Source organism: Intestinirhabdus alba (assembly GCF_009711095.1).
Taxonomy (GTDB): Bacteria; Pseudomonadota; Gammaproteobacteria; order Enterobacterales; family Enterobacteriaceae; genus Intestinirhabdus; species Intestinirhabdus alba.
In genome coordinates this window covers 1-57671 of the sequence record NZ_WMJZ01000019.1, presented here as the reverse complement: position 1 = coordinate 57671, position 57671 = coordinate 1, and the positions used below count along the sequence as shown (strand labels likewise).

Here is a 57671-nt window from a genome sequence, read left to right as displayed (position 1 = left end):
ACTCCGCCCGCGCCAGGGCCGCTATCTGCCGCGACCTGCAGTTCCTGGGGCTGAAGGTGGACGAAGAGAAAAACCAGCACAACGCCACCTTTATTCAGGATGACAACTCGGTGGTGAAAGTGGCGGTGATCAACACCAATGAGGAGCTGACCATCGCCCGGGACGTCATGCGCATCGCCCTGAACGAAACGGCCTGACCGGCACCTTGCGGCAAATCATAGCCGCAGCACGCCCGGCATGACATGATGTGCCGGGAATTGCTGAGCGAAGGGTGAACAGGTGGCCGTTGCGCAATGTCCCGCCTCGTGCGGGGAGCTTATTCAGGGATGGATTCTGGGCAGCGAGAAGCTGATCTCCTGCCCGGTGGACTGGTTCAGCACCGTTGAGGTCAGCGCCGGCACGCCCCTGGCGAACGAACGCCCCCTGTCGCGGGCGATGGTCGACAGGCTGCTGCAGCACTGGCAGCTTCCGGCTGACTGGAGCCGGGAGCTGCGCATCGACGTCCACTCCACCATTCCCGTCGCCAGAGGAATGGCCAGCAGCACCGCCGATATTGCGGCAACGGCGGTTGCCACCGCACATCTTCTCGGCCGCCGGCTGGATGAAGCCACCCTGGCGCGGCTTTGCGTTTCGCTGGAGCCGACCGACAGCACCCTCTTTCACCGGCTTACCCTGTTTGACCACAACGATGCTTCCACGCAGATCCCCTGCCCCACGCAGCCCGGTCTCGATCTGCTGGTACTTGAAAGCCCCAACACGCTGCGCACGGCGGATTATCACCGCCTCCCCAGAGAAGAGGGGCTGCGGGCGGGAGCCGCCGCGCTGCATCAGGCCTGGGAGAAGGTGCAGGAGGCCTGCCAAACCCAAAGCCCACGGCGGCTGGGGGAGGCGGCCACCCTCAGCGCCATCGCCAGCCAGGCGCTGCTGCCGAAGCCGCAGTTCGCTTCGCTGCTGGCGCTGGTTGAGGAGAACGATCTGTTCGGGCTTTGCGTGGCGCACAGCGGCAGCGTCGTCGGGCTGATGCTCGACAGGCGGCGTCACGACGTGGCGTTGATTCGATGGGCGCTGGGGCACAGAGGGCTGACGGCGCACTGGCCGAAACAGCATCTGCTGCGGATGGTGGCGGGCGGGGTCAGGCTACGCTGAACGCGGAGAGCGCGCAGTACGTGAAATGATCCGCCATGCTTACCCCAGGGGGCGAACGTGCAAAACGCGATGCGCGGGACTGCCCGGATGCAAAATAGCCCTGACGGGCCGGGCGCTTAATCTGCCTTTATTGATTTTGTTCCGGCGCTCCCTGCGCGCCCGGCGTCAAAAATAAAGGCCGCCGGGGGCTAATGCCGTTCATCTAAAGAAATAAGGCCCGGGAATTCGGGCCTCTGATGAAGTAAAACAGGGCTGAATCCCTGATTTCTTCTAAGCATTATTATGAATTTATATTCATTAAAATGCTTAAGTAACCGGCATTAGCCGGGGGCGACCTTTACGGCAGAGCGTCAGCCCGCTTTGGTTTCGCTGTTTTTGGGCTCGCCCATCGCTTTCAGCTTTTTAGAAATTTCGCGGCGCTCTTTGGAAATCTCGGCGTTTTTGATGATGTAATCGTCAACGCGCTCCTCATAGTCGCTTTTCATGCTGGCGATAATGCCCTGAATCGCCTCCACGCTCATGCCCGGCTTGATGTAGTCGCTCAGGTTGTCCAGCAGCAGCACGCGCTTCTGGTTGTCACGGATCTTTTTCTCTACGTCCTGGATTTCGCGCTGCAGCTTGTTCTTACGGCGGAACAGACGAACAAATTCCAGCACGTCCTGGAAAGAAGGCCTGGTTGTTTCCATTTTTACACCCCTGATATGTGAGATTCGGATTCGTTTAAGCAACGGCTTATACGTTAGGGCAAAGCCGTGGCAGATAACAACTGTTTTCCCGTCCCTGGTTAAGCGGCGCGTTGCCTGCGGCTTCGTGGGCCAAACCTGGCCCATCCGGACGCTTTTGCCCGGGCCGCGGCCAACAGACGCCTGGTTTTTACCCCGCCAGGGCGTAACGTTCCTGAACCGCGCATGGCGTCGGGTCTGATATACCCGTCATACTTCAGGCTGCCCCGGGTCGGCCTTTGCGTTGCCCGGCGTTCATTGCCTGACGCATCATACCTCTTATCCCTGCTGAATCGAAGCAGCTACGGTGCGATTTCCCCCTTCGACTCCGGCCGCAGCCGCACTATTTAGGGTATACGCGACAGATCAAATGCGACAGCAGCTCCAGCTGGCGCGCGGTTTCCATACTTAGCCAAACATAGCCGTGAATGGGCGTTTCGGCTACGGTGATTTCCTGATGCTCGCGGATAAGCTGGCGAAGCTCGGCGGCAATATCGCTCAGCTGCTGCCTGCTGGCAAAGAGCGGCTGCGGGTTACCTTCATACAGGGCGTGGACAAGAGTCAGCAGCGCCTGCCGGGTCTGCTGCCGGGTTTCGCGCAGGGTATGGGCGTTCAGCATCAGGTAATGGCTGGCGCGGGTGGCCCAGTGGGCGTTAATCTGCAGCTCCAGCAGGCAAACCAGGTTGCGGTTAAGGGTCTGAATCGCCTCAAATATCGCCTTCTGAATATGGGTCTCTTTGCTGGCGGGGGCGATAAGCCCGCGCATTTTGACCACCTCCGCCAGCAGCTGCTGCAGATGTTTCTCCAGGCGCGGGCGCTCAAGAAGGTTAGGCGACAGGGCCGCCTGATAGAGCTGATTCCAGACGGTAATGCAGTGCGCCAGCCGTATGCGCCAGTGTATAAACGCGCGCTGGGGCCAGATGCCGGTAAACAGCATCGCCAGCAGCGAACCAAGGATGACGTCCCCGCCCCGCCACAGCGCGGTGGTCATATCGCCCGGCGGCGCGCCCACCACCACGGCGAGGGTAATGCCGATCAGCAGCGCCTGGTAAGGCTTTTTACCCAGCGCCAGCCAGCCGCAGAGGAACATCGCCACCCCGCACCACGCCAGCATCAGCGGCAGCGAATAAAGCTCCAGCCACAGCGCCACCAGCCCCAGCGCAGAGCCGAGGATCGTTCCCCCGATGCGCTCCAGGGCGCGGGGAAGCACGTTTCCCCAGAAGGAGATCGGCCCCATGATCACCACCAGGGTGATCAGCGGCCACGTGCCTTCGGGAACGTCGAGCAGGCGAACCAGCAGAAAGCTAAGGATAAACGCCAGCGCAATGCGAACGCCGTGTACTACGCGGTAATGGCGATATAAACGGATCTCAAATGAACTTAGCGGTTTATCGGCACGCACTCAGGCACTCCGGAAGACGGGAAAACATCATCTTTATGCTATTGGGGAAGAGCCGGAGAGGTTTATCTCTCTCCTCACCGGTGCGGCTTCGCCTGTACCGGCACATACATTCTCAGATCCCAGTAGCCCTCTTTTGCCCCGTCGTTAAGATATACCTCAAAACAGGGGCTGGCGGACATGGCGTACTCGCTGTCCTGCAGCAGATCGTTGAAAAATTGCCGCCAGGGGGTGGTAAAATCATGGTCCTCAACGCGAACGGTAGCCACCGCGTACAGCCCGCCGTCAATCCCGCTCAGGGAGACGCCTTCGCTGGCCGGTGGCACAACAAACGAAGGGTCGACGCCGATGGCGGTTGTGCAGCGCAGCTTTTCCGGCGGAACCTGCTGCGGATTGTCAAAGTAGACGGCGATCCACTCCTGCCCGACAATCTGTTTGCCGCTGACCCACTTCATCAGCTGTTCGAAGCCCTGCTTTACCGTCCGCTCCCACGGCCCGACCAGGTGAAAGCCGGCGATAGTGCGTTTCTGCTCTTGTTTTATCTCATAGTTCATGTTGCCTCCATTAGGCTATGTCCCTTAACCGGCTCCGCAGAGCGTGGGCCGGAAGCGCGTCCTCTGTATTGTCGGGCCTGAACCGCGTTCACGCTGTCCCGCGCTCTGATTACGCGCATCTGACGTAGCGTCAACGCCATGCCCGGTTAAGGAATACAGCGCTGTTCACTGTATTCCTGTACAGTATTTTTTACCCGGGCAGTGGCAGAACCGCAACTTCCCCCTGAAGATTATGTGAGCCAACTGCCGCTCCTGCCAGCCTGCTGACAAAGAAAAGCGCGGCCGGAGCTGTAAGCGCCCTGCGCTCAGTCTGGGGTAGCCGCGGTATCCTTATGCCGGAAATAGTCGCCAAGGCGTGAGAAAACGCCCCCTTTGCCGACGGCTTCCAGCGTTAACAGCGGCCAGTGAGCGATGGGCGTCTCCCGATCGTACAGCTCAATTTCCCCCACCCGCTGGCGGGCGGCAATGGGCGCTTCCAGCGCGCCTTTATCCAGGGTGTAGCGCGCCTTAATGTAGGGGATCTCGCTCTTCGGCAGGGCCATCCAGAAATCCTGCCCGGTGCCCAGCGCCACCTGTTTTTTATCCCCGTACCAGACGCGCCCGCTTGCCACCTTTTTTCCATCGCGCAGGATCTGCACCGTGGCGAAGTTCTGCTGGCCCCAGTGCAGCAGCTTTCGCGCCTGCTCTTCGCGGCTCTGCGGGCTGCTGGCCCCCATCACCACCGCAATAAGGCGGCGCTGACCGTCAACGGCGGAGGCAATCAGATTGAACCCGGCACCGGAGGTATGCCCGGTCTTAAGGCCGTCCACGTTCAGCGACGAATCCCACAGCAGGCCGTTACGATTTTTCTGGGTGATGCCGTTCCAGGTCAGACTCTTTTCACTGTACATGTGATAGAACTCAGGCTCGCCGTGAATGATGGCGCGGGAAAGCACCGCCAGATCGTATGCCGAGCTGTGCTGACCTGGCGCATCGAGGCCGTGGACGGTTTCAAAGTGGGTATCCTGCAGGTGCAGCTTCCCGGCGTAGTGATTCATTAAGGCGACAAACTGCGGCTGTCCGCCCGCGATATAGTCGGCCAGCGCGACGCAGGCGTCGTTGCCGGAGTCCACGATAAGTCCGCGGCTTAAGTCGCGCACCGAAACGCGCTCTCCGGCCCGGAGAAACATCAGCGAGGAGCCGTTGAACACCGGATTGTCTTTCGCCCACGCATCGCGTCCCACCGTGACCAGGTCATCCGGGCTGATGCGATGGCCGTCGATGGCGCGATCCACCACGTACCCGGTCATCAGCTTGGTAAGACTGGCGGGATTACGCTGCTGATGTTCATTGCCGGCGGTAAGGATTTGCCCGGTGGTGTAATCCATCAGCACCCAGGCACCGGCGTCAACGGCGGGCGGCGGGGGCGCAGCCCCGGCGGCGTCTGCGGCGCGGCTGGTGAAGAGCGTGACGGAGAGCAAAGAAGCGGCAATTAACAGACGGTGTTTCAACGACATGTCCTCAGAAGTGGCCAAACGGGGGTTCTTTTTACGGGAATTCACCCGGACGAACAGGAAGAAATTGCAAGAAAATGTGACACAAGTCACATTCACCCCTGAGCCGCCGGATGCCCGCGGACAGGTCTTAGCGCCGCGCCGGACAGGGGGCTGAAGAGACGGTCGCTTCCCCTGAGCCGGCGCAGGGGGCATAATCGGTTAATGTTCAGACGCCGCCCCGCCGGTAGCGTTGATGCAATGAGAGGGAAATCATAATGAGCGTGCCGCAAACCAAATCTGAGCTGCTTGCCGCTATTGATAAAAATTTTAGCAAATTAGTGGGTTACCTTGATGCCATTCCAGCGGAGCTGGCGGTGATGAAAACAATGGAGGGGCACGCTAAGGGAACCCAGATGAGCGTGCACAATCTGGTCTCTTATCTGTTGGGATGGAATAGCCTGGTCATTAAGTGGATGGTTTCTGACGCCCAGGGAGCGCCCGTCGATTTCCCGGAAACCGGCTATAAATGGAACCAGCTCGGGCTGCTGGCGCAAAAATTTTACGCCGACTACGATGGGCTAAACTGGAGCGAGCTTCAGGCCAGGCTGCGGTCGGCGAAAGCGGAGATCGTAAGTTTAATTAATCAACGCAGCGATGAGGTCCTGTACGGCAGTCCGTGGTACACCAAATGGACGATGGGGCGCATGATCTCCTTTAACACCTCCTCCCCTTATGCCAACGCCAACGGCAGGCTAAGAAAGTGGGCCAAAAGCCACCATCTCAGCTTAGGGTAAGCGCCCGGGTAAGGTTCTGATGCCCAGGGGGACGGCCTGCGCGGCGCTACTGGCCTTATGGAGAGAGGCCTACGCCCGGCCCGTCAGAAACTGCCGTTTCAGCCGGGCCGGAATATGGTTTACCATAGGGGCTGCCACCGCTCGCCCTGTTCCCCTGTCGCACTCTGCCGGGCGGCTGTTTATTTACGCAACGCAATATAAACAGAGGCTGACAAATTCGCAGCTGAACAAGCAATGATTCAATTCAAGAACCTACAACATCGGGCGTGTACATCAGGTGACAGATAAAAACGACAGCATACAGCCAACTTTCCTCTTCCATGATTATGAAACCTTTGGCACCCACCCGGCGCTCGACAGGCCCGCGCAGTTCGCCGCCCTGCGCACCGACGCGGAATTTAACGTTATCGGCGATCCGGAGGTGTTTTACTGTAAGCCCGCCGACGACTACCTGCCCCAGCCGGGGGCGGTAATGGTTACCGGCATCACGCCCCAGGAGGCGCGGGACAAAGGCATCAACGAGGCCGCCTTCGCCGCGCGGATCCACGCCCTGTTCACCGTTCCCAAAACCTGCATCATCGGCTACAACAACGTGCGCTTTGACGACGAGGTAACGCGCAATATCTTCTATCGCAACTTCCGCGATCCCTACGCCTGGAGCTGGCAGCACGATAACTCCCGCTGGGATCTGCTGGACGTGATGCGCGCCTGCTACGCCCTGCGCCCGGAGGGCATCAACTGGCCGGAGAACGATGAGGGGCTGCCGAGCTTCCGGCTTGAGCATTTAACCAGGGCCAACGGCATTGAGCACAGCAACGCCCACGACGCGATGGCGGACGTCCACGCCACCATCGCGATGGCGCAACTGGTGAAGTCGCGTCAGCCGCGCCTGTTCGACTATCTCTACAGCCACCGCGGCAAGCATAAGCTGGCGGCGCTGATCGACGTGCCGCAGATGAAGCCGCTGGTGCACGTGTCCGGCATGTTCGGCGCAGCGCGCGGCAATACCAGCTGGGTTGCGCCGCTCGCCTGGCATCCGGAAAACCGCAACGCGGTGATTATGGTCGATCTGGCGGGCGACATGCGCCCGCTGCTGGAGCTGGATGGCAACGCCCTGCGCGAACGGCTCTATACGGCGAAGGCCGACCTCGGCGGGGAGTCTCCGGTGCCGATCAAGCTGGTACACATCAATAAGTGCCCGGTGCTGGCCCAGGCGAACGCGCTGCGCCAGGAGGACGCCCTCAGGCTCGGCATCGATCGCCAGCGCTGCCTGGACAACCTGAAGCTGCTGCGTGAACATCCGCAGGTGCGCGATAAAGCGGTGGCTATCTTCGCCGAAGCGGAGCCGTTCCCGACCCCGGATAACGTTGACGCCCGGCTGTACGACGGCTTTTTCAGCGACGCCGATCGCGCGGCAATGAAAATCGTGCTGGAGACCGATCCGCGCAACCTGCCCGCCCTGGATATCACCTTCGTGGATAATCGCATTGAGCCGCTGCTGTTCAACTACCGGGCGCGAAACTTCCCCGGTTCGCTGGATGAAGCGGAGCAGCAGCGCTGGCTGGAGCATCGTCGTCAGGTGTTTACGCCGGCGTTTTTACAGCGCTATGCGGAAGAGCTGCAGACGCTGTTTCAGGAGTATGCGGACGACAAGGGCAAGCAGGCCCTGCTGAAATCGCTGTGGCAGTACGCGGAGGAGATCGTCTGAGAACCCCGTCGGACAACGGCGGAAAACTTCCCGCCGTAAAGCTCCAGCCCCTCTTTCGGTAGAGGCTGACAATAAAAAAACCGGAGAACAGGTCTCCGGTTTCTTCAGGTGCGACGGTAATTACGCCACGTCTTCGTACTGCGGCACCGGATTACGGAAGCTTTTGGTCACGCAGGCCAGGTAGATCAGGCCAATCGTCGCCCAGATAAGCCCCAGCACCATGGAGCTTTCCTCCAGGTTTACCCACAGCGCGCCGACGGTCAGCGCCCCGCACGCCGGCAGGAACAGATACTGGAAGTGATCCTTCAGCGTTTTGTTGCGCTTCTCCCGGACCCAGAACTGCGAAATCACCGACAGGTTGACGAAGGTAAAGGCCACCAGCGCGCCGAAGTTGATCAGCGCCGTCGCCATCACCAGATTGAAGTTAATCGCCAGCAGAGCAATCGCGCCGACCAGGATGATATTCATCGCCGGGGTACGCCACTTCGGATGGACGTAGCCAAAGAAGCTTTTCGGAAACACCCCGTCGCGCCCCATCACGTACATCAGCCGCGCAACGCCCGCGTGCGCCGCCATCCCCGAGGCCAGCACGGTAATGGTGGAGAAGATCAGCGCGCCGACCTGGAAAGCCTTCCCGGCAACGTACAGCATAATCTCCGGCTGCGAGGCGTCCGGATCCTTAAAGCGGGAGATATCCGGGAAGTACAGCTGCAGGAAATAGGTCGAGAAGATGAAAATCAGCCCGCCGATCAGGGCGGTCAGGAAGATCGCGCGGGGAATCACGCGCCCGGCGTCTTTGGTCTCTTCCGACAGGTTGCTGATGCCGTCGAACCCGGTAAAGGAGAAGCAGAGGATGGTCGCCCCGGTGATCATCGGCACCACGTGCGCGTCGCCGGACCAGAAGGGGCGGCTGCTCGCCAGCGTACCGGCACCTTCGCCTTCAAATACGCCGTAGATAACCATTCCCAGAATAACGGCGATCAGCACCACCTGCAGCACCACAATCACGGTGTTGAAGTTCGCCACCGACTTAATGCTGCGCAGATTAAAGGCGGTCATAAAGGCCACCAGCGCCACCACGAATATCCACGACGGAATAGAGGGCACCAGGGCTTCAAAATAGATTTTCGCCAGCAGAATGTTGATCATCGGCGCGAACAGATAGTCGAGCAGCGACGACCAGCCCACCATAAAGCCGACGGTCGGGCTGATGGATTTCTGGGCATAGGTATACGCTGAACCGGCGGAGGGATAGCGGCGAACCAGCTTGCCGTAGCTCAGGGCGGTAAACAGGATCGCGATCAGCGCGAAGGCATACGCCGTTGGCACATGGCCGTCGGTGAGGCCCGAAACGATACCGAACGTATCAAACAGCGTCATCGGCTGCATATAGGCAAGGCCCATCATAACAACCGGAATTAACGTAAGGGTTTTACGCAATTCCACGCGAGAGGTATTTGGAGTAGCGTTATGCGACATGGTCATTCTCCTTTACGGCGAATGCCGTCGCGTAAGCAAAAAATTGCCCCATTTTCAGGATTCCTCAGCGACAACAACTGTCGGTTTTTAGTAAGTATCTATCCGGAACGAAGCCCGGCCTCTTGGTTTAAATGAGTGGTTCATTGCAAAAAAATAACCGACGCGCAGTAAAACGTCGGTTAGCCTCTTTTTGCAGGCGGCGCATTGTGCCTCAAAATGAGGCGCATTGACAATGCCAATATGCCCCCGCGATAGAATATTTTTTTCTTAGCAAACCGCCCCCCGCCCACGGCTTTTGCATATGCCCGCAAAGCGTGGCGTATCGCGGCTCTCAGGCCAGACCGCGTGGCCGTTCCGCTTGCGCAAAACCTGCGCAAAAACCGCCCGCTCCGGAGGCGAAGCCGGGCGTTATTCCATTGGCATCATCAGCGGATCGGGATACTGATATTCAAAGCCAAGCTGTCGGCAGATCCCGCTGCCGTCGATAATTTTCCCCCGGCTGGCCGTCGTCGCCTCCCGGAACTGCGGCGGCGGTGCCCCGAGCATTCGCGCCATCTGCGGATAAAACACGCTCCGCGCGGGATGTGTCGGCGCGCATAAATTATAGATGTGGCCGCCCTTCGGTGCCTGGAGCAGCAGGGTAATAGCTGAAATCACATCCTCCAGATGCACCAGGTTAACGCCGTGCCCGCCGTCGGGAGCCACCTTGCCGGCAAAAAAGCGCCCCGGATGACGCCCCGGCCCCACCAGTCCCGCCAGGCGCAGGATATCCACCGAGGTGCCCGGCAGGTTATGCAGCCAGTCCTCCAGCTCTTTCAGCACCCGGCCGCTGGCCGTCTGCGGATGACGCGGGGTACTCTCTTTTACCTCCCCCACCGCGTCGCCGTAGACCGACGTGGAGCTGGTAAAAATAATCCGCGGAACGCGCCAGGCCAGCGCGCTGTCGACCACCTCCTGCACCGCCTGCAGATAAAATTCTTCCCCAGGCCCGCTGCGCCGGGCGGGCAGCGTAATAATCAGCGCGTCGACGTCCATCAGCGCCTCAAGATCGTCCGCTTCACAAACCAGCTCCGGCTCCAGGCGCAGCGCGTAACTCTCAATGCCGCTCATCCGCGCCGCCTTAACGCCGTCCGGGGTGGTTTTACTGCCGACCACCCGCCAGCCTCTCGCCGTCAGCGCCAGCGCCAGCGGCATCCCCAGCCATCCTAATCCAACAATCGCGACCTTCTTCATCCGTCCTCTCCTGCCGATACTGCACCGTTAACCGCAGACCGTCCGGCCTGACAATTTATAGTATTGATATGAACTTAAAAAAGCGCTTGCTTTGTGACATAAAAGTGGTTTAGGTTAACCAACAGCTTAATGAATAAACATTCATCGGAATAATTATGACGCGCGTTCAGTTTAAATTTCACCATCATCACCATCATCCTGACTAGTCTTTCAGGCGATGTGTGCTGGAAGACGTTCAGATCTTCCAGCGGTGCATGAACGCATGAGAAAGCCCCCGGAAGATCGCTTCCGGGGGCTTTTTTTTGTGCGCGTTTCGGACCGGCTCAGACAGGATAAATAAGGATGCAATATGTTAGATAATACCCGTTTACGCATAGCTATTCAGAAATCAGGCCGTTTAAGCGATGACTCGCGCGAGCTGCTGGCCCGCTGCGGCATCAAAATTAATCTGCACACCCAGCGTCTGATTGCGATGGCGGAAAATATGCCCATCGATATCCTGCGCGTACGTGACGACGATATTCCGGGGCTGGTCATGGACGGCGTGGTCGATCTGGGCATTATCGGCGAGAACGTTCTTGAAGAGGAGCTGCTCAACCGCCGCGCCCAGGGCGAAGATCCCCGCTACTTCACCCTGCGCCGCCTCGACTTCGGCGGCTGCCGCCTCTCGCTGGCCACGCCGGTTGACGAAGCCTGGGATGGCCCCGCAGGGCTGGACGGCAAGCGCATCGCCACCTCCTATCCGCACCTGCTCAAGCGCTACCTCGACCAGAAGGGGGTGACGTTCAAATCCTGCCTGTTAAACGGCTCCGTTGAGGTGGCTCCGCGCGCCGGGCTGGCGGACGCCATCTGCGATCTGGTCTCCACCGGTGCCACCCTGGAGGCTAACGGCCTGCGCGAGGTGGAGGTGATTTACCGCTCCAAAGCCTGTCTGATCCAGCGCGACGGCGAAATCAGCGACGCTAAACAGCAGCTGATCGATAAGCTGCTGACCCGCATTCAGGGGGTTATTCAGGCGCGCGAATCCAAATACATCATGCTGCACGCGCCAGGCGACCGCCTTGAGGAGGTGATCGCCCTGCTGCCGGGCGCAGAGCGGCCGACCATTCTGCCGCTGGCCGGCGATCGGCAGCGCGTCGCCATGCATATGGTCAGCAGCGAAACCCTGTTCTGGGAGACGATGGAGAAACTAAAAGCGCTCGGTGCCAGCTCAATTCTGGTGCTGCCGATTGAGAAGATGATGGAGTGATGACCATGAGCTTTAGCACAATCATAGACTGGAACGCCTGTAGCGCCGAACGGCAGCGCGAACTGCTGATGCGCCCGGCCGTTTCCGCCTCCGACAGCATCACCCGCGCGGTGGCGGAGATTCTGGATAACGTGAAGACGAGGGGCGATGCGGCCCTGCGAGAATACAGCCGCCGGTTCGATAAAATTGATGTCGCCGCGCTGAAGGTCAGCGCCGAAGAGATTACCGCCGCCGGCGCGCGGCTGAGCGACGCGCTGAAGCAGGCAATGGCGGCGGCGGTCAAAAATATCGAAGCCTTCCACAGCGCCCAGGCGCTGCCGGGGGTGGACGTCGAGACGCAGCCCGGCGTGCGCTGCCAGCAGGTCACCCGTCCGGTGGATTCCGTCGGCCTCTATATTCCCGGCGGCACCGCCCCCCTCTTCTCTACGGTATTAATGCTGGCCATCCCGGCGCGAATTGCCGGCTGCAGGAGGGTGGTGCTCTGCTCCCCGCCGCCCATCGCCGATGAGATCCTCTACGCCGCGCGGCTGTGCGGCGTAGAGGAGGTATTTAACGTCGGCGGCGCGCAGGCCATCGCCGCGCTGGCTTTCGGCAGCGAGTCCATCCCGAAGGTGGACAAAATTTTTGGCCCCGGCAATGCCTTTGTCACCGAGGCCAAGCGCCAGGTCAGCCAGCGCCTCGACGGCGCGGCCATCGACATGCCCGCCGGCCCGTCCGAAGTGCTGGTTATTGCCGACGGCGGCGCTACGCCGGAGTTTGTCGCCTCCGACCTGCTCTCCCAGGCGGAACACGGCCCCGACTCACAGGTTATTCTGCTGACGCCGGACGCCGGAATAGCCCGCCGCGTGGCGCAGGCCGTCGAACGCCAGCTGGCCGGGCTGCCGCGCGCCGAAACCGCCCGGCAGGCCCTTGCCGCCAGCCGCCTGATCGTCACCCGCGATATCGCCCAGTGCGTCGCCATCTCCAACCAGTACGGCCCCGAACATCTGATCGTTCAGACCCGCGACGCCCGCGCGCTGGTGGACGACATCACCAGCGCCGGATCGGTCTTCCTCGGCGACTGGTCCCCGGAGTCGGCGGGGGACTACGCCTCGGGCACCAACCACGTGCTGCCAACCTATGGTTACACCGCCACCTGCTCCAGCCTCGGGCTGGCGGATTTTCAGAAGCGCATGACCGTTCAGGAGCTTTCCAGAGAGGGGTTCGCCGCGCTGGCGTCCACCATTGAAATTCTGGCGGCGGCCGAACGCCTCACCGCCCACAAAAACGCCGTTACCCTGCGCGTTAACGCCCTGAAGGAGCAACCATGAGCATTGAAGAGACAAGCGGCGTCGCCGGGCTGGCCCGCGAAAACGTCCGCCGCCTTACGCCCTATCAGTCCGCCCGCCGCCTGGGTGGCAGCGGCGACGTCTGGCTGAACGCCAATGAATTTCCGCAGGCGGTTGAGTTTCAGCTCACCCGGCAGACCCTCAACCGCTACCCGGAGTGCCAGCCGCAGGCGGTCATTGAGCGCTACGCCCGCTACGCCGGCGTCGCCCCGGAGCAGGTGCTGGTCAGCCGCGGTGCCGATGAGGGCATTGAGCTGCTAATCCGCGCCTTCTGCGAGCCGGGCAGGGATGCGATCCTCTACTGCCCGCCCACCTACGGCATGTACGGCGTCAGCGCGGAAACCTTCGGCGTGGAGCGCCGCACCGTGCCCGCCCTCGCCGACTGGCAGCTGGACATGCAGAGCATCGCCAGCGCCCTGGAGGGCGTGAAGGTGGTGTACGTTTGCAGCCCCAACAACCCGACCGGCCAGCTGATTAACCCGCAGGATCTGCGCGCCCTGCTGGAGCTGACGCGCGACAGGGCTATCGTGGTGGCCGACGAGGCCTACATTGAGTTTTGCCCGCGGGCGACGCTGGCGGGCTGGCTTAACGACTATCCGCACCTGGTGATTCTGCGCACCCTCTCCAAGGCCTTTGCCCTGGCGGGGCTGCGCTGCGGCTTCACCCTCGCCAGCCCTGAGGTTATCGCCCTGCTGCTGAAGGTTATCGCCCCCTACCCGCTCTCCACGCCGGTGGCGGATATCGCCGCCCAGGCGCTGACGCCGCAGGGGATTGACGCCATGCGCGAGCGGGTGGCGCAGATTCTGGCCGAGCGTCGCTATCTGATCGACGCCCTGGGAACCATTTCCGGCGTGAAGCAGGTTTTTGCCTCAGAAACCAACTATATTCTGGTGCGCTTTGCCGATTCGGGCCGCGTGTTTAAAACGTTATGGGATCGGGGCATTATCTTACGCGATCAGAACCAACAACCCTCTTTAAGCGGCTGCCTGCGCATTACCGTCGGCACCCGCCAGGAGAGCCAGCGCGTCATTGACGCCCTACGTGCGGAGCAAGTATGAGCCAGAAGTATCTCTTTATTGACCGTGATGGAACCCTGATTGCCGAACCACCTGAGGATTTCCAGGTGGATCGCCCCGACAAGCTCGCCTTTGAGCCGCTGGTGGTGCCGGTGCTGCTGAAGCTGCAGGAGGCGGGCTTTAAGCTGGTGATGATTACCAACCAGGACGGGCTGGGCACCGCCAGCTTTCCGCAGGCGGATTTTGACGGGCCGCACGGCCTGATGATGCAGGTTTTCACCTCCCAGGGGGTGCGCTTCGAAGAGGTGCTGATCTGTCCGCACCTGCCCGCCGACGCCTGCGACTGCCGCAAGCCGAAGGTGAAGCTGGTGGAACGGTATCTGTCCGATACGGCCATGGACCGCGCCAACAGCTACGTCATCGGCGATCGCGCCACCGACGTTCAGCTTGCGGAAAATATGGGCATTACCGGGCTACGCTACGATCGTGAAACGCTGAACTGGGCGACGATCGGCGAGCGGCTGACAAAGCGCGATCGCTATGCCCACGTGGTGCGCAACACCAAAGAGACGCAGATCGACGTCAGGGTGTGGCTGGATCGCGAAGGCAACAGCAAGATCAATACCGGGATCGGCTTCTTTGACCATATGCTGGATCAGATCGCCACCCACGGCGGCTTTCGCATGGAGATCGCCGTTAAGGGCGATCTCTGTATTGACGATCACCACACCGTGGAGGACACCGGCCTGGCGCTGGGCGAGGCGTTAAAGCAGGCGCTGGGCGACAAGCGCGGCATCGGCCGCTTCGGCTTTGTGCTGCCGATGGACGAGTGCCTGGCGCGCTGCGCGCTGGATATCTCCGGACGCCCGCATCTGGAGTACCGCGCCGAGTTTGCCTGGCAGCGGGTGGGCGACCTGAGCACTGAGATGATCGAGCACTTCTTCCGCTCGCTCTCTTACGCGATGGGCGTGACCCTGCACCTGAAAACCAAAGGTAAGAACGATCACCACCGCGCTGAGAGCCTGTTCAAGGCCTTTGGCCGCACCCTGCGCCAGGCGATTCGCGTGGAGGGCGACGCCCTTCCCTCATCCAAAGGAGTGCTGTAATGAACGTCGCGATCCTGGATACCGGCTGCGCCAACCTGCACTCGGTGAAATCCGCCGTCGCGCGCCACGGCTACCAGCCGGTTGTCAGCCGCGATCCGGAGGTGGTTTTACGCGCCGACAAGCTGTTCCTGCCGGGCGTCGGCACGGCGCAGGCGGCGATGGACCAGTTGCACGAGCGCGAGCTGATCGAGCTGATTAAAGCCTGCACCCAGCCGGTGCTGGGCATTTGTCTGGGGATGCAGCTGCTCGGCAGCCGCAGCGAAGAGACCGGCGGCGTCGACCTGCTGGGCATTATCGACCAGCCGGTGCCGAAGATGACCGACTTCGGCCTGCCGCTGCCGCACATGGGCTGGAACCGCGTTTATCCGCAGGCCGGCAGCCGCCTGTTTCAGGGCATTGAGGACGGCGCGTATTTTTACTTCGTGCACAGCTACGCCATGCCGGTGAATCCGTGGACCATCGCGCATTGCCACTATGGCGAGCCGTTCACCGCCGCGGTGCAAAAAGAGAACTTCTTCGGCGTGCAGTTTCATCCGGAGCGCTCCGGGGCCGCCGGGGCGCAATTGCTGAAAAACTTTCTGGAGATGTGATGATTATTCCGGCTTTAGATTTAATCGACGGTGCCGTCGTGCGTCTTCACCAGGGCGATTACGCCCGGCAGCGCGACTACGGCAACGATCCGCTGCCCCGCCTGCAGGAGTACGCCGCCCAGGGAGCGCAGCTGCTCCATCTGGTCGATCTGACCGGGGCAAAGGATCCCTCCCGCCGCCAGATCCCGTTAATTAAAGCCCTGGCGGCGGGGGTGAGCGTGCCGGTGCAGGTGGGCGGCGGCGTGCGCAGCGAGGCCGACGTGGCGGCGCTGCTGGAGGCCGGCGTGGCGAGAGTGGTCATCGGCTCCACGGCGGTAAAATCCCCCGACGTGGTCAAGGGCTGGTTTAAGCGCTTTGGCGCTGACGCGCTGGTGCTGGCGCTGGACGTGCGTATCGATCCGCAGGGCCACAAGCAGGTGGCGGTCAGCGGCTGGCAGGAGAACTCCGGCACCTCGCTGGAAGCGCTGGTTGAGAGTTATCTGCCGGCTGGCCTGAAGCACGTGCTGTGCACCGATATCTCCCGGGACGGCACCCTGGCCGGCTCCAACGTCGCGCTGTATGAGGAGCTGTGCGCGAACTATCCGCAGGTGGCATTTCAGTCCTCCGGCGGCATCGGCGACATTGGAGACGTGGCCGCCCTGCGCGGCACCGGGGTACGCGGCGTTATCGTCGGGCGCGCCCTGCTGGAAGGTAAATTCACCGTCAGGGAGGCGATCCAGTGCTGGCAAAACGCATAATTCCCTGCCTCGACGTTCGCGACGGGCAGGTGGTGAAAGGGGTACAGTTCCGCAACCATGAGATCATTGGCGACATTGTGCCGCTGGCGAAGCGCTACGCCGACGAGGGTGCCGACGAGCTGGTTTTTTATGATATTACCGCCTCCAGCGACGGCCGGGTGGTGGATAAAAGCTGGGTGACGCGCGTTGCGGAGGTTATCGACATTCCGTTCTGCGTGGCGGGCGGCATCAGAACGGTTGAGGATGCGGCGAAAATTCTCTCCTTCGGCGCGGATAAAATTTCAGTTAACTCCCCCGCGCTGGCCGACCCGACGCTGATTTCCCGGCTGGCGGATCGCTTCGGGGTGCAGTGCGTCGTGGTGGGGATTGATACCTGGCACGATGCCGATAGCGGAAAATATCAGGTTAACCAGTACACCGGCGATGAGCGCCGCACCCGCATCACCGCCTGGGAAACCCTCGACTGGGTTCAGGAAGCGCAACAGCGCGGTGCCGGGGAGATCGTGCTGAATATGATGAATCAGGACGGCGTACGCAACGGCTACGATCTGACGCAGCTGAAGAGGGTGCGCGAAGCGTGCCGCGTGCCGCTGATCGCCTCCGGCGGCGCGGGTACGATGGCGCACTTTCTTGAAGCTTTCCGCGACGCCGACGTTGACGGCGCGCTGGCCGCCTCGGTGTTTCACAAGCAGATTATCAATATTGGCGAACTAAAGGCGTACCTGGAGAGCCAGGGCGTGGAGATCAGAGTATGTTAACAGAGCAACAGAAACGCGCGCTGGACTGGGAAAAAACCGGCGGGCTGATGCCGGTTGTGGTACAGCACGCGGTCTCCGGCGAAGTGCTGATGCTGGGATATATGAACCCGCAGGCGCTGGATAAAACCCTGGAGAGCGGGAAGGTGACGTTTTACTCGCGCACAAAAGCGCGCCTGTGGACCAAGGGGGAAACCTCCGGCCATTTTCTTAATCTGGTGAGCATTGCGCCGGACTGTGACAACGACACCCTGCTGGCGCTGGTAAACCCGACGGGACCCACCTGCCACAACGGCACCAGCAGCTGCTTCGGTGAAGCCGGCCATCGGTGGCTGTTTCTGTATCAGCTGGAGCAGCTGCTGGCAGAGCGGAAAAGCGCCGATCCGGCCAGCTCCTATACGGCAAAGCTGTACGCCAGCGGCACTAAGCGGATTGCGCAGAAGGTTGGCGAGGAAGGCGTGGAGACCGCGCTGGCCGCCGCGGTGCAGGATCGCGCCGAGCTGACCAACGAGGCGTCGGACCTGATCTATCATCTGCTGGTGCTGCTGCAGGATCAAGATCTGGATCTGACGGCGGTGATTGAGAATTTACGGACGCGCCATCGCTGACTGCGGGGGTAAAAAAACCGGGCAAATGTGAACTGCCCGGTTTCGTTTTTTCGGCGGCTGGAATGGCCTTTGGCTATCCGGGATTACTGCGCCTTCGGCCTGTAGTTACGCAGCGCATTACGCCCCAGCACCACGCCTGCGCCAATCATCCCGCCCAGCAGCACCGCCAGCACCAGGGTAATGGCCCTTTTCGGGCTGTCGCGGCGAATCGGCAGCGTTGGCTTCATCACATAGCGATAAGCATGAACCGTTTCAGGAACAACCTTCAGGTTGGCGATATCCAGCAGGGATTGCCGGGTCTGGTAGTAGCTACCGGAAAAGACCAGCGGGCGCGTGGATTCGTGCTCAATCATCGACTTCAGCGCCTCGCTGCCTAACAGCAGCATGCTCTCCTGGGTTACGTCCTGCGTCTGCTGGATCTGCGGCCTGTTGACCCCGGCCTGCTCCGCGTAGCGTAGGGCTTCACGAATCTGCCGGATGCGCAGATCCTTTTGCTCCTGGGCAACCACTTCCTGAGACTTCAGCGAATCCTGTAGGTTGAGCGTCTGCAGCTTAATGTTATCCTGCAGGTCGGCTATCACCTCTTTGGCTACCTCTTCGTCAACCTGCTGAATATATTCCGAGAGCTTGTGCTGGGCACCCTCCGCGGAGTCCGCGACGTAGGAGACCAGCAGCGGCAGCGGCTGCCCTTTTACCGAGGGTGCTATGGTCAGCTTTTCCGGCTCTTTCTGGTTATCCAGCGTTTCAGCTAACGCAGAGAAAGCTGAACCAAAGCGGTTAATTAAATTCTGCTGCATACCGGCGACACCCGGAGCATTCTCTCCATACAGGGTGGTCATCGCATTGCTGTAGCTGGCGATCTGCCCCACTTCCGGCTGGGTGATAATCGCCGTTGAGGTCCATTTTTCTTTTGCCACCGCCAGATACCCCACAGCAAGGGCAAGGGCAACGATAACAAACATGATAATAGTGACTTTACCGCGCCACAGCTGAACAATTAAATCAATTAAATCAATCTGTTCTGAATCGCCGCCGCGTCCGGCAATATTGTTATTTTCCACTGTAACGAACATCCTGGATAAGAAGAAATAGAGACAGGCTGTAGTTTATCTGTAAATGTTGATAATGCTATAGGACAAAAGGGTAAAATTTGGCATTTATTACGCCTTCTCGTTATGTTTACAGAGTATTCTGTCCAGCAATAAATTAATCACTACCGAAAATATCGCAGCAGTAAAATTTTCGGCGAAATTGTGGCACCAGCCCCGCTTATCTCTGACAGCAAAATAGCATCCGGCACCGTCCAGGCAAAAAAAACCCGGTCATAGACCGGGCGTGAACGGGTTAAGACTTATTCCAGCCATTCGGTGTGGAATACGCCGTCTTTATCCGTGCGCTTATAGGTGTGGGCACCAAAGTAGTCGCGCTGCGCCTGAATCAGGTTGGCCGGCAGCACCGCGGCACGGTAGCTGTCGTAGTAGGCAACGGCAGCGGAGAAGGTCGGCACCGGAATACCGTTCTGCACCGCATAGGCCACCACGTCGCGCAGCGCCTGCTGATATTCATCCGCGATATTCTTGAAGTACGGATCCAGCAGCAGGTTGGCAATGCCCGCGTCTTTAGCGTAGGCATCGGTAATTTTCTGCAGGAACTGGGCGCGAATAATGCAGCCCGCGCGGAAGATTTTCGCGATCTCGCCGTAGTTCAGCTCCCAGCTGTACTCGTCAGAGGCGGCACGCAGCTGCGAGAAGCCCTGCGCATAAGAGACGATTTTGCCCAGATAGAGCGCGCGGCGCACCTTCTCGATAAATTCAGTTTTGTCTCCCGCCGGCTTCGCCTGCGGACCGGACAGCACTTTAGAGGCGGCCACCCGCTGCTCTTTCAGGGAGGAGATGTAGCGCGCAAAAACAGATTCGGTGATCAGAGACAGCGGTTCGCCAAGATCCAGAGAGCTCTGGCTGGTCCATTTACCGGTGCCTTTGTTGGCGGCTTCGTCCAGAATCACATCGACCAGATATTTACCCTCTTCATCTTTCTTAGTGAAGATGTCCTTGGTGATATCGATCAGGTAGCTGCTCAGCTCGCCGTTATTCCATTCGGTAAAGGTCTGCGCCAGCTCCTCGTTAGAGAGGTTCAGGCCACCCTTGAGCAGAGAGTAGGCTTCAGCAATCAGCTGCATATCGCCGTATTCGATGCCGTTGTGCACCATTTTTACATAGTGACCCGCGCCGTCTGCGCCGATATAGGTTACGCACGGCTCGCCGTCTTCAGCAACCGCCGCAATTTTAGTCAGAATCGGCGCGACCAGCTCGTAAGCGTCTTTCTGGCCGCCGGGCATGATGGAAGGCCCCTTCAGCGCCCCCTCTTCACCACCGGATACGCCGGTGCCGATAAAGTTAAAGCCCTCGGCGGAGAGCTCGCGGTTGCGGCGGATGGTGTCCTGGAAGAAGGTGTTACCACCATCGATGATGATGTCGCCTTTATCCAGATAAGGCTTAAGAGAATCAATAGCGGCATCCGTACCCGCGCCCGCTTTTACCATTAACAGGATGCGACGAGGCGTTTCGAGGGATTCAACAAACTCTTTAACCGTGTAGTAAGGCACCAGTTTTTTGCCTGGATTTTCGGCAATCACTTCTTCGGTCTTCTCACGGGAGCGGTTGAAAACGGAGACGGTATAACCGCGGCTTTCGATGTTGAGGGCGAGGTTGCGCCCCATCACTGCCATACCGACGACGCCGATCTGTTGCTTAGACATTACATACTCCTGTCAGGTGTGGTCACCGCGCGGCTGGTGCGCGGCTTGAATGTGGCATAGATGGTAACTCAGGACGGGTGAGTAAGAATAGCCTTTGCTGGTGTACGCCACACTGATTGTAAAATCATAGTGTTCTGCGGGGAATCGCAGCAAAGCAACACGCTGCGAAAAAAATCAGGGTCAATAACTGACCGTTTCATATGCGCCTTTATAACATTAATATTCAAAAATAATTTCAATATGATATTAATAAATATATTAATTGTCATTAAATTTTGAAAAAATCACCAAGTTTAAGTCTCTCTAGCATAGCAATAATTTTTTTACGTGAATGAATATTATAATGTTCTTTACATGACCAAGAAGGAAGAATCTTTGCATCTGCCTCAATAAAAGGTCCCTCCTTAATTTCCAAAACAACAGCATTTGCAGAACGACAGACAAGTGTATGAATCGTACCGGGAAAGATCTCAGCAAATAACGCGCCATCCAGTCCACCTAATTTAAAAATCTGCCTTACCATCCCCTCATCATCAAAAATATATAAATCAACCTCTCCGATGATAACTTGAAAGTGTTCCCATTGATGAATTTTTTTGTGAAAATGAGGAGGGATATATGTTCCTTTCGTCAAGGCAATCAATACCTTTTGAACCCTGTCCTGATGACTGTTATGTAGACATAAATGTGCTCGTAATCTTTCAGAATTTTGTGCTAGTTCAATCAATGCCTCAAGTTGTTTTATAGAAAACACCGAAACCTGCATAGCGATACCTTAGTATTTAAAACTATTGAAGTTTTCGAATAATATTATCTACTGCAGATTCAACTGAGAATTTACTGAGCAGAAGTGAGCGACCATTCTCTCCCATTTTTTTTCTTAATTGTAAGTCTGAAGCCAATTTAACACCAGAATCTAATAACTGCTGGTCATCGCCATTTATATGAACATAACCTGCTTGAGCATCAGAGACTATAGGCATTAAGTCATTTCCTTCATTAACACTACCTAATATAGGTAAATTATTTGCCATATAACCTAAAAGCTTACCAGGAAAATTATGTACCGAATGATTCCTTGCCAGACTAAATAAACCCACATGGACTAGCCTTAGCAAGGCAGAGTATTCATCCTGACTAATTGAGGGTAAATAAGTACAATTATCTAGACGGTGTTCATCAATGAATTTTTTGACCAATTCAACTTCATCTCCTTGACCAATAAAGAGGAAATGAACATTCATATGTTTTCTCATTCCGAAAGCTAATCGCATTAAGTTAGCCATATCCTGAGCATGCCCAATATTTCCACCATAAAAAAAGATTATCTTCTCCTCTAATGAATGCAACTTCAATATGTCAGAATTTTGTTGAGGTGAATTATCCTTTGCATCAGTCCAATTATATAATACGTTTACATTAGCAATATGGGGATACTGCGCTAAAAACAACTCTTTATTTTTATCAGACATTACTCCGATGTAATCGGCTGCGTTATAATTTAAGCGTTCAAAATATCGAAAGTATTTATCAACTATACCGCCGCTACGAATCATCCCTTGATCAATGAGCCATTGTGGAAAAGAATCGCGTAAAATCAAATAGGATTTACAGTGCCAAATATTTTTAATTTTCTTGACTAGTGGCCCAAAAAAAATTGAAGGAGAATAATATATAACCCCCTCAATTTCCTTATTCTTAATCTCTTTTGATAGAAAAAGCCAAGCATTAAAAGATAGAAGACTCTCGTTGAACGCACGTTTTAATTTTGTGGTATCTTTAGTCCTCCCGTTTGGGAAACGATATATAGTTATTCCATCCAGACAAAGGGGGATTACTTTTTTTGATTCCCCTCCGTTAGGACAAAGGACAATTGGATCATGTCCTTGCCTTAATAGTTCACATGCTAGCTCATGCATCATTTTTGCGCTGACACGTGTACTATTGGGCAGATAGTCATCACAAATTAACGCTAACCGCATTATGATTTCTTCCAGACTTTACTATTAACAAAATTTGTATAACTCATTATTATTCTAAGTACTTTTAGAGATACATTGTCAATCATGTAATCAGACACCATATGTAAGTCACGATTATTCGGACCACGTTTTTGCTGTTGCAAAATTTTGATACCTTGAAAAATGCGCTCCGGATTTAGACCAACAAACATGACTGAAGCCTCTTCAAACCCCTCAGGTCTTTCATGAACATCCCGTAAATTAAGTGCAGGGAAGTTTAGTATCGAAGATTCTTCCGTAATCGTACCACTATCAGATAATACAACATATGCATTTATCTGTAAGTTTACATAATCTAAAAAACCGAAAGGTTTCATGAATTGAACGTTTTTATTTATATCCACATTTAGATTTTGCATTCGATTACGAGTGCGAGGATGTGTGGAAACAATTACAGGCATCTCATATTTTTCTGCAATAGCGTTAAGTGTTTGAATGAAATTTGTCAATTTATCTGGTGCATCAACATTTTCTTCTCGATGCGCACTCACAAGAAAATAACAATTAGCTGTCAAATTTAATTTACTGACTGCATGTGAATTTTGTATATCATCATAATAATAATTTAATACTTCACGCATCGGACTTCCTGTTTTTATTATTTGATCAGCAGGAACTCCTTCACGCAATAAATATTCACGAGCAATTTCACTATAAGTTAGATTAATATCGGAAATATGATCGACAATTTTTCTATTAATTTCTTCCGGGACTCTATAGTCGAAGCACCGATTACCAGCCTCCATATGAAAGATTGGAATCTTACGCCGCTTAGCGGCGATTGAAACCAAGGCACTATTAGTATCACCAAGAATCAAAAGAGCTTCAGGTGAAATTTTTTCAAATACCTTATCAGCTTCAATAATGACATTTCCAATCGTCTCTGCCGCGTTTTCACCAGCTGCGTTAAGGAAATAATCGGGTTTTCGAATACCGAGTTCTTTAAAAAAGACCTCATTTAATTCAAAATCATAATTCTGCCCGGTATGAATAATTGTATGATCCGTATGCTGATCTAAAATGGCCATGACCCGCGACAATCTGATAATTTCTGGACGTGTTCCAATAACCGTAACTACTTTCATTTTTTTATCTAAAATATTTGTTGTATTCATCATTCATTTTCTCAATTAGTACAGGCCAGCTCATGGGTGTAAATTTTGTTTCGGTGCGGAAAAGTGATGAGTCAAGGCTGCGATCAATAATAAGATCAGGTGATTCTATTATATCGATATTATGTGAGTACTGTTTTTTTATTAATTTTAAAAGTTCATATTTATTAATCGCTGAAACGCTAAGATGTCTTAACCCTTTACAATTATCGTTAGGTATAACCCACTTATGAATAACTTCAGCAATATAAATAGTCGGTAAGCCAGAGAATATTGCTTTTGAAAATCCCTTTACTGAACTCTTTTGAGTGAGAAACCAGTCGACTAAACTATGATTACTTGAAATTTCATGTCCTATTATCGACGTGCGCAAAGTTAAATGTTGGCCGTAATCAACTTCTCCCAGAAGTTTCGATTTTCCGTAAAGATCATAGGCATCGGGAGTATCATTCTCACAATATGCTCCCTTTTGTCCACTAAAAACACAATCGGTTGAGAAATGAATCAATTTTGCATTATTTATACTACAAACATGAGCAAGTTGATGTGGTAAAAGTGAATTTATAGTAATTGATGCGACATTATTTTTTGCTGCATCAAGTTGTTTAATGATCCCTACACAGTTAAACACATAATCAGGATTGAATTCATTAATAATACGCTCTACTGTATCGAAGTGATAAGCATTAATACCACTAACAGTGTTCTGAAAACCTTGATTAAGTAGTTTTAATTTCGCATTTTCCTCTCTTACCGTACCCAAAACTTCAAAGTCAGGTTCTCGAGAAAAATATCGAAACAAACTGCCTCCAAGCATGCCGTTTGCACCGAGTACTAGTATTTTTTTAAGCATCAGGATTAGCCTTTTCACCAGCTTCAATCTTATTTATATAAGGAAGTTTACGTAAAAGCTCAATCATTTCTTCCTTGTTTAGACGATAAGTATTATGAGAGTTATAGTCATTAATGACTTCTACTTCTTTATTGCCTTCTTCAAAGTATTTTTCATAATTAAGATCTCGATTATCGCATGGAATTCGATAATAATTCCCCTGATCCTGTGCAACTAACATTTCCTCCCGGCTACATAGCACTTCAAATAATTTCTCACCGTGTCGAGTACCGATAACATTAATCGGATGCTCAGGAGACCGCGTTATCTCTAAAATTGCTTGAGTCAATATTTCAATCGTAGCCGCAGGAGATTTTTGAACAAAAATGTCACCATTGCTGCCAAATTTAAAAGCATGTAATACTAAATCAACCGCATCATCTAATGTCATCATGAACCGAGTCATATTAGTATCAGTTATAGTAATCGGTCTGCCCTCTAAAATTTGATTTATGAAAAGTGGGATAACGGATCCTCGTGATGCCATAACATTTCCATATCTGGTTGCACATATCATCATGTCGCTAGGGACATTTCTCGACTTCGCGACAATGACTTTTTCCATCATCGCCTTGGATGTCCCCATCGCATTTATTGGATAAACGGCTTTGTCAGTGCTTAAACATACAACTCTTGAAACGTGATTTGCAATTGCTGCCTCAAGCACATTATCAGTGCCGATAACATTCGTTTTAACGGCTTCCATTGGATAAAATTCACATGAAGGAACCTGCTTAAGGGCTGCAGCATGGTATATAAAATCTACTCCACGGGTAGCAGCTAAAACACTGTTATAATCACGGACATCTCCAATATAAAATTTTAATTTTTCATTATTATATTTCTTTCTCATATCATCTTGTTTCTTTTCATCTCGGGAAAAAATACGTATTTCCTTGATGTCTGTTTCTAAAAATCTCCTTAAAACTGCATTACCAAATGAACCGGTTCCACCAGTAATTAATAGCGTAGAATTTGTAAACATATATTACCTATTAAATTAACTTAAAGAATTGTGGCCATGATGAAAGATTATTATTTTCATAAGGCTTTATTTTTTCATGAGAAATATTATCAAGATGATAAAAAATTGACCGCGCCCAATCATCTTCATCATTATATCTTACAAAAATAGCTCCTTCATAGTTTTCTAGAACATCACGTGCATATGGTAAATCGCTACAAAGGATTTGCTTTCCTAATGCAGCAGCTTCAATTAATGGCAACCCATAAGATTCAATATAACTTGGAAAAACAATCAATGATGCACAATAATACTTTTTTTGTAGTTCTGAATAGGGTATCATCCCTAAATATTCTACATTATTGCTCAAATTATTCTTTGCAACGTAATCATCAAAAATTTTATATTGAGATTTTCTAAATGTAACTTGAAACTTAATATCACCCATACCAAATTTATTTCTAATATGCACTAGAGCTTTTAGTATTATTAAATGATTTTTATAACTTAATGCTGTTGCAGGATATAATATTGTTCTTCTGGAAACTTTATCATTATAGTTTTTTTCGATATTTAAATTAATGTCAGGTTTCAAAACTAACACCTGTTCATTTCTCAATTTTTGACACTTATCTAAAACACTGGATTTCATCCATTTAGTCTGAACTACAAATAAGGTACGTTCATCTACAAACTTGAAAATAAAAAAAGCATAGAATTTTTTATATAAAAACAATTTCAAATTACTAAGCGTAAAGTCCTTTAAAAAAGAATCAAAATTACTAAAAGGGATCGGCTGGTGAAGGTATACTATTTGTGGAAATGGAACATTCATAGTTGTGTTTTGTAAGCAGATAACTTTTTTAACTTTAATAGAATAAAGCTTAATGCACCTCTTACATCCAAACCAATCCCAATATATTCTTCTTATCCAACTTTTTGGTGATGTTTTTACAAAAACAAGATTTTCGTACTCAGAGAGTTCAATATTGGATGGTACAAATACAATGTAATTGTTACCATCCCCCGATGCTTGTTGAATAAATTGCCTTAGTATTGTTAATGCACCACTTGTAGCTAATGCCGTTGCACTAACGATTATATATTCTTTATTTCTATCAAACATTAAATACCTACTTTTATTATAAGACGCTCTATTTTATTGGATTTATCCCACTCCTACAAGCAGTTATCAATATATTATGAAAACCGTGAATGCTGTGTACTAATTTTAATCCCCCCCATCAGAAAGAAAAATATTGTACTAAAAATATAAGGGAAAAAACCTTGCCCGAATACGTTTTCTATACTAACTGTATAAGTCCAGTAAAAAATAATGAGAAACAACAATAAATCATACTGTCCTTCATACAATGACATAGAGTCAAAATATATTTTAGCAATGAAAAATAAAATTAAGGTCAGTATACTTAACAGAATAAAATCTGGAAGACTGGATTTTATAAGTATACTGAAATACATAATAACCCCAAAGTCCGAGCTAGTATAAGCATTTAAATCTGGATAAAATGATGCCATGACATTATTATTTAGTATTCTAAAATCCTTATCCATCAAACTCCCTGGCAATATAGGTCGTAACAATGATTCGGATTCTTTAAATATTCTATTTTCTTTTTGATAAAGATCAATCACCGTATCAAAATTTTGGTAAGCTCCTAATGAGACAGGGTTCATTGAGAGTCTTGACGTAAGTTGTTCGATACCTTGATAATAGCTTATTGAGGGTAAATTATTTCCACGGATTTCATTCTTTAAAACAAAAGCATATTGATATACCCATCCTCCAAGAAGAATAATAATTATTGGTAATAATAAGAAGAGCTTATTATTATCTTTTCGTTGGAAACGAGCATACATTTCTAGAAAAAACATAATCAGAAGAAAACTGGTCCATCCTTGAAGGATTTTGAATGCTATAAATAAAATAATATTTATTGTAAACAAGATATTTTTCTTATATGAAAATCCTTTTGTCGTTCTAAAATACAAAAAAAACAAATATATAAAAGGCTCTGGTTTAAGGAAAGCAAAAAGAGGACTATATGGTGATGTAGCGATCTCATCAGGGTTTATAGTTACTTTTCCGACTCCAGTTGCAAGCAGAAAAATAATTTGCGCTAACAATAAAACAAAAAATAGTGTATTGATTCTTCTTTCATTGAAATTTACATATATTTTTTTGTTAATTTTAATCCTGAATTTTGAGAAGATCCAGATAATATAATAACAACTAATAAATGAGATTATATTAAAAAAAGTTAATGAAACAACCTCAAAAGAAGAAATAGTTCTTGTAAACTCCTCTAACTCTCCAGGGTAATTTTTATGCGTCAAAGTTTGTACCATTGATATTATGGCAGATAACACGTAGAGCAATAAGAAGGATATAATTATTTTTTTATTCGTTTTCGACACTTCAATATCCTCGTTTGAAACAAGGTAAAGCGATAATACCCGTTTTTTTATATGCTATATATACTACACTTATATTTTGTAAAGCTATAATAGCTGAGACCACACCGCAATACAAGAAGACACTTTTTATTTCCACTATTTGAATACTCGCAAGACATGCAACCAAGACAATAAAAGAAATAATAGTGATCCACATAAGTGAAATACCATGCCCTGTATGACTTAACAGAAAATCACACGGCCCGGTTGCAGCATTAACAATTTGACCTATAGAGAAAACAATTAATATATACCATGAAAACTGGTAACTAGAACCAAAAACTATTCCGATTAACCAATACCCTAATATCAATAAAGACAAAAGAGTGAACACACTAACTATAAATGAAAAATTGCAGCTATGATAAATTTCTTTTTGTAGCTGTACCTTATTTTTAATTAACATAGGAATTCGATTTGCAGCTATCGCTCTGACCGATAAAGTAGAAAAACTTAATAGCGCAGCCAATCTTATTGCTAAACCATATTGTGCCACTATACTAGATTCGAAATTTTTTGAAACAACCCATAAATCAATTTGTGAAAACAAATAAACGATTACCGTTGATAAATATATTGGCATGATCTTTTTAAAAATTATTTTATTATTTTCTGCAATATCAACGGTAGATACTCTTCTATACTTCCTTTCCCATTCATAATAATTCAGCACTAGTGAGATAATTAATGACAATAGGTATAATTCAATAACACTTGCATCATAATGAATTACTCTATTGCAAATGAGCAATACAATAAATATTATTGTGCTTATACCACCATTGTATAACTGTGCTGATATATATGCACCATTTCCTTTCATTAACTCAATCAGAAAACAACTTAAGGCACTAATTATTGTTGAAAGAAATAATAAATTTCCATCTTCAATATTCATCAACACAATCATGACATATAATACCAATAATGTCATCGGTATAGAAACACTCATTTTTTTTGCAATTTCTATATATATATCAGCAAGTCGAATTCTTGACGCCGCTAATATATTCAAGAAAGGTGTCATCCCCAATAAAACAACTTGTGTCAAAAAAGTTGTGTAACTCACAAAAAGAAAAAAAGTGCTTACTATACTTTTATCATACAACCGAACAATTATTACACTCAAGACCATAGATATTATCGAGACAGCTATTCTTGCCATAAAAGAGCTTGATTGCTGCAGATACTTATTCAATAAAGCTTTCTTATTCAATTTAATACTCAGCTTTTTTCTAAGATAGATTTGATATGATGAGTCATTTTATTCATCAAAATAATATCGCCGCGTGACTCCACGTTCAGCCGCACCACCGGCTCGGTATTCGAGGTGCGCAGATTAAATCGCCAGTCGGCAAACGACATGCTGATGCCGTCGGTGCGGTCCACCGCCAGCGCCTCTCTGGCGAAGTGCGCCTCCACCCGGGCTATCGCGGCCTCTGGTGCCGCCAACTTGCTGTTAATTTCCCCGCTTGCCGGGAACGCCGCCATCCGGTCGTGGACCAGCTCGCCCAGCGACTGCCCTTTCAGGCACACCAGCTCCGCCACCAGCAGCCACGGGATCATTCCGCTGTCGCAGTAGGCAAAATCACGGAAGTAGTGGTGAGCGCTCATTTCGCCGCCGTAGATCGCATCTTCCAGCCGCATCCGCTCTTTAATGAACGCATGGCCGGTTTTCGACATCACCGGCGTGCCCCCCGCCGCTTTCACCACGTCCACCGTGTTCCAGGACAGGCGCGGGTCGTGGATAATTTTCGCCCCGGGGTGTTTTTCAAGGAACGCTTCCGCCAGCAGGCCGACAATGTAGTAGCCCTCGATGAACTGCCCTTTTTCGTCAAACAGGAAGCAGCGGTCAAAATCACCGTCAAAGGCGATGCCCATATCCGCGCCGTGTTCAATGACCGCGTTGCGGGTATCGTCACGACATTCCGGCAGCAGCGGGTTAGGTATTCCGTTCGGGAAGGTGCCGTCCGGGGTGTTGTGCACTTTGATGAATTCCACCGGCACGTCCCGCGCCTTAAAGCGCGCTTCAATGGCGTCAACTACCGGACCGGCCGCGCCGTTGCCGGCGTTAATCACCAGCTTCAGCGGGGTGAGGTTTCTGACGTTGATGTAGCCGAGCAGGTGGTCGATGTAGGCATCGCGCAGGCTTATCTGTTTATAGCTGCCGCGCTGTGCTTCGTTAACCGGCGGGAAGTCGTTGGCTTCCGCCAGGTGCTGCACGTCGCGCAGGCCGGTGTCGCCGCTGATGGGACGCGCGCCTTCGCGCACCAGCTTCATCCCGTTATAGTCCATCGGGTTATGACTGGCGGTCACTTCGATACCGCCATCGATGCCGAGGTGGAAGGTGGCGAAATAAATCTCTTCGGTGCCCGCCATGCCGATGTCCAGCACGTCGACGCCCGCATCCAGCAGCCCCTTCGCCAGCGCCAGCTTCAGCGCCTCGCTGGTCAGGCGCACGTCGCCGCCCAGCACAATCGTTTTCGGCTTCAGAAATTCGCCGTAGGCGCGTCCAATCCGCCACGCAATCTCTTCGTTCAGCTCTTCGCCCAGCCTGCCGCGAATATCGTAGGCTTTGAAACAGGTTAATTTTGTCATGTTTTTATCTTTCTTTAGGCAACTATTAGACTTTTCTAAGAAGGAAAATTTTATTTTTGGATAACCATTATTTATTCGCTTTACGGAAATGGAAAAGCTGTACTGATTTCCGGTAACTTAGGCGACTTTGTGATCGGGGTATACAAAGGAAGCAACATATCTGTAACGAGAAAGATGGTGGTTAGTCTCGCCCGTAGCGGTCCTGAAAGCGCACCACGTCGTCCTCCTCAAGGTAGGAACCGGAGCGCACTTCAATCAGGTCGAGCGGTATTTTTCCTGGGTTTTCCAGACAGTGGGTCGCCCCCAGCGGGATATAGACAGACTCATTTTCACCAAGCAGTCTGATCTCGCCGTTAATGGTGACTCTGGCGGTGCCCGCCACCACCACCCAGTGTTCGGCGCGATGGTGGTGCATCTGCACCGACAGCCCCTCGCCGGGTTTGACGGTAATACGTTTGACCTGGTAGCGATCGCCAGCGTCAATAGAGTCGTATTTTCCCCACGGGCGGTACACTTCCCGGTGAATGTGGTGCTCATGACGCCCGTCGGCTTTGATCTGCTCGACCACTTTTTTCACGTCCTGCACCGCATTGCGATCGGCAATCAGCACCGCGTCTTTGGTCTGCACCACCACCAGATCTTTCACGCCGACGGTGGTCACCAGCCCGGACTCGGCATAAACGTAGCTGTTTTCGGTTTTGTGACTGATGACATCGCCGTGATGCACGTTCCCAGATTCATCTTTTGAATTGATTTCCCATAATGATGACCAAGAGCCAACGTCGCTCCAGCCCGCGTCCATTGGCATCACCACCGCATCCGCCGTGCGCTCCATCACTGCATAATCCACCGACTCCTCTGGGCAGGCGAGAAACGCCTCTTCATCCACGCGGATGAAATCGAGATCCGGGTCTGCGGAGAGCATCGCCTTTTCGCAGGCGGCGAGAATATCCGGACGGTACTTTTGCAGTTCCTCCAGATAGCGCCCGGCACGGAACAGGAACATGCCGCTGTTCCAGTAGTACTCGCCGGTCGCCACGTAGGCCTGCGCGGTTTCCAGATTCGGTTTCTCGACAAACTGCGCCACTTCAAAGGCCAGCGCGTTTTTCTCGCCGGCAACCACTTCGCCGCGACGGATGTAGCCGTAGCCGGTTTCCGGCAGATCCGGTACGATGCCGAAGGTGACTAGCTTACCCACGCTGGCGTAGGGCATGGCGTTACGCACCGCGTCGCGAAAGGCGTCTTCATCGGCAATAACGTGATCGGCCGCCAGTACCAGCAGTATCGGATCTTTATTGATACTATTATTTCTTATTGCAAGTGCAGCGAGGGCAATTGCCGGCGCAGTATTCCGTCCAAAAGGTTCCAGGATAATATTTCCGGCTAATTTATTTATCTCTCTCAATTGCTCTGCAACAATAAAACGATGTTGTTCATTACAAATTACAATAGGCTTAGTACATTCAATTTTATCTAACCGGTTAATAGTTGATTGTAACATAGTTGATTTACCCTGAAGACAAAGAAATTGCTTAGGATACAACTCCCTGGATAGTGGCCATAATCGACTCCCCATTCCACCAGCCATTATCAATGGACAAATTTGCACATTAGACATTGAGAAACCTTAATTGACAATATGGATTATTAATGTCATTCATAGGTATAATCTTCCTTTTTTTATAATTAAAAAGTAGATGACTTAGCCTTATTAACATTACAAAATAAAATAATATTATGAACTTCTGAGAGAAGTGTTTTTTATCTCGAGAGTATTATTGTTTAGAAGTTCATAGTAATATTCAAGCATTGCCTCATAAAACGAACAAGAATCATTTTCAGTAACAATAACATTTTCGGCACTCGTATCTATTCCAATGCATGAAAATTCAGTGGCTATCAGAGGAATACCTAGTTTTATAGCTTCAATATTCTTAATTTTAATACCTCCGCCAGTTATTATTGGCGAAATACATGCAATGCATGTTGAGTATAATTCGTGCAACTCATTTTCAGGAACTCGTCCTACCAAAGAAATATTTTTGTAAATGCTAAAATCATTTCTTATAGTATCTGAAACTGATCCTGTAATTACTATTTTAGGTAGCAATCCCCAATCGATATCAGGATTTTCAAATAGTTTTTTAATAGAATAACTATTAGCAGGAAAATCCAAGCTACCAGGAAATAAGAAAAAAGGATCATTGAATTTAACTTCGCGATTAACTCGCCTTGTGGTTCTTATATTATTATGATTAATTAGACACGCATCTTCATTAATTATATGTTTTTCTTTATACTTTTTCTTATCTTCTTGAGATAAGAAAGTAAAATTTATATCATTACTTTTATAAGCATTCCTGAATATATTTCTCTCAATTAATTTTAGCAGGCAAGCTTGAATGTAATAATGTAATTTTTTTATTTTTTTTGCTTCAGAAAAACACAAACTAAAATAAAATTCCGACTCAACATTATGCAAGGTATAGTTTAATTTACTTTTTTTAACATTAGCCAGATCTCGCAGACCTCCTAAAAAAATAGACTCCATAGATATTAATGTCGGTTCTATTTCAACTATCTTTTTTTGTAAATACATTCTAAAAGCCACATCATTATCTATTAAAAAATATGGCTCTGGCATTAGTTTTAGACATGCCTTTACATAATTTAAAAACCGTGTAAAACGATGGGATTTATGCTTTTTCGTGAACGAATAGTATAGAATGTTGTTTCTTTTAAAGAAGCACTTAGCTTCCTCTTCATTCTGATTTTTATAATTATAATGAATTACAACTACCCTATTACCTTTCTCTCTCTCATGCAATATCCTACCCAGGGATAATTTTCGCCCACCAGTATCATCTGGATAAACAAGATCTAATGTTAAAAAAATGATATTTTCCACTCTGTCTCCGCATTCTCAGTGGAAAGGGAACCACGCTACCGCCCCTGGCTTTACAGCTACCAGTACACTGCGAACGTTCATAGATGTGCAAAGCTCTGCTGCAGTAACAAAGCCTTCAAAACTCAAACACTAATTGTCTTACCAATTGAGGTCAGAAACAAGAAGAAATCCTGCAAAAAGCGGTTAAATTTTATTCTGCTAACTCATTGAAAAAACATCTTTTATTGCATAAAAAAAACGGCAGTAAACATTTGAGGCAAGCAGTTAATGCGCCAAAAATGTTTACTGCCGTTATTAGATCTTTCGTATCTCACTGGGACGACGTGCGAAGCTTACTGACTAAGCAACTTCTCAATACCCTTACGGAATTTCGCCCCTTCCTTCAGGTTGCGCAGCCCGTATTTTACAAAAGCCTGCATATAGCCCATTTTTTTACCGCAGTCATAGCTGTCGCCGGTCATCAGCATGGCGTCAACGGACTGTTTCTTCGCCAGCGAGGCGATGGCGTCGGTTAACTGAATGCGCCCCCAGGCCCCCGGCTCAGTTTTCTCCAGCTCGGCCCAGATATCGGCCGAAAGCACATAGCGGCCGACGGCCATCAGATCGGAATCCAGCGTCTGGGGCTGATCGGGTTTTTCAATAAATTCAATGATGCGGCTGACCTTGCCTTCGTTATCGAGAGGCTCTTTGGTCTGGATAACGGAATATTCAGAGAGATCGCCCTTCATACGCTTCGCCAGCACCTGGCTACGACCGGTTTCGTTAAAACGCGCCACCATAGCGGCGAGGTTATAGCGCAGCGGATCGGCGCTGGCGTTGTCCAGGATCACATCCGGCAGCACAACCACAAAGGGGTTATCGCCAACCACCGGACGGGCGCAGAGGATCGAGTGTCCCAGCCCCAGCGGCTGCGCCTGGCGAACGTTCATGATGGTCACGCCCGGCGGGCAGATGGACTGAACTTCGGCCAGCAGCTGGCGCTTCACGCGCTGCTCAAGCAACGACTCTAATTCATAGGAGGTGTCGAAATGGTTCTCTACCGCGTTCTTGGAAGCGTGAGTGACCAGGAGAATTTCTTTGATCCCTGCAGCTACAATTTCGTCAACGATGTACTGAATCATCGGCTTGTCGACGATCGGCAGCATTTCTTTGGGAATTGCCTTCGTGGCCGGCAGCATATGCATACCCAGACCCGCTACCGGTATAACTGCTTTCAAATTAATCATTATTTCGTCCACCCGTTAAATGGTTGCTGAATTATAGCTTGTTACTATGTTTTCGCCACTATGAATTATTTACGCGATATTTATCCCCAGCCGCCCCATCGCTCATCTGCCCGCAGGCTCAAACTGCGCCCTGCCCCCGGCCTCCCGCGGGCAAACAAAGCGATGTTAAATACTACGCGGCGACGCGAAAAAATGCATTAGCACGAATCCTAAGTAAAACGCCGCTTACGGCGAAAAAGCCCGGAGCTGTCTGTAAAGACCTGTAACTATCTTTCCCTGCGAACCAGTCACTTACAGAAGCAACCGGGCTATTATTCCACCGCCTCGTCCTCAGAAATCTCCCCGCGTCATTGCTTTTTTCAGCCGCTTTATCCATCATCGTTTTGTGACAATCATCATATACCCGTCATACTTCAAGTTGCATGTGCGTTGCCTTCCTGCAACTCGAATTATTCAGGGTATATAGCCAACAGGTACTCTCTTTACTATGGAATGGATTGCCGATCCGTCAATCTGGGCCGGACTGGTTACGCTCGTTGTGCTCGAACTGGTTCTCGGCATTGATAATCTGGTTTTTATCGCCATCCTTGCGGAAAAGCTGCCCGCCGCCCAGCGCGACAGGGCGCGAATTACCGGCCTGCTGATGGCGATGCTCATGCGCCTGCTGCTGCTGGCCTCAATCTCGTGGCTGGTCACCCTGACGGAGCCGCTGTTCAGCGTGCGCGGGTTAAGCTTCAGCGCGCGCGATCTGATCGTGCTGTTCGGCGGCTTTTTCCTGCTGTTTAAGGCCACCATGGAGCTGAACGAACGGCTGGAGGGCAAGGACAGCGATAACCCCACCCAGCGCAAAGGAGCAAAATTCTGGGCGGTGGTGGCGCAGATCGTGGTGCTGGACGCCATCTTTTCCCTCGACTCGGTGATCACCGCCGTGGGGATGGTCGATCATCTGGCGGTCATGATGGCGGCGGTGGTGATCGCCATCAGCCTGATGCTGCTGGCCAGCAGGCCGTTGACCCGCTTCGTTAACAGCCACCCGACCATCGTCATTCTCTGCCTCAGCTTCCTGCTGATGATTGGCTTCAGCCTGGTGGCGGAAGGGTTCGGCTTCGCCATCCCGAAAGGCTATCTGTACGCCGCAATCGGCTTCTCGATCCTGATTGAAGCGCTGAATCAGCTGGCGATGTTCAACCGTCGTCGCTTTCTTTCCGCCAACCAGACCCTGCGCCAGCGGACTACGGAGGCGGTGATGCGCCTGCTGAGCGGCAAAAAAGAGGACGCCGATCTGGATCCAGAGACCGCCTCGATGCTGGCCGATCGCGACGACAGCCCGGTTTTTAACCCGCAGGAACGGCGGATGATCGAGCGGGTGCTGAACCTTAACCAGCGCACCGTCAGCAGCATCATGACCTCGCGCCATGACATCGAGCACATCGATCTCGCCGCCCCGGAGGCGGAGATCCGCGCCCTGCTGGAGAAAAACCAGCATACCCGGCTGGTGGTCACCGAAGAGAACGCCAGGGAGGATCTGCTTGGCGTGGTGCACGTTATCGACCTGCTACAGCAATCCCTGCGCGGCGAGCCGCTTAATCTGCGGGAGCTGATCCGCCAGCCGCTGGTGTTCCCGGAGGCGCTGCCGCTGCTTCCGGCGCTGGAGCAGTTCCGCAGCGCCCGCACCCACTTCGCCTTCGTGGTCGATGAGTTTGGCTCGGTGGAGGGGATAGTGACGCTGAGCGACGTAATGGAAACCATTGCCGGCAACCTGCCGAACGAGGCAGAAGAAATTGACGCCCGCCACGATATTCAGAAAAACCCGGACGGCACCTGGACCGCCAACGGCCATATGCCGCTGGAGGATCTGGTCCAGTTCGTGCCGCTGCCCCTTGACGAGAAGCGCGAATACCACACCATCGCCGGCCTGCTGATGGAGCGTCTGCAGCACGTGCCGAAAAGCGGTGAACAGGTGCAGGCGGGAGACTATCTGCTGAAGACGCTGCGGGTGGAAAGCCATCGGGTACAGAAGGTGCAGATTATCCCGCTCAATGGCAAAACGGAGCCGGACTACGAGGTTTAACGTCCTGCCTGAAGAGATAGCCCGCAGCTACATACAGGAGCGGCGGAAAAATCGTCTGCCCCAGGCGTCGAAGCGCAATAACAGGCCGACGCGGCGCTTCTTTTCCCGCCGGAGCGAGCGGAAATTGCCCACCCGCTCCGGTTCACAGATACCCCGTCGGCCCTGCCAGCCGCCGCGTTTAAGCTACGCCAGGCAGGAGAGCCTCAGGCGCGTTAAGGCGGATTTATCGCCGCAATTAAAGCTTATCCAGCAGCTTCTTCACGTCCCTGCCGTTACGGCTCTCTTTATTACGATCCGCCCAGTCGTTCAGACGGCGCTTCGCCTCACCCTGCATATATTTACGCAGCAGCTGATCGACCTGCAGGCTGTACTGCATATCCTGCCAGTCGCCGTAGACGCGCAGCGGCACCGGGTTCGCCTTCAGATACGCGATCAGCTTGCTTTCTCCCTGCCAGCCCTCCAGCACCCGGATATCAAACCGCGCGTCGCAGGTCTGCGCGGCCAGATCCAGCGTGCCGCTGCCGGAAAGGGCCAGCATTAACGACTCACCGCTCATCTCCGCCAGCGTCAGCGTGCCGTTATCCAGCGTCAGATCGCTGGTAAAGTGCTTCAGGCGGGTGGCGTTGTCCTGGCTCTGCTCCGCGCGGGCATCGCCGCCGCTGCGCTCAACCGCCTGCTGTATCAGCTGCTGAAAGTTCAGCCCCTGCAGCCGCGTATCGCGCATTTCCACGTGCGCCCGCCCCTGCCAGCCGTGGCGAAACGCCCTGGCGTCAATGTCCGCGCCGGAAAAATCGCCCGCCAGCGACAGCCTGCCGGTCAGCGGGACGGGATAATGGAAAGCTTTGAGGATCGTGCCGACCTCCACGTCGGCCAGGCGCGGATGAAAGACCACCCGCGGGCTGTCGGCCCGGGCGTCCAGCGTGCCGGGCAGAGAGATCGCGCCGCCGTCGATTTTCCCCTCCAGCCTGGGGATCTCCAGCAGCCCGGCGCGGTTCGTCATCTTCGCCGAGACGTCGCTGAAGCCCATTCCCCGCCAGCGCGCCTGGTCCGCCTTCAGGGTGATGTCGGCGTCAAAGCCCCTCAGCCCCTGATAGGAGGAAGGCTTCACGCCCGACGCGATCACCGGGCGCGCCAGGGCGGTGGCGCTCTGCCCCTGCTGGGCCGGGCCGCCGACGCCGTTAACCATTTCGCTGCGCAAAATCAGGTTGTCGAGATTGAGCTGGCCAAAATGCAGATCGATTAACCACCCGGGCCGCTCGTCAAAGGTCACCCGCGCCGTACCGTCGAGGGTGCTGTCGTTAGCGGTCAGATTGAGCTGGTTAAAGGTGAGGGTTTTTTGCGTCTCCTGCCACCGGGCCTGCAGCGAGCCCTGCCCCTGGATGCCCTGCTTCGGCAGATCGGCTCCGGTCAGCCGCCAGTTCAGCCACTGAATGGCCGCGCCGAGGGTGTGCGGATAGTCGGACGCATCCACCTTACCGTTGAAAGAGAGCGAGAGATCCCGCTGGTCGCGGTTAACCCGCCCGGAAAATTCTATCGTGCCGCGGTGTTCGCGATCCTGCTCCAGCTGCAGGCTGATATCGCGAACCGTCACCTGCTCGTCGCCTTTGTGCTGAAACACCAGCACGCTGTCCGCCACGCGCAGGCTGGCGATATCAAACGACCAGCCGCGATCTTCCGCCACGTCCGGCAAAGTATTGTCTTTGGGCGCGACCGGGGCGTTCCTGTCGCGTACCGCTTCGGTTTGCGGCGTCAGCTGAATCACCGCGCCTTTGAGCATCACCTGGTTAACGCTGAGCTGGTGGCTGAGCAGCGGCCAGAGCGCCACGTCAAGCCGCATATTGTCGGCGCGAACCAGCGGCTCGCTGGCCCCCGGCGCGGTCAGGGCGATGCGTCCGGAGAGAATGCTGAGCTGCGGCCAGACGTGCCAGCGCAGCGGGCCGTCCAGCCGAAGCTGGTATCCGCCGCGCGCGGCGACCTGCTGCACCATCCAGGCGCGGAAGTCGTTGGGATTAACCAGCAGCACTAACGCAGAGAAACCGGCCAGCAGCACCACCAGCAGAATCATCAGCGTCGTCAGTAATCGTCTCATGCTATCCCCGATGGACCGGACTCAGTCTTTATCGATACGGCTGGCAACCGCGCCCTGCTGGTCGCGATACTTCGCATCCTGGCGACGGTTGTAGGGACGCGCCGCCGGGCCGGAGAGCGGCTCGAAGCTGAGCGCGCCGATGGGCATACCGGGGCGCAGGGCCAGCGGCAGCTTGCCGGAGTTGTAAAACTCCAGCACGATGCAGCCCGACCAGCCCGGATCGATACGGTGGGCGGTAACGTGCACCATCAGCCCCAGCCGCGCCAGCGAAGAGCGCCCGTCCAGCCAGCCGACCAGATCCGCCGGCAGGGTGACCGACTCATAGGTCACGGCCAACGCCAGCTCACCCGGATGAAGGTAAAACGCTTCGCCCTCGTCAAGCACGATCTCATCGCTCATCACCCGATCGAGCGCGGCGCTGACCTCGTCCTTTGGGCCGCTCAGATCGATAAAAGCCGCCGTATGGCCACGGAAGGTGCGGAATTTATTGCCAAGGCGAACATCCACCGTCGCGCCGTTAATGCGTTCGACGGGGGGGCGCGGGCTAATCGACAAACGGCCTTCATCAAGCCAGGCTTCAATATCGCGGTCACACAGACGCATGGCACTTTCTCCTTTCGCACATCGGACCCGGAACAGACTCTGCGTTCAGGGCAAACCAGGTTATCACGGAACGGTACACAATTTGCGGGGCTTATTCAAAGAACTGGCTGATTTTCGCCTTAAGAATATCAATGGCAATGCGGTTTTTTCCGCCGCGCGGCACGATAATATCGGCATACTGCTTGGACGGTTCAATAAACTGCAGGAACATTGGCCGGACGGTTTTCTGATATTGCGCCATCACCGAATCCATCGAGCGGCCGCGCTCGTTGACGTCGCGCTTAATGCGGCGCATCAGGCAGATATCCAGCGGCGTATCGACAAAAATCGAGAAGTTCATCGCCTCGCGCAGGCGGGCGTCCGTGAGCAGCAGGATCCCTTCCAGAATAATCACCTTCTTTGGCTCAATGTGTACGGTTTCCTGCATCCGGGTATGTTCAACATAGCTGTAAACCGGCAGCTCGATCGCCGTGCCGCCTTTCAGGGCCTGCAGATGCTGATACAGCAGGCTGTGATCCATCGCGTTCGGGTGATCGTAGTTGGTTTTCACCCGCTCCTCCATCGACAGATGGCTCTGGTCCTTGTAATAACTGTCTTCGGGAATAATGCCGATATGTTCATCACCCACTTGTTCTCGCAGTTCGCGATAAAGGGTGCTGGCAATAAGACTTTTGCCGGAAGCCGATGCGCCAGCGATACCGATAATGACGCACTGATGGGACTGATCAGTCATAAATTTAGCGACCTGATTTACCTGGTTATTGGGCGGTGTCCCGTAAGGGTAAGACACGGCCCGTAAAGGGCGACGCCGAAACGTCAAACCCGGCGATTATAGGGATTTCAGCGGTGTGATACCAGCCGAATAGCGGGCGTGGCGCTCGTCTCCCTGCGGGCGCGTTCGCAACGGCAAAGCGCCAGGGGACGATTCGGCTAACGGCGCGGCGAGGCGGTTTCGCGATTATCTGTCGGTCGCCAGCCTTCGGTGTACCAGATATGCAACAGCGCGTAGGAGCGCCAGGGCCGCCAGCGCTCCGCATAGCGGCGGATCTGCGCCGGGGTCATGCCGGCAAAGCGCTGTTTGATCAGATAGTCATCCGCTAAAAAGATGTCCGGGGCCTGCCAGCCGCGCAGGGCGAAGTAGCTGGCCGTCCAGCGCCCGATGCCCGGAAAGGTCTGCAGATGCTTCACCCCCCGCTCAACGTCAGCCGGCGCGGCGGGCGCGAAATCGCCGCTCAGCGCGGCCTGCGCCAGATGAATCAGCGCTCCGGCGCGCTGGCGCGGCATTCCCAGCGCCTTCAGATCGTCGGGATCGGCCACCACCAGCCGTTCGGGGCCGGGAAAGCAGACGTAACCCGGTGCCTCCGCCAGCGGCTCGCCGTAGCGCTGCGCCACCTTCGCCGTCAGCTTCGCCGCCATCGCCACGCTAATCAGTTGCCCCAGAATCGCCCGCACGCCCTGCTCGAAGAGATCCATAGCGCCGGGCAGACGCAGGCCGGGACGGGCAGCGCCCAGGTCGCCCAACGTCCTGGCGATGCGCTGCGGCTCACAGCGCAGATCGAACAGCCGTTCCACCTTCTCCAGGCACGCCTGCGCCACCGGCTGCAGCCCCTGGCTCAGCTCAACGTGCAGCGTTGACCGCGGCGGATCGACGACGACGGTCACCAGCCCCCGATGCCCCGCCACCGCCAGGCTGCGCTGATAGTACAGCTCCGCCACCGTCTCCACGCCGCTCACCGCGCGGGCGGCGAGGAATCCCAGCATCCACGACCAGTCATAGGGCGGCTGCCAGCTCAGGCTATACATTCTTCTCTCCTCCGGGGGGGTAAACCCTCAGCATATACGTCGCTTCAACGAAACGCCCTGCTTTTATATTCCGGTTGTCCGGGCGATGACATTTCGCTAAAGTCTCGCCCCTTCTTCACCGGCATGGGGGGCTTAACGTGTTTATTGGTTTTGACTATGGAACGGCAAATTGTTCGGTGGCGGTGATGCACGACGGGCGGCCGCAGCTGCTGGCAATGGAAAACGGCAGCACGCTGCTGCCCTCAATGCTGAGCGCGCCCACGCGCGAAGCGGTCAGCGAGTGGCTGTATCGCCATCACAATGTTCCGGCGACCGGCGACGAGACCCAGGCGCTGCTGCGCCGGGCGCTGCGCGCTAACCGGGAAGAGGATATCGACGTCAACGCCCAGAGCGTGCAGTTTGGGCTGGCCTCGCTGCACCAGTACGTGGACGATCCGCAGGAGGTGTGGTTCGTCAAGTCGCCAAAATCCTTTTTAGGTGCCAGCGGGCTGAAGCCGCAGCAGGTGGCGCTGTTCGAAGATCTGGTCTGCGCCATGATGCTGCATATCCGCAGCCGGGCGCAGAGCCAGCTGCCGGAGGCGATAACCCGGGCGGTGATTGGTCGCCCGATCAACTTCCAGGGCTCCGGCGGCGACGCGGCCAACGCTCAGGCGCAGGGCATTCTGGAGCGGGCGGCAAAGCGCGCCGGTTTTCAGGAGGTGGTGTTTCAGTACGAACCGGTAGCCGCCGGGCTGGACTACGAGGCCACCCTGAGCGCTGAGCAGCGGGTGCTGGTGGTGGACATCGGCGGCGGCACCACCGACTGCTCCCTGCTGCTGATGGGGCCACAGTGGCGACAGCGCGCCGATCGCGGGGCCAGCCTCCTCGGCCACAGCGGCTGCCGCGTCGGCGGTAACGACCTGGATATTGCGCTGGCGTTTAAAAACCTGATGCCGCTGCTCGGCATGGGCGGCGAAACCGAAAAGGGCATCGCCCTGCCGGTGCTGCCGTGGTGGAACGCGGTGGCGATCAACGACGTCCCGGCACAGAGCGATTTTTACAGCAGCGCCAGCGGCCGCCTGCTCAACGATCTGCAGCGCGACGCCAGGGAGCCGGAGAAGGTGGCCCTGCTGCGCAAAGTGTGGCGCGAGCGTCTCAGCTACCGGCTGGTGCGCTGCGCGGAGGAGAGCAAAATCGCCCTTTCCGGGCAGCCGGAGGTGACCGCCGCGCTGCCGTTTATCCGCGACGCGCTGGCGACGACCTTCGACCAGCGGGAGCTGGAAACGGCGCTGAGCCAGCCGCTGACGCGCATTCTGGAGCAGGTGCGGCTGGCGCTGAAGGACGCCCGGGAAACACCGGACGTCATCTACCTGACCGGCGGCAGCGCGCGCTCGCCGCTGATCAAAAAGGCGCTGGCCGAACAGCTGCCGGGGATCCCCATCGTCGGCGGCGACGACTTCGCCTCCGTGACCGCGGGCCTGGCGCGCTGGGCGGAGGTGGTTTTCCGGTGACTGTCGCCTGAACTCAGCGCAGGGCGGCGTCCGCCCTGGCATGGGCCAGCTTCTCCGCCGCCTGGCGGAGGGGATCGCGCAGCGGTGCCAGCCGGGCGGCGGCGGCGAGCCGCCAGCGCTGCAGCTCCACCGCCCCCTCCGTCAGCGCTTTTTCCAGCTCCGCCCGGCGGGCGGCAAACTCCCGCAGCACCGCCTGACTCTCCTCCGGCGTCATCACGCCGTCAGGGTTGGGACGGTGTTTCATATTCCGGCTGATGACAAACATAAAAAAGAGCGCGGACGCTCCCCTTTCCCTGAAGGGAGAGGGAGAAAGCCGCTCCTGATGCGCTTTTACGCGGGTTTGTCAGCAATCTCATAATTCCTCCATTTTTCTCCCTTGATGGCTGGCTAAACTAGTATCATTTCGCGAAACGTTTCAGGAAGAGAAACCCATAACGATGAAAGGCAGTAATAAATTCCGTTGGTTTGCCGCTGTCGTGGCGCTTGTCGTGGCGATCGCCGCGTTCTGGTACTGGCACGGGCGCAACGCCGCGCCGGGAAGCGCGCCGGGCGTTACCGGCCAGGCGAAGCCACCGTCCGGCCCCGGCCGCCGCGGGATGCGCGGCCCGCTGGCACCGGTGCAGGCGGCCACTGCCGTTGAGCAGGCGGTTCCGCGCTATCTCACGGGCCTCGGGACCATTACCGCCGCCAATACCGTCACCGTTCGCAGCCGCGTCGACGGGCAGCTGCTGGCCCTGCACTTCCGGGAAGGACAGCAGGTCAAAGCGGGGGATCTGCTGGCGGAGATCGACCCCAGCCAGTTTAAGGTGGCGCTGGCCCAGGCCCAGGGGCAGCTGGCGAGAGATAAAGCCACCCTCGCCAACGCCCGCCGCGATCTGGCGCGCTATCAGCAGCTGGCGAAAACGAACCTCGTCTCCCGCCAGGAACTGGACGCCCAGCAGGCGCTGGTCAGCGAAACCGAAGGCACGATTAAGGCCGACGAGGCCAGCGTCGCCAGCGCGCGGCTGCAGCTCGACTGGAGCCGCATCACCGCCCCGGTAGACGGCCGGGTGGGCTTAAAGCAGGTGGATATCGGCAACCAGATCTCCAGCGGCGATACCACCGGCATCGTCGTCATCACCCAGACGCACCCGATCGATCTGCTGTTCACCCTGCCGGAAGGCGATATCGCCACCGTGGTGCAGGCGCAAAAGCGCGGCCAGCCGCTGGTGGTCGAGGCCTGGGACCGCACCAACACGCAGAAGCTGAGCGAAGGCACCCTGTTGAGCCTCGATAACCAGATCGACGTCACCACCGGCACCATCAAGGCGAAAGCGCGTTTTAACAACCAGGACGACGCGCTGTTCCCCAACCAGTTCGTCAACGCCCGGATGCTGGTGGCCACCCAGCAGAACGCGGTGGTCATCCCGACGGCGGCGCTGCAGATGGGCAGCGAAGGCCACTTTGTCTGGGTGCTGAACGACGAAAACAAGGTCAGCAAACATCGGGTGAAGCCGGGCATCCAGGACAGCCAGAAGGTAGTGATTAGCGCCGGACTGGCCGCCGGTGAGCGGGTGGTGACCGACGGTATCGATCGCCTGACCGACGGCGCGAAGGTGGAAGTGGTGGACCCGCAGGCGGCTCCCGCCGCCGCCAACGACGCCGGGCGCAAAGACGCTAAAAAAGGAGCGCGTTCCTGATGCAGGTTCTCCCTCCGGGCAGCACGGGCGGCCCTTCACGCCTGTTTATTCTGCGCCCCGTTGCCACCACCCTGCTGATGGCGGCGATTCTGCTCGCCGGGATCATCGGCTACCGCTTTCTGCCCGTCTCCGCCCTGCCGGAGGTGGACTACCCCACCATTCAGGTGGTGACCCTCTACCCCGGTGCCAGCCCGGACGTGATGACCTCCGCCGTTACCGCCCCCCTTGAGCGGCAGTTCGGCCAGATGTCCGGCCTCAAGCAGATGTCCTCCCAGAGCGCCGGCGGGGCCTCGGTGGTCACCCTGCAGTTCCAGCTGTCGCTGCCCCTCGACGTCGCCGAACAGGAGGTGCAGGCGGCCATCAACGCCGCCACCAACCTGCTGCCGAACGATCTGCCCAACCCGCCGGTCTACAGCAAGGTCAATCCGGCGGACCCGCCGATCATGACCCTTGCCGTCACCTCCTCCGCCATGCCGATGACCCAGGTGGAGGATATGGTGGAGACCCGCGTGGCGCAGAAGATCTCTCAGGTTTCCGGAGTCGGACTGGTAACGCTCTCCGGCGGTCAGCGTCCGGCGGTCCGCGTGAAGCTGAACGCCGGAGCCATCGCCGCCCTGGGGCTGACCAGTGAAACGGTCCGCACCGCCATCGCCGGTGCCAACGTCAACTCGGCGAAGGGGAGCCTCGACGGCCCCAACCGCGCGATCACCCTCTCCGCCAACGACCAGATGCAGTCCGCCGACGAATACCGCCAGCTTATTATCGCCTGGCAGAACGGCGCGCCGGTGCGCCTCGGCGACGTCGCCACCGTTGAGCAGGGGGCGGAAAACCGCTGGCTCGGCGCGTGGGCCAACAAAGAGCAGGCCATCGTGATGAACGTTCAGCGCCAGCCCGGTGCCAACATCATCGCCACGGCGGACGGCATCCACCGGCTGCTGCCGCAGCTGACGGAAAGCCTGCCGAAGTCGGTCAAGGTGACGGTGCTCTCCGACCGCACCACCAACATTCGCGCCTCGGTCAGCGACACCCAGTTCGAGCTGGTGCTGGCCATCGCGCTGGTGGTGATGATCATCTGGCTGTTCCTGCGCAACATCCCCGCCACCATTATTCCCGGCGTGGCGGTGCCCCTGTCGCTGATTGGCACCTTCGCGGTGATGGTGTTCCTCGGCTTTTCCATCAATAACCTGACGCTGATGGCCATGACCATCGCCACCGGCTTTGTGGTGGACGATGCGATTGTGGTGATCGAAAACATCTCCCGCTATATCGAAAAAGGGGAAAAACCGCTGGCCGCCGCCCTGAAGGGGGCGGGCGAAATCGGCTTTACCATTATCTCCCTGACCTTCTCGCTGATCGCGGTGCTGATCCCGCTGCTGTTTATGGGCGATATCGTCGGCCGCCTGTTCCGCGAGTTCGCGGTGACGCTGGCGGTGGCGATCCTCATCTCCGCCGTGGTCTCCCTGACCCTGACGCCGATGATGTGCGCGCGGATGCTCAGCCAGGACTCTCTGCGCAAGCAGAACCGCTTCTCCCGCGCCTCGGAGCGGCTGTTTGAGCGCACCATCGCCGGCTACGGCCGCTGGCTGGCGCGGGTGCTAAACCACCCGTGGCTGACCCTCGGCGTGGCGCTCGGCGCTCTGCTGCTGAGCGTGGTGCTGTGGGCGCTGATCCCGAAAGGCTTCTTCCCGCTGCAGGACAACGGCATTATTCAGGGCACCCTGCAGGCACCGCAGTCCAGCTCGTTCGCCAGCATGGCGTCGCGCCAGCGGCAGGTCGCGGATGCCATTCTCAACGATCCGGCGGTGGCCAGCCTGACCACCTTCGTCGGCGTCGACGGCAGCAACCCGGCGCTGAACAGCGCGCGGCTGCAGATCAACCTGAAGCCGCTGGACCAGCGCGACGACCGCGTGCAGCAGGTGATCCCGCGCCTGCAGGCGGCGGTGGACAAGGTGCCGGGGATCGATCTTTACCTGCAGCCGACGCAGGATCTGACCATCGACACCCAGCTAAGCCGCACCCGATATCAGTTCACCCTGCAGGCCACCTCGCTGGAGGCGCTCAGCGCCTGGGTGCCGCCGCTGATGGAAAAACTGCAGCAGCTGCCCCAGCTCTCGGACGTCAGCAGCGACTGGCAGGATAAGGGGCTGGCGGCCTTTGTGAACGTCGATCGCGACAGCGCCAGCCGCCTGGGCATCAGCATGGCGGACGTCGATAACGCCCTGTACAACGCCTTCGGCCAGCGCCTGATCTCAACCATCTACACCCAGGCGAACCAGTATCGCGTGGTGCTGGAGCACAACACCGCCGCGACGCCGGGGCTGGCGGCGCTGGAGAACATCCGCCTGGCCGGAGCCGACGGTGCCGCGGTGCCCCTCAGCGCCATAGCCAACGTCGAGCAGCGTTTTGCTCCGCTCTCCATCAACCACCTGGACCAGTTCCCGGTGACCACCATCTCGTTTAACGTGCCGGAGGGCTATTCGCTGGGCGACGCGGTGCAGGCCATTCAGCAGAGCGAGAAAACCCTGAATCTGCCGACGGATATCACCACCCGCTTCCAGGGCAGCACCCTCGCCTTCCAGGCGGCGCTGGACAGCACCGTGTGGCTGATCGTCGCCGCGGTGGTGGCGATGTATATCGTGCTCGGCGTGCTGTACGAGAGCTTTATTCATCCGATCACCATTCTCTCGACGCTGCCGACGGCGGGGGTCGGGGCACTGCTGGCGCTGATGCTGGCCGGCAGCGAGCTGGACGTGATCGCCATCATCGGCATTATTTTGCTGATTGGCATCGTCAAGAAAAACGCCATTATGATGATCGACTTTGCGCTGGCCGCCGAGCGCGAGCAGGGCATGGCCCCGCGAGAGGCTATTTATCAGGCCTGTCTGCTGCGCTTTCGGCCGATCCTGATGACCACCCTGGCGGCGCTGCTTGGCGCTCTGCCGCTGATGCTCAGCACCGGCGTCGGCGCGGAGCTGAGACGCCCGCTGGGGATCGGCATGGTGGGCGGCCTGCTGGTCAGCCAGGTGCTGACGCTGTTCACCACTCCGGTTATCTACCTGCTGTTTGACCGCCTGTCGCTGTACGTGAAGGGGCGTTTTTCCCGGCGGGAAGAGGAGGCGTAAATGAAATTTTTCGCCCTGTTCATTTACCGCCCGGTGGCGACCACGCTGATCGCCATTGCCATTACGCTGTGCGGCGTGCTGGGCTTCCGGATGCTGCCGGTCGCCCCGCTGCCGCAGGTGGATTTCCCGGTGATTATGGTCAGCGCCTCCCTGCCCGGCGCGTCGCCGGAGACGATGGCCTCCTCGGTGGCGACCCCACTGGAGCGCGCGCTGGGGCGCATTGCCGGCGTCAGCGAGATGACCTCCAGCAGCTCGCTGGGCAGCACGCGCATCATTTTGCTGTTTAACTTCGATCGCGATATCAACGGCGCGGCGCGCGACGTGCAGGCGGCGATCAACGCCGCCCAGAGCCTGCTGCCAAGCGGAATGCCGGGCCGTCCGACTTACCGCAAAGCCAACCCCTCCGATGCGCCGATTATGATCCTGACCCTGACCTCGGAGAGCTACACCCAGGGGGAGCTGTACGATTTCGCCTCCACCCAGCTGGCGCAGACCATCGCCCAGATCGACGGGGTGGGCGACGTGGACGTCGGCGGCAGCTCGCTGCCCGCGGTGCGCGTGGGGCTGAACCCGCAGGCGCTGTTTAACCAGGGGGTGTCGCTCGACGACGTGCACACCGCCATCAGCAACGCCAACGTGCGCCGGCCGCAGGGGGCGCTGGAGGACAGCACCCGCCGCTGGCAGATCCAGACCAACGACGAGCTGAAAACCGCGGCGGAGTACCGGCCGCTGGTGATCCACTACCGCAACGGCGGCGCGGTGCGCCTCGGCGACGTCGCCACGGTCACCGACTCGGTGCAGGACGTGCGCAACGCCGGGATGACCAACGCCAGGCCGGCGATCCTGCTAATGATCCGCAAGCTGCCGGAGGCCAACATCATCGAGACGGTGGACGCCATCAGGGCCAGGCTGCCGGAGCTGCAGGCCACCATTCCGGCGGCCATCAATCTGCAGATAGCCCAGGACCGCTCCCCCACCATCCGCGCCTCGCTGGCGGAGGTGGAGCAGACGCTGGCCATCTCCGTGGCGCTGGTGATCCTGGTGGTCTTTCTGTTCCTGCGCTCCGGCCGCGCCACCCTGATCCCGGCGGTGGCGGTGCCGGTTTCGCTGATCGGCACCTTCGCGGCGATGTACCTGTGCGGCTTCAGCCTGAACAACCTGTCGCTGATGGCCCTGACCATCGCCACCGGCTTTGTGGTCGATGACGCCATCGTGGTGCTGGAAAACATCGCCCGCCACCTCGAAGCGGGCATGAAGCCACTGCAGGCGGCGCTGCAGGGCACCCGGGAGGTGGGGTTTACCGTGCTCTCCATGAGCCTGTCGCTGGTGGCGGTCTTCCTGCCGCTGCTGCTGATGGGCGGGCTGCCGGGCAGGCTGCTGCGCGAATTCGCCGTCACCCTGTCGGTGGCGATCGGCATTTCGCTGCTGGTGTCGCTCACCCTGACGCCGATGATGTGCGGCTGGATGCTGAAATCCGCCCGCCCCCGCGCACAGAAGCGCAACCGGGGCTTTGGCCGGCTGCTGGTCGCCCTGCAGCGGGGTTACGCCAGATCCCTGAAGTGGGCGCTGAGGCATACCCGACCGGTGGGGGCGGTGCTGCTGGCCACCATCGCCCTCAACGTCTGGCTCTATATCTCGATCCCAAAAACCTTCTTCCCGGAGCAGGACACCGGGGCGCTGATGGGCGGCATTCAGGCGGATCAGAGCATCTCCTTCCAGGCGATGCGCGGCAAGCTGCAGGATTTTATGCGGATCATCCGCGACGATCCGGCGGTGGACAACGTCACCGGCTTCACCGGCGGCTCCCGGGTCAACAGCGGAATGATGTTTATTGCCCTGAAGCCGCGCAGCGAGCGTAAAGAAAGCGCCCAGCAGATTATCGACCGGCTGCGCGGCAAGCTGGCGAAGGAGCCGGGTGCCAGCCTGTTTCTGATGGCGGTACAGGATATTCGCGTCGGCGGACGCCAGTCCAACGCCAGCTATCAGTACACCCTCCTCTCCGACGACCTGGCGGCCCTGCGCGAATGGGAGCCGAAGATCCGCAAGGGGCTGGCGGCCCTGCCGCAGCTGGCGGACGTCAACTCGGACCAGCAGGACAACGGCGCGGAGATGAGCCTGGTTTACGATCGTGAGACCATGGCGCGGCTGGGCATCGACGTACAGGCGGCCAACAGCCTGCTGAACAACGCCTTCGGCCAGCGGCAAATCTCCACCATTTACCAGCCAATGAACCAGTACAAGGTGGTGATGGAGGTCGATCCGCGCTACACCCAGGACATCAGCGCGCTGGATAAAATGTTCGTGATTAACGGCGAGGGTAAGCCGATCCCGCTCTCTTATTTTGCGAAGTGGCGGCCGGCGAACGCCCCGCTGTCGGTCAACCACCAGGGCCTGTCGGCGGCATCCACGGTGTCCTTTAACCTGCCCACCGGCACCTCGCTCTCGGAGGCCAGCGAGGCCATCGGCCGGGAGATGACCCGGCTGGGCGTGCCTCCCACCGTGCGCGGCAGCTTTGCCGGCACCGCCCAGGTGTTCCAGGAGACGATGAACTCGCAGGTGATGCTGATTATTGCCGCCATCGCCACGGTCTACATCGTGCTCGGGGTGCTGTATGAGAGCTACATCCACCCGCTGACGATCCTCTCCACCCTCCCCTCGGCGGGAGTCGGCGCGCTGCTGGCGCTGGAGCTGTTCGGTGCCCCGTTCAGCCTGATCGCCCTGATTGGCATCATGCTGCTCATCGGCATCGTCAAGAAAAACGCCATTATGATGGTCGATTTTGCGCTGGAGGCGCAGAGAAACGGCGACCTGACGCCGGAAGAGGCGATCTTTCAGGCCTGCCTGCTGCGCTTTCGCCCGATTCTGATGACCACCCTGGCGGCGCTGTTTGGCGCGCTGCCGCTGGTCATCTCGGCGGGGGACGGCGCAGAGCTGCGCCGGCCGCTGGGGATTGCCATCGTCGGCGGCCTGGCGATGAGTCAGTTGCTGACGCTCTACACCACCCCGGTGGTCTATCTCTTTTTCGACCGCCTGCGGCTGCGCTTTTCGCGTAACAAACCGGTCGTCGCGCAATGACGAAGCTTCCTGACGCCACCCGCTGGCCGCTGTGGCTCGTGGCGCTCGGCTTCTTTATGCAGGCGCGGGTTATCGCCCTGCCGGCCCTGATTTTTATCCGCGTTCCTGACGATACGCAGCAAAACGCCGTCCTCCGGCGGCGCACAAGGAGATCCCGATGACGCTCTGGCGGCCCGGTATTACCGGTAAACTGTTTCTGGCGATTTTCGCCACCTGCATTGTGCTGTTGATCAGTATGCACTGGGCCGTGCGCCTCAGCTTCGAACGCGGTTTTATTGACTACATCAAGCACGGCAACGAGCAGCGGCTGACGATGCTCGGGGACGCCCTCGGCGAACAGTACGCCCTGCACGGCGACTGGCGCTTTCTGCGCAACAACGAGCGCTTTGTGTTTCAGATCCTGCGCTCCTTTGAGCATGACAACGACGACGATAAGCCCGGCCCCGGCATGCCGCCCCACGGCTGGCGCACGCAGTTCTGGGTGGTGGATCAGCGCGCCAGGGTGCTGGTCGGCCCGCGCGGCCCGGTGCCCAGAGACGGCACCCGGCGGGCCATTAGCGTCAACGGTGCCGAGGTGGGCGCGGTGATCGCCTCGCCGGTGGAGCGCCTGACGCGCAACACCGATATCAATTTCGACAAGCAGCAGCGGCGGGCCAGCTGGCTTATCGTCGCCCTCTCCACCCTGCTGGCGGCGCTGGCGACCTTCCCGCTGGCGCGCGGCCTGCTGGCTCCGGTCAAAAGGCTGGTGGACGGCACCCACCGGCTGGCGGCGGGCGACTTTACCGCCCGCGTCGCCGCCTCCAGTACCGACGAGCTGGGCAGGCTGGCGCAGGACTTCAACCAGCTGGCCAGCACGCTGGAAAAAAATCAGCAGATGCGCCGCGACTTTATGGCCGATATCTCCCACGAGCTGCGCACGCCGCTGGCGGTGCTGCGCGGTGAGCTGGAGGCGATTCAGGACGGCGTGCGCCAGTTCACCCCGGAGTCGGTGGCTTCGTTGCAGGCGGAGGTGGGCACCCTGACCAAGCTGGTGGAGGATCTGCACCAGCTGTCGATGTCCGATGAGGGAGCGCTGGCCTACCAGAAAAGTGACGTCGATCTGATCCCGCTGCTGGAGGTGGCGGCCGGTGCCTTCCGCGAGCGCTTCGCCAGCCGCGGGCTGTCGCTGCAGCTTTCGCTGCCGGACAGCCTCCGCATATTTGGTGATAAGGATCGCCTGATGCAGCTGTTTAATAACTTGCTGGAGAACAGCCTGCGCTATACCGACAGCGGCGGCGGCCTGCATATCTCCGCCGGGCGGCGCGACCGCTCGGTTTCGCTGACCTTTGCCGACAGCGCCCCCGGCGTCAGCGACGAGCAGCTGGCAAAGCTGTTTGACCGTTTTTACCGGGCCGAAGGCTCCCGCAGCCGCGCCAGCGGCGGCTCCGGCCTGGGGCTGGCCATTTGCCTCAACATCGTGCAGGCGCATAACGGCCGCATTCAGGCTACCCATTCCCCTTCCGGCGGGGTTAGCATTACCGTAGACCTTCCGCTGGAACGCGATTTACAGAGAGACGTATGACTGAGCTACCGATTGATGAAAACACGCCGCGCATTTTAATCGTTGAGGACGAGCCGAAGCTGGGACAGCTGCTGATCGACTATCTGCGCGCCGCGGGCTACGCCCCGACGCTGCTCGACCACGGCGATAAGGTGCTGGCGTACGTGCGCCAGACGCCGCCGGATCTGATCCTGCTGGATCTGATGCTGCCGGGCACCGACGGCCTGACCCTGTGCCGGGAGATCCGCCGCTTTTCCGAGGTGCCGGTGGTGATGGTGACGGCGAAAATCGAAGAGATCGACCGCCTGCTGGGGCTGGAGATCGGCGCGGATGACTATATCTGCAAGCCCTACAGCCCGCGCGAGGTGGTGGCGCGGGTCAAAACCATTCTGCGCCGCTGCCGCCCCCAGCGCGAGCTGCAGCAGCTGGACGCCGAAAGCCCGCTGATCGTCGACGAAGGCCGCTTCCAGGCCTCCTGGCGCGGCAAAACCCTCGATCTGACGCCGGCGGAGTTCCGCCTGCTTAAGACGCTCTCCCAGGAGCCGGGAAAAGTGTTCTCCCGCGAGCAGCTGCTGAACCACCTTTACGACGACTACCGGGTGGTCACCGATCGCACCATCGACAGCCATATTAAAAACCTGCGCCGCAAGCTGGAGTCTCTTGACGAAGAGCCATCGTTTATCCGCGCGGTGTACGGCGTGGGCTATCGCTGGGAGGCGGACGCCTGCCGGATTGTTTAACTTTTTACTCAAGGACACCGATATGAAAATGGACTTCCACCGCAGCGCCTGGCTGTTAGTGCTGGCTTCGGGCTTCGCCCGTGCCGAAATCTCCCAGCAGCAGATAGAGGCCGACTGCGCAAAAATCTCCCTCTACGCCAGCCAGGGGGAAAAATGGTACAAGGCCAAACGCTACGACAAAGCGCGCGAAGCCTTTGAGCAGCAGGTACGATGGAGCGAGGGGTGCGGGCTTGATGATAACGCCATCGCCACCGCCTATAACAACGTCGCCCTGACCTGGATACGCGAGGGCGACTGGCGTCGGGCCAGGGCGTGGCTGTCGATCCGCCCTGACGATCGCCGATCCCTCTACAACCTTGGACTGATTAAAAATCAGCTGGCCGCCCTGGCGAAACCAGCCTCCCCGGCGGGCGAATACTGGCGCTACGCGGGGCAGGCCAGCTGGTCTACCTTAACGGTGAAGCCTGTCGGACAAAAAACGGACTATCAGGTGGACTTTCAGGGCTACTACTTCGGCCTGATGGGGGTGTATTACGGGCCGAACATGGGCGAATTCTCAGAAAAGGTCACCCTGAAAAACAATCAGGGCGTCGTGGCGATCCGCGAAGATAACGCTATTCACTGCGATATTTCATTGACCTTTTCACCCGAAGCGGTAGACGCCGCCGGGACTGGCGATTCCTGGGAGTGCGGTTTTGGCCACAACGTCCGCGCAGACGGCCGCTATCTGCGCGTTGACTAAGAGCCGGGCCATTTTGCACCCGGCGGTATCCGCGCAAAACGCATCGCGTTTTGAAGGTCCCCAAGGGCGACCCTCCGGGGGGGAGCTTCGCGAATCATTCTCATCTACCGGTGTACGTTCTGGTTTCTGCGCGCTGTCCGTGTTGAAACTGCCTGCGACAATAGCCCCTGGTGGGCCAGGCGCTAAGGCTGATGGTTTACGGTTTCCTTTCCCGGCGCTACAATGCCCGCCCTTAACGTGCGGGCACGCCCCCAACCGCTTCAGCCGCTGAAGCGGATCTGACCTGTTATCAGAACGAGAAAACGATGTTTAAACCGGAACTCCTCTCCCCGGCGGGAACGCTGAAAAATATGCGTTACGCCTTTGCCTATGGCGCAGACGCCGTCTATGCCGGCCAGCCGCGCTACTCCCTGCGCGTGCGCAATAACGAATTCAACCACGAAAACCTGCAGCTCGGCATTAACGAAGCCCACCAGCTGGGTAAAAAATTCTACGTGGTGGTGAATATCGCGCCGCATAACGCCAAGCTGAAAACCTTTATTCGCGATCTGCAGCCGGTGGTGGACATGGGGCCGGATGCGCTGATTATGTCCGACCCTGGCCTGATTATGCTGGTGCGCGAGCACTTTCCGCATATGCCGATCCATCTGTCGGTGCAGGCCAACGCCGTCAACTGGGCGACGGTGAAATTCTGGCAGCAGATGGGGCTGACCCGCGTCATCCTCTCCCGCGAGCTGTCGCTGGAGGAGATTGAGGAGATCCGCCGCCAGGTGCCGGAAATGGAGATTGAGATCTTCGTTCACGGCGCGCTGTGCATGGCCTACTCCGGCCGCTGTCTGCTCTCCGGCTACATCAACAAACGCGACCCGAACCAGGGCACCTGCACCAACGCCTGCCGCTGGGAGTACAAGGTGCAGGAGGGCAAAGAGGACGAGGTGGGCAATATCGTTCACAAGTATGAGCCGATTCCGGTGCAGAACGTGGAGCCGACGCTGGGCATCGGTGCCCCGACCGACAAGGTGTTTATGATCGAAGAGGCCCAGCGGCCCGGCGAATATATGACCGCGTTCGAAGATGAGCACGGCACCTACATTATGAACTCCAAAGATCTGCGCGCCATCGCCCACGTCGAGCGGCTGACCCGCATGGGCGTCCATTCGCTGAAGATCGAGGGCCGCACCAAGTCCTTCTACTACTGCGCGCGCACCGCCCAGGTTTACCGCAGGGCGATTGACGACGCCGCCGCGGGCCGGCCGTTCGATCCGCAGCTGCTGGACACCCTGGAAGGGCTGGCGCACCGTGGCTATACCGAAGGTTTCCTGCGCCGCCACACTCATGACGACTACCAGAACTACGAGTACGGCTACTCGGTCTCCGAACGCCAGCAGTTCGTTGGGGAATTTACCGGCGAGCGCCAGGGCGAGCTTGCCGCCGTGGCCGTGAAAAATAAATTCTCCCTCGGCGACAGCCTGGAGCTGATGACCCCGCAGGGAAACGTCAATTTCACCCTGGAGCGGATGGAAAACGCCAAGGGCGAAGCGATGCCGGTGGCCCCCGGCGACGGCTATACGGTATGGATCCCCGTGCCGGCGGATCTGACGCTGGATTATGCACTGCTTATGCGTAATTTTTCCGGCGAATCTACGCGCAATCCCCACGGTAAATAGGTAATACGGGTTATTTTCTCGCGGCCGGAAGATTCTTAGAAATCGATCACAAACCGCTTCAGCGATTAGGTTTATGATCTAACCCGCTGAAAAACATAACCCATAAATGCTGTTGTACCAGGAACCACCTCCTTAGCCTGCGTAATCTCCCTTACGCAGGCTTATTTTTTTGCCATTCTGCCGCTAAAACGCGGCTCCGGCCGCCTTTTTCACCTCTCTTCCACCGCCACTAAGAAAATTTAATCTTTATTTCAACTGGTTAAATAATATACCAAAAAGCAGATTACGCAATTTACGCCGCTCGCGCGCCTTATGCTGCATAAACCACGCGATTTCAGCCTGTTCTGACCCTTGCGGCGCTTTTCTGCTATACACTTGCTACAAGGTCGACATAAGAAAAGGCAAAAAAGGGATGGCTCACTTACCCGCCAGCTTACTGATCCTCAATGGCAAAAGCGCTGATAATCAGCCTCTGCGCGAAGCGGTCTCCCTGCTGCGCGACGAAGGCGTGGCGCTCCACGTACGAATCACCTGGGAAAAAGGCGACCCGGCACGCTACGTGCAGGAAGCCCGGCGGCTCGGCGTTGAAACGGTGATCGCCGGCGGCGGGGATGGCACCGTCAACGAGGTCTCCAGCGCGCTGCTACAGCTCGCCGCCCCGCAGAGACCCGCCCTCGGCATTCTGCCTCTCGGCACCGCCAATGATTTTGCCACCAGCGTCGGCATCCCGGAGGCGCTGGACCAGGCGCTGAAGCTGGCCATCGCCGGCAACGCCGTTGATATTGATATGGCGAAGGTTAACGATCAAACCTGCTTTATCAATATGGCGACGGGCGGTTTCGGCACGCGCATTACCAGCGAAACCCCGGAAAAGCTCAAGGCGGCGCTGGGTGGCGTCTCCTATGTGATCCACGGCCTGATGCGCATGGATGCCCTGAAGCCGGACCGCTGCGAGATCCACGGCGAGAACTTTCACTGGCAGGGCGACGCGCTGGCGATCGGCATCGGCAACGGCCGCCAGGCGGGCGGCGGCCAGCAGCTGTGCCCGGAGGCGCTGATTAACGACGGCCTGCTGCAGCTGCGGATTTTCACCGGCGAGGAGCTGCTGCCGGCGCTGCTCTCCACCCTGAAGCCGGATGAAGAAAACCCCAACATCATTGACGCCGCCTCTTCCTGGTTTACGATTCAGGCCCCCCATGACATTACCTTTAATCTGGACGGTGAACCGCTAAGCGGCCGGACGTTTAAGATTGAAATCCTGCCGGCGGCGCTGCGCTGCCGCCTGCCGCCGGACTGCCCGCTGCTGCGCTAGCCGCCGCTTGCCGCCGGACTGCCGATCCGGAACGCCGGTGGCGGAGTCAGCCATAGCGCGGGAGGATGGATTCAGCGAAACAGGCCGGACGGGCCGCCGAACGCGAGCAGACCGCAAAGCAGCAGAAACTAAAAGAGGCGAAGGACAAAGGCATTGAGCCAATANTTTTATCCCCGGATGAGCGGGCCATGCTGCCGGAGGAGCCTGCCAGAAAGGTGAGTAAAGAGGAAAGCGCAGGGCTGATGTTTGATGAGTTCAGGTCGCTGGCGCAGGTGTATTCATTCCACGGCCCCTATAAAGACATCATTACCGAGATGATTAACCACATGCAGGGTAACAGCGGCAGACCGTACAGCAGCCCGCTGCTGGACAGGGCGCTGAAAGCGCAGATCCTGAACGACCACTCAGAACAAAGTTCGTTGTTGAGGATTAAAACCGCTTTGAATAAGTCTATTAACTATGAGTATGGTTTTATTCCGCTCGGGAAAAAGGCCGCTCTCTTCGACGCACGGGGCAACTTTAAGGACCTCGGCAAGAGCGTTCTGCCTAAATTTGACCGTTGGATCGACCGGACTAACGGGCTGGTGATTACCGTTCATGATACCTGGGCGACGCATATTACGCTGGAATCGCTGGAGGTAACGGGAGAGAGCTTCCGGGCAAAGGTGCATTACCGTATTCAGGATCACTTTGGTCTTGATGACGACGATGTGCTGGATCCGCTATACCGGGAGTTTCGCATCTTCCGGCTGTGGTTCACACTTCAGCGCTGGGATGAATGCGGCTACCGGCCATTTATCACCGAGATGAGCGCCACCGTGGAAATTACCGGGGGAAGGAATGAATAAGTGCCTGATTGCGGGAGTGATTGCGGCCGCGGCC

The 57671-nt window shown here is 55.9% G+C and carries 49 protein-coding genes, 2 pseudogenes and 1 other annotated feature (1 of these 52 running past the window's edge); of the genes and pseudogenes, 25 read left to right on the top strand and 26 right to left on the bottom strand.

Features of this window, described 5'->3' with window-relative positions:
- Together GJV78_RS14195 and GJV78_RS14190 are read left to right on the top strand one after the other, a co-directional pair.
- Positions 1 to 197, top strand: the final stretch of a protein-coding gene (locus tag GJV78_RS14195) for an acetate/propionate family kinase (RefSeq protein WP_155108980.1). Its footprint begins 1000 nt before the window's first position; the window shows 197 of its 1197 coding nt (coding positions 1001-1197); the start codon falls outside the window, past its left edge; it ends in the stop codon at positions 195 to 197.
- 82 nt (positions 198 to 279) lie between these two features.
- Positions 280 to 1146, top strand: coding sequence for an L-threonine kinase (locus GJV78_RS14190; RefSeq protein ID WP_167519580.1), 867 nt, complete (start codon positions 280 to 282; stop codon positions 1144 to 1146).
- Positions 1147 to 1496: 350 nt separating this feature from the next.
- Here GJV78_RS14190 and GJV78_RS14185 read toward each other — a convergent pair whose 3' ends face one another.
- The 4 genes from GJV78_RS14185 to dacD form a co-directional block, all read right to left on the bottom strand.
- Positions 1497 to 1832: a DUF496 family protein gene (locus tag GJV78_RS14185; protein ID WP_155108979.1), complete on the bottom strand. Its 336-nt coding sequence runs from the start codon at positions 1830 to 1832 to the stop codon at positions 1497 to 1499.
- Between the two features lie 379 nt (positions 1833 to 2211).
- Positions 2212 to 3270 carry an FUSC family protein gene (locus GJV78_RS14180; RefSeq protein WP_167519579.1) on the bottom strand — a complete coding sequence of 353 codons (1059 nt, stop codon included), beginning with the start codon at positions 3268 to 3270 and terminating at the stop codon, positions 2212 to 2214.
- Between the two features lie 74 nt (positions 3271 to 3344).
- Positions 3345 to 3821: a DNA gyrase inhibitor SbmC gene (gene sbmC / locus GJV78_RS14175; protein ID WP_155108978.1), complete on the bottom strand. Its 477-nt coding sequence runs from the start codon at positions 3819 to 3821 to the stop codon at positions 3345 to 3347.
- Positions 3822 to 4126: 305 nt separating this feature from the next.
- Entirely contained in the window at positions 4127 to 5317 is a 1191-nt protein-coding gene (dacD, locus tag GJV78_RS14170) for a serine-type D-Ala-D-Ala carboxypeptidase DacD (protein ID WP_155108977.1), read from the bottom strand.
- A gap of 254 nt (positions 5318 to 5571) precedes the next feature.
- On the opposite strand from dacD, the gene GJV78_RS14165 reads away from it, so the two are divergent.
- Together GJV78_RS14165 and sbcB are read left to right on the top strand one after the other, a co-directional pair.
- On the top strand, positions 5572 to 6090 hold the full coding sequence (locus GJV78_RS14165) for a ClbS/DfsB family four-helix bundle protein (protein ID WP_155108976.1): 519 nt from the start codon (positions 5572 to 5574) through the stop codon (positions 6088 to 6090).
- 277 nt (positions 6091 to 6367) lie between these two features.
- Positions 6368 to 7798: an exodeoxyribonuclease I gene (gene sbcB, locus GJV78_RS14160; RefSeq protein WP_167519578.1), complete on the top strand. Its 1431-nt coding sequence runs from the start codon at positions 6368 to 6370 to the stop codon at positions 7796 to 7798.
- Positions 7799 to 7918: 120 nt separating this feature from the next.
- Here sbcB and plaP read toward each other — a convergent pair whose 3' ends face one another.
- The 3 genes from plaP to GJV78_RS14145 all read right to left on the bottom strand — a co-directional run bounded on the left by plaP (position 7919) and on the right by GJV78_RS14145 (position 10510).
- Positions 7919 to 9277 (bottom strand): putrescine/proton symporter PlaP, encoded by a 1359-nt coding sequence (gene plaP / locus GJV78_RS14155; protein WP_155108975.1) that lies wholly within the window; start codon positions 9275 to 9277, stop codon positions 7919 to 7921.
- Complete coding sequence (yoeI, locus tag GJV78_RS14150; RefSeq protein WP_096335044.1) at positions 9267 to 9329, bottom strand: membrane protein YoeI; 63 nt, start codon at positions 9327 to 9329, stop codon at positions 9267 to 9269. Before yoeI ends, plaP begins: the two co-directional genes overlap by 11 nt.
- A 356-nt stretch (positions 9330 to 9685) precedes the next feature.
- The gene (locus GJV78_RS14145; protein ID WP_155108974.1) at positions 9686 to 10510 is read right to left on the bottom strand and encodes an SDR family oxidoreductase; all 825 of its coding nucleotides are present in this window, start codon (positions 10508 to 10510) and stop codon (positions 9686 to 9688) included.
- Positions 10511 to 10665: 155 nt separating this feature from the next.
- Here GJV78_RS14145 and hisL point away from each other — a divergent pair, with 155 nt between their 5' ends.
- The 9 genes from hisL (at position 10666) to hisIE (ending at position 17899) form a co-directional block, all read left to right on the top strand.
- The gene (hisL, locus tag GJV78_RS14140; RefSeq protein WP_155109026.1) at positions 10666 to 10716 is read left to right on the top strand and encodes a his operon leader peptide; all 51 of its coding nucleotides are present in this window, start codon (positions 10666 to 10668) and stop codon (positions 10714 to 10716) included.
- Positions 10692 to 10814, top strand: a sequence feature (His leader region). (Overlaps the previous gene by 25 nt.)
- Positions 10815 to 10859: 45 nt before the next feature.
- Complete coding sequence (gene hisG / locus GJV78_RS14135; RefSeq protein WP_155108973.1) at positions 10860 to 11759, top strand: ATP phosphoribosyltransferase; 900 nt, start codon at positions 10860 to 10862, stop codon at positions 11757 to 11759.
- A 5-nt stretch (positions 11760 to 11764) separates the two neighbouring features.
- Positions 11765 to 13069 (top strand): histidinol dehydrogenase, encoded by a 1305-nt coding sequence (gene hisD, locus GJV78_RS14130; RefSeq protein ID WP_155108972.1) that lies wholly within the window; start codon positions 11765 to 11767, stop codon positions 13067 to 13069.
- Positions 13066 to 14145: a histidinol-phosphate transaminase gene (gene hisC / locus GJV78_RS14125; protein ID WP_155108971.1), complete on the top strand. Its 1080-nt coding sequence runs from the start codon at positions 13066 to 13068 to the stop codon at positions 14143 to 14145. Before hisD ends, hisC begins: the two co-directional genes overlap by 4 nt.
- On the top strand, positions 14142 to 15209 hold the full coding sequence (gene hisB, locus GJV78_RS14120; RefSeq protein ID WP_155108970.1) for a bifunctional histidinol-phosphatase/imidazoleglycerol-phosphate dehydratase HisB: 1068 nt from the start codon (positions 14142 to 14144) through the stop codon (positions 15207 to 15209). Before hisC ends, hisB begins: the two co-directional genes overlap by 4 nt.
- The gene (hisH, locus tag GJV78_RS14115; RefSeq protein ID WP_155108969.1) at positions 15209 to 15799 is read left to right on the top strand and encodes an imidazole glycerol phosphate synthase subunit HisH; all 591 of its coding nucleotides are present in this window, start codon (positions 15209 to 15211) and stop codon (positions 15797 to 15799) included. The genes hisB and hisH overlap by 1 nt, the downstream gene beginning before the upstream one ends.
- Positions 15799 to 16536, top strand: a complete 738-nt coding sequence (gene hisA, locus GJV78_RS14110; RefSeq protein ID WP_155108968.1) for a 1-(5-phosphoribosyl)-5-[(5-phosphoribosylamino)methylideneamino]imidazole-4-carboxamide isomerase — start codon at positions 15799 to 15801, stop codon at positions 16534 to 16536. Before hisH ends, hisA begins: the two co-directional genes overlap by 1 nt.
- Positions 16518 to 17294 carry an imidazole glycerol phosphate synthase subunit HisF gene (gene hisF / locus GJV78_RS14105; RefSeq protein WP_167519577.1) on the top strand — a complete coding sequence of 259 codons (777 nt, stop codon included), beginning with the start codon at positions 16518 to 16520 and terminating at the stop codon, positions 17292 to 17294. Before hisA ends, hisF begins: the two co-directional genes overlap by 19 nt.
- The gene (gene hisIE, locus GJV78_RS14100) at positions 17288 to 17899 is read left to right on the top strand and encodes a bifunctional phosphoribosyl-AMP cyclohydrolase/phosphoribosyl-ATP diphosphatase HisIE (RefSeq protein ID WP_155108967.1); all 612 of its coding nucleotides are present in this window, start codon (positions 17288 to 17290) and stop codon (positions 17897 to 17899) included. The genes hisF and hisIE overlap by 7 nt, the downstream gene beginning before the upstream one ends.
- A gap of 83 nt (positions 17900 to 17982) precedes the next feature.
- Here the strand turns inward: hisIE and wzzB are convergent, their stop codons facing one another.
- From wzzB to galF, 14 genes are all read right to left on the bottom strand, one after another.
- On the bottom strand, positions 17983 to 18972 hold the full coding sequence (gene wzzB / locus GJV78_RS14095; protein ID WP_155108966.1) for an LPS O-antigen chain length determinant protein WzzB: 990 nt from the start codon (positions 18970 to 18972) through the stop codon (positions 17983 to 17985).
- 278 nt (positions 18973 to 19250) lie between these two features.
- Positions 19251 to 20657 carry an NADP-dependent phosphogluconate dehydrogenase gene (gene gndA / locus GJV78_RS14090; protein ID WP_155108965.1) on the bottom strand — a complete coding sequence of 469 codons (1407 nt, stop codon included), beginning with the start codon at positions 20655 to 20657 and terminating at the stop codon, positions 19251 to 19253.
- A 268-nt stretch (positions 20658 to 20925) separates the two neighbouring features.
- Positions 20926 to 21423 (bottom strand): WbuC family cupin fold metalloprotein, encoded by a 498-nt coding sequence (locus tag GJV78_RS14085; protein ID WP_155108964.1) that lies wholly within the window; start codon positions 21421 to 21423, stop codon positions 20926 to 20928.
- Positions 21424 to 21445: 22 nt separating this feature from the next.
- Complete coding sequence (locus GJV78_RS14080; protein ID WP_155108963.1) at positions 21446 to 22639, bottom strand: glycosyltransferase family 4 protein; 1194 nt, start codon at positions 22637 to 22639, stop codon at positions 21446 to 21448.
- Positions 22639 to 23793, bottom strand: a complete 1155-nt coding sequence (gene wecB / locus GJV78_RS14075; protein WP_155109024.1) for a non-hydrolyzing UDP-N-acetylglucosamine 2-epimerase — start codon at positions 23791 to 23793, stop codon at positions 22639 to 22641. Before wecB ends, GJV78_RS14080 begins: the two co-directional genes overlap by 1 nt.
- Positions 23768 to 24643 (bottom strand): dTDP-4-dehydrorhamnose reductase family protein, encoded by an 876-nt coding sequence (locus GJV78_RS14070; RefSeq protein WP_155108962.1) that lies wholly within the window; start codon positions 24641 to 24643, stop codon positions 23768 to 23770. Before GJV78_RS14070 ends, wecB begins: the two co-directional genes overlap by 26 nt.
- Positions 24636 to 25667: a polysaccharide biosynthesis protein gene (locus tag GJV78_RS14065; protein ID WP_155108961.1), complete on the bottom strand. Its 1032-nt coding sequence runs from the start codon at positions 25665 to 25667 to the stop codon at positions 24636 to 24638. Before GJV78_RS14065 ends, GJV78_RS14070 begins: the two co-directional genes overlap by 8 nt.
- A 10-nt stretch (positions 25668 to 25677) precedes the next feature.
- The gene (locus GJV78_RS14060) at positions 25678 to 26772 is read right to left on the bottom strand and encodes a glycosyltransferase (protein ID WP_155108960.1); all 1095 of its coding nucleotides are present in this window, start codon (positions 26770 to 26772) and stop codon (positions 25678 to 25680) included.
- 74 nt (positions 26773 to 26846) lie between these two features.
- Positions 26847 to 28085 carry an oligosaccharide repeat unit polymerase gene (gene wzy, locus GJV78_RS14055; RefSeq protein WP_155108959.1) on the bottom strand — a complete coding sequence of 413 codons (1239 nt, stop codon included), beginning with the start codon at positions 28083 to 28085 and terminating at the stop codon, positions 26847 to 26849.
- A gap of 1 nt (position 28086) precedes the next feature.
- The gene (locus tag GJV78_RS14050) at positions 28087 to 29322 is read right to left on the bottom strand and encodes a lipopolysaccharide biosynthesis protein (RefSeq protein ID WP_155108958.1); all 1236 of its coding nucleotides are present in this window, start codon (positions 29320 to 29322) and stop codon (positions 28087 to 28089) included.
- Between the two features lie 26 nt (positions 29323 to 29348).
- The gene (gene cpsG / locus GJV78_RS14045) at positions 29349 to 30722 is read right to left on the bottom strand and encodes a colanic acid biosynthesis phosphomannomutase CpsG (RefSeq protein ID WP_155108957.1); all 1374 of its coding nucleotides are present in this window, start codon (positions 30720 to 30722) and stop codon (positions 29349 to 29351) included.
- A 181-nt stretch (positions 30723 to 30903) separates the two neighbouring features.
- The gene (cpsB, locus tag GJV78_RS14040; protein ID WP_155108956.1) at positions 30904 to 32340 is read right to left on the bottom strand and encodes a mannose-1-phosphate guanyltransferase; all 1437 of its coding nucleotides are present in this window, start codon (positions 32338 to 32340) and stop codon (positions 30904 to 30906) included.
- A gap of 117 nt (positions 32341 to 32457) precedes the next feature.
- The gene (locus GJV78_RS14035) at positions 32458 to 33630 is read right to left on the bottom strand and encodes a glycosyltransferase (protein ID WP_155108955.1); all 1173 of its coding nucleotides are present in this window, start codon (positions 33628 to 33630) and stop codon (positions 32458 to 32460) included.
- A gap of 332 nt (positions 33631 to 33962) precedes the next feature.
- Positions 33963 to 34856 carry a GalU regulator GalF gene (gene galF, locus GJV78_RS14030; protein WP_155108954.1) on the bottom strand — a complete coding sequence of 298 codons (894 nt, stop codon included), beginning with the start codon at positions 34854 to 34856 and terminating at the stop codon, positions 33963 to 33965.
- Positions 34857 to 35343: 487 nt separating this feature from the next.
- On the opposite strand from galF, the gene GJV78_RS14025 reads away from it, so the two are divergent.
- Positions 35344 to 36927, top strand: a complete 1584-nt coding sequence (locus GJV78_RS14025; RefSeq protein ID WP_155108953.1) for a TerC family protein — start codon at positions 35344 to 35346, stop codon at positions 36925 to 36927.
- Between the two features lie 235 nt (positions 36928 to 37162).
- Here the strand turns inward: GJV78_RS14025 and asmA are convergent, their stop codons facing one another.
- The 4 genes from asmA to alkA form a co-directional block, all read right to left on the bottom strand.
- Complete coding sequence (gene asmA / locus GJV78_RS14020) at positions 37163 to 39016, bottom strand: outer membrane assembly protein AsmA (protein ID WP_155108952.1); 1854 nt, start codon at positions 39014 to 39016, stop codon at positions 37163 to 37165.
- A gap of 21 nt (positions 39017 to 39037) precedes the next feature.
- Positions 39038 to 39619 (bottom strand): dCTP deaminase, encoded by a 582-nt coding sequence (gene dcd / locus GJV78_RS14015; RefSeq protein ID WP_155108951.1) that lies wholly within the window; start codon positions 39617 to 39619, stop codon positions 39038 to 39040.
- Between the two features lie 91 nt (positions 39620 to 39710).
- Positions 39711 to 40352, bottom strand: coding sequence for a uridine kinase (gene udk, locus GJV78_RS14010; protein ID WP_155108950.1), 642 nt, complete (start codon positions 40350 to 40352; stop codon positions 39711 to 39713).
- Between the two features lie 197 nt (positions 40353 to 40549).
- Positions 40550 to 41422, bottom strand: coding sequence for a DNA-3-methyladenine glycosylase 2 (gene alkA / locus GJV78_RS14005; protein ID WP_155108949.1), 873 nt, complete (start codon positions 41420 to 41422; stop codon positions 40550 to 40552).
- Positions 41423 to 41559: 137 nt separating this feature from the next.
- Between alkA and yegD the strand changes: the two genes are divergently transcribed.
- The gene (gene yegD, locus GJV78_RS14000; RefSeq protein WP_167519576.1) at positions 41560 to 42912 is read left to right on the top strand and encodes a molecular chaperone; all 1353 of its coding nucleotides are present in this window, start codon (positions 41560 to 41562) and stop codon (positions 42910 to 42912) included.
- 13 nt (positions 42913 to 42925) lie between these two features.
- Here yegD and GJV78_RS13995 read toward each other — a convergent pair.
- Positions 42926 to 43138, bottom strand: a pseudogene (locus GJV78_RS13995) (helix-hairpin-helix domain-containing protein); the annotation flags it as partial.
- 211 nt (positions 43139 to 43349) lie between these two features.
- On the opposite strand from GJV78_RS13995, the gene GJV78_RS13990 reads away from it, so the two are divergent.
- The 10 genes and pseudogenes from GJV78_RS13990 to GJV78_RS13945 all read left to right on the top strand — a co-directional run bounded on the left by GJV78_RS13990 (position 43350) and on the right by GJV78_RS13945 (position 57637).
- Positions 43350 to 44591 (top strand): MdtA/MuxA family multidrug efflux RND transporter periplasmic adaptor subunit, encoded by a 1242-nt coding sequence (locus tag GJV78_RS13990; RefSeq protein WP_155108947.1) that lies wholly within the window; start codon positions 43350 to 43352, stop codon positions 44589 to 44591.
- Positions 44591 to 47713 (top strand): MdtB/MuxB family multidrug efflux RND transporter permease subunit, encoded by a 3123-nt coding sequence (locus GJV78_RS13985; protein ID WP_155108946.1) that lies wholly within the window; start codon positions 44591 to 44593, stop codon positions 47711 to 47713. Before GJV78_RS13990 ends, GJV78_RS13985 begins: the two co-directional genes overlap by 1 nt.
- Positions 47714 to 50788 carry a multidrug efflux RND transporter permease subunit MdtC gene (gene mdtC / locus GJV78_RS13980; RefSeq protein ID WP_155108945.1) on the top strand — a complete coding sequence of 1025 codons (3075 nt, stop codon included), beginning with the start codon at positions 47714 to 47716 and terminating at the stop codon, positions 50786 to 50788.
- 62 nt (positions 50789 to 50850) lie between these two features.
- Positions 50851 to 50949: pseudogene (locus tag GJV78_RS23640) on the top strand (hypothetical protein); the annotation flags it as partial.
- Positions 50946 to 52349 carry an envelope stress sensor histidine kinase BaeS gene (baeS, locus tag GJV78_RS13970; RefSeq protein ID WP_155108944.1) on the top strand — a complete coding sequence of 468 codons (1404 nt, stop codon included), beginning with the start codon at positions 50946 to 50948 and terminating at the stop codon, positions 52347 to 52349. The pseudogene GJV78_RS23640 and the gene baeS, both read left to right, overlap by 4 nt.
- Positions 52346 to 53068 carry an envelope stress response regulator BaeR gene (gene baeR, locus GJV78_RS13965; RefSeq protein WP_155108943.1) on the top strand — a complete coding sequence of 241 codons (723 nt, stop codon included), beginning with the start codon at positions 52346 to 52348 and terminating at the stop codon, positions 53066 to 53068. The genes baeS and baeR overlap by 4 nt, the downstream gene beginning before the upstream one ends.
- Before the next feature lie 28 nt (positions 53069 to 53096).
- Positions 53097 to 53810 (top strand): tetratricopeptide repeat protein, encoded by a 714-nt coding sequence (locus GJV78_RS13960; RefSeq protein WP_407929058.1) that lies wholly within the window; start codon positions 53097 to 53099, stop codon positions 53808 to 53810.
- A gap of 305 nt (positions 53811 to 54115) precedes the next feature.
- Positions 54116 to 55477 carry a prephenate-dependent tRNA uridine(34) hydroxylase TrhP gene (gene trhP / locus GJV78_RS13955; protein ID WP_155108941.1) on the top strand — a complete coding sequence of 454 codons (1362 nt, stop codon included), beginning with the start codon at positions 54116 to 54118 and terminating at the stop codon, positions 55475 to 55477.
- A gap of 412 nt (positions 55478 to 55889) precedes the next feature.
- Positions 55890 to 56789: a lipid kinase YegS gene (gene yegS, locus GJV78_RS13950; protein WP_155108940.1), complete on the top strand. Its 900-nt coding sequence runs from the start codon at positions 55890 to 55892 to the stop codon at positions 56787 to 56789.
- 65 nt (positions 56790 to 56854) lie between these two features.
- The gene (locus GJV78_RS13945; RefSeq protein WP_155108939.1) at positions 56855 to 57637 is read left to right on the top strand and encodes a DUF3289 family protein; all 783 of its coding nucleotides are present in this window, start codon (positions 56855 to 56857) and stop codon (positions 57635 to 57637) included.
- Positions 57638 to 57671 lie beyond the last annotated feature (34 nt).

Coding starts and splice junctions, on each gene's coding strand:
- GJV78_RS14060 (WP_155108960.1), bottom strand. CDS start 26,772: ATGTTTGATAGAAATAAAGAATATATAATCGTTAGTGCAACGGCATTA.
- yegS (WP_155108940.1), top strand. CDS start 55,890: ATGGCTCACTTACCCGCCAGCTTACTGATCCTCAATGGCAAAAGCGCT.
- hisD (WP_155108972.1), top strand. CDS start 11,765: ATGAGCTTTAGCACAATCATAGACTGGAACGCCTGTAGCGCCGAACGG.
- trhP (WP_155108941.1), top strand. CDS start 54,116: ATGTTTAAACCGGAACTCCTCTCCCCGGCGGGAACGCTGAAAAATATG.
- galF (WP_155108954.1), bottom strand. CDS start 34,856: ATGATTAATTTGAAAGCAGTTATACCGGTAGCGGGTCTGGGTATGCAT.
- GJV78_RS14070 (WP_155108962.1), bottom strand. CDS start 24,643: ATGCTTAAAAAAATACTAGTACTCGGTGCAAACGGCATGCTTGGAGGC.
- hisG (WP_155108973.1), top strand. CDS start 10,860: ATGTTAGATAATACCCGTTTACGCATAGCTATTCAGAAATCAGGCCGT.
- mdtC (WP_155108945.1), top strand. CDS start 47,714: ATGAAATTTTTCGCCCTGTTCATTTACCGCCCGGTGGCGACCACGCTG.
- GJV78_RS14080 (WP_155108963.1), bottom strand. CDS start 22,639: ATGCGGTTAGCGTTAATTTGTGATGACTATCTGCCCAATAGTACACGT.
- GJV78_RS13960 (WP_407929058.1), top strand. CDS start 53,097: ATGGACTTCCACCGCAGCGCCTGGCTGTTAGTGCTGGCTTCGGGCTTC.
- asmA (WP_155108952.1), bottom strand. CDS start 39,016: ATGAGACGATTACTGACGACGCTGATGATTCTGCTGGTGGTGCTGCTG.
- hisH (WP_155108969.1), top strand. CDS start 15,209: ATGAACGTCGCGATCCTGGATACCGGCTGCGCCAACCTGCACTCGGTG.
- alkA (WP_155108949.1), bottom strand. CDS start 41,422: ATGTATAGCCTGAGCTGGCAGCCGCCCTATGACTGGTCGTGGATGCTG.
- GJV78_RS14165 (WP_155108976.1), top strand. CDS start 5,572: ATGAGCGTGCCGCAAACCAAATCTGAGCTGCTTGCCGCTATTGATAAA.
- udk (WP_155108950.1), bottom strand. CDS start 40,352: ATGACTGATCAGTCCCATCAGTGCGTCATTATCGGTATCGCTGGCGCA.
- GJV78_RS13985 (WP_155108946.1), top strand. CDS start 44,591: ATGCAGGTTCTCCCTCCGGGCAGCACGGGCGGCCCTTCACGCCTGTTT.
- hisB (WP_155108970.1), top strand. CDS start 14,142: ATGAGCCAGAAGTATCTCTTTATTGACCGTGATGGAACCCTGATTGCC.
- cpsG (WP_155108957.1), bottom strand. CDS start 30,722: ATGACAAAATTAACCTGTTTCAAAGCCTACGATATTCGCGGCAGGCTG.
- hisC (WP_155108971.1), top strand. CDS start 13,066: ATGAGCATTGAAGAGACAAGCGGCGTCGCCGGGCTGGCCCGCGAAAAC.
- hisA (WP_155108968.1), top strand. CDS start 15,799: ATGATTATTCCGGCTTTAGATTTAATCGACGGTGCCGTCGTGCGTCTT.
- GJV78_RS14025 (WP_155108953.1), top strand. CDS start 35,344: ATGGAATGGATTGCCGATCCGTCAATCTGGGCCGGACTGGTTACGCTC.
- gndA (WP_155108965.1), bottom strand. CDS start 20,657: ATGTCTAAGCAACAGATCGGCGTCGTCGGTATGGCAGTGATGGGGCGC.
- baeS (WP_155108944.1), top strand. CDS start 50,946: ATGACGCTCTGGCGGCCCGGTATTACCGGTAAACTGTTTCTGGCGATT.
- sbmC (WP_155108978.1), bottom strand. CDS start 3,821: ATGAACTATGAGATAAAACAAGAGCAGAAACGCACTATCGCCGGCTTT.
- GJV78_RS13990 (WP_155108947.1), top strand. CDS start 43,350: ATGAAAGGCAGTAATAAATTCCGTTGGTTTGCCGCTGTCGTGGCGCTT.
- hisIE (WP_155108967.1), top strand. CDS start 17,288: ATGTTAACAGAGCAACAGAAACGCGCGCTGGACTGGGAAAAAACCGGC.
- GJV78_RS14145 (WP_155108974.1), bottom strand. CDS start 10,510: ATGAAGAAGGTCGCGATTGTTGGATTAGGATGGCTGGGGATGCCGCTG.
- cpsB (WP_155108956.1), bottom strand. CDS start 32,340: ATGTCTAATGTGCAAATTTGTCCATTGATAATGGCTGGTGGAATGGGG.
- dcd (WP_155108951.1), bottom strand. CDS start 39,619: ATGCGTCTGTGTGACCGCGATATTGAAGCCTGGCTTGATGAAGGCCGT.
- wecB (WP_155109024.1), bottom strand. CDS start 23,793: ATGAATACAACAAATATTTTAGATAAAAAAATGAAAGTAGTTACGGTT.
- GJV78_RS14085 (WP_155108964.1), bottom strand. CDS start 21,423: ATGCAGGTTTCGGTGTTTTCTATAAAACAACTTGAGGCATTGATTGAA.
- dacD (WP_155108977.1), bottom strand. CDS start 5,317: ATGTCGTTGAAACACCGTCTGTTAATTGCCGCTTCTTTGCTCTCCGTC.
- GJV78_RS14065 (WP_155108961.1), bottom strand. CDS start 25,667: ATGTTTACAAATTCTACGCTATTAATTACTGGTGGAACCGGTTCATTT.
- GJV78_RS14185 (WP_155108979.1), bottom strand. CDS start 1,832: ATGGAAACAACCAGGCCTTCTTTCCAGGACGTGCTGGAATTTGTTCGT.
- plaP (WP_155108975.1), bottom strand. CDS start 9,277: ATGTCGCATAACGCTACTCCAAATACCTCTCGCGTGGAATTGCGTAAA.
- baeR (WP_155108943.1), top strand. CDS start 52,346: ATGACTGAGCTACCGATTGATGAAAACACGCCGCGCATTTTAATCGTT.
- wzzB (WP_155108966.1), bottom strand. CDS start 18,972: ATGTTCGTTACAGTGGAAAATAACAATATTGCCGGACGCGGCGGCGAT.